The 54,513-nt window shown below is 68.6% G+C and carries 54 protein-coding genes (1 of these 54 only partly in view); 31 read left to right on the top strand and 23 right to left on the bottom strand.

Going from position 1 to position 54,513, the window contains the following annotated elements:
• From ctaD to AC07OH_RS31200, 4 genes are all read right to left on the bottom strand, one after another.
• Positions 1-1,218 carry the 5' portion of a cytochrome c oxidase subunit I gene (gene ctaD / locus AC07OH_RS31215; protein ID WP_369630066.1) on the bottom strand. It extends 420 nt beyond the left edge of the window, so the window shows 1,218 of its 1,638 coding nt (coding positions 1-1,218); it begins with the start codon at positions 1,216-1,218; its stop codon lies off the left edge, out of view.
• 43 nt (positions 1,219-1,261) lie between these two features.
• On the bottom strand, positions 1,262-2,440 hold the full coding sequence (coxB, locus tag AC07OH_RS31210; RefSeq protein ID WP_489057690.1) for a cytochrome c oxidase subunit II: 1,179 nt from the start codon (positions 2,438-2,440) through the stop codon (positions 1,262-1,264).
• 59 nt (positions 2,441-2,499) lie between these two features.
• Positions 2,500-2,976: a DUF2244 domain-containing protein gene (locus AC07OH_RS31205; RefSeq protein WP_056578078.1), complete on the bottom strand. Its 477-nt coding sequence runs from the start codon at positions 2,974-2,976 to the stop codon at positions 2,500-2,502.
• A 163-nt stretch (positions 2,977-3,139) separates the two neighbouring features.
• Positions 3,140-4,054 (bottom strand): class I SAM-dependent methyltransferase, encoded by a 915-nt coding sequence (locus AC07OH_RS31200; RefSeq protein ID WP_495303266.1) that lies wholly within the window; start codon positions 4,052-4,054, stop codon positions 3,140-3,142.
• A 22-nt stretch (positions 4,055-4,076) separates the two neighbouring features.
• On the opposite strand from AC07OH_RS31200, the gene AC07OH_RS31195 reads away from it, so the two are divergent.
• The 3 genes from AC07OH_RS31195 to AC07OH_RS31185 all read left to right on the top strand — a co-directional run bounded on the left by AC07OH_RS31195 (position 4,077) and on the right by AC07OH_RS31185 (position 5,696).
• Complete coding sequence (locus AC07OH_RS31195; protein ID WP_495303265.1) at positions 4,077-4,793, top strand: ComF family protein; 717 nt, start codon at positions 4,077-4,079, stop codon at positions 4,791-4,793.
• A 31-nt stretch (positions 4,794-4,824) separates the two neighbouring features.
• Positions 4,825-5,286 carry a tRNA (uridine(34)/cytosine(34)/5-carboxymethylaminomethyluridine(34)-2'-O)-methyltransferase TrmL gene (gene trmL, locus AC07OH_RS31190; RefSeq protein ID WP_495303264.1) on the top strand — a complete coding sequence of 154 codons (462 nt, stop codon included), beginning with the start codon at positions 4,825-4,827 and terminating at the stop codon, positions 5,284-5,286.
• Positions 5,287-5,402: 116 nt separating this feature from the next.
• Entirely contained in the window at positions 5,403-5,696 is a 294-nt protein-coding gene (locus AC07OH_RS31185) for a DUF4148 domain-containing protein (protein WP_495303263.1), read from the top strand.
• 24 nt (positions 5,697-5,720) lie between these two features.
• On the opposite strand, the gene AC07OH_RS31180 is transcribed toward AC07OH_RS31185, so the two are convergent.
• Positions 5,721-6,191, bottom strand: coding sequence for a MaoC family dehydratase (locus AC07OH_RS31180; protein ID WP_062479484.1), 471 nt, complete (start codon positions 6,189-6,191; stop codon positions 5,721-5,723).
• A gap of 72 nt (positions 6,192-6,263) precedes the next feature.
• Entirely contained in the window at positions 6,264-6,884 is a 621-nt protein-coding gene (locus AC07OH_RS31175) for a nucleotide-binding protein (protein WP_070061962.1), read from the bottom strand.
• Between the two features lie 92 nt (positions 6,885-6,976).
• Here AC07OH_RS31175 and kefF point away from each other — a divergent pair, with 92 nt between their 5' ends.
• Both kefF and kefC read left to right on the top strand, forming a co-directional pair.
• Positions 6,977-7,699, top strand: coding sequence for a glutathione-regulated potassium-efflux system oxidoreductase KefF (kefF, locus tag AC07OH_RS31170; RefSeq protein WP_495303262.1), 723 nt, complete (start codon positions 6,977-6,979; stop codon positions 7,697-7,699).
• A gap of 2 nt (positions 7,700-7,701) precedes the next feature.
• Positions 7,702-9,564 (top strand): glutathione-regulated potassium-efflux system protein KefC, encoded by a 1,863-nt coding sequence (kefC, locus tag AC07OH_RS31165; protein ID WP_307589379.1) that lies wholly within the window; start codon positions 7,702-7,704, stop codon positions 9,562-9,564.
• A 9-nt stretch (positions 9,565-9,573) separates the two neighbouring features.
• Here the strand turns inward: kefC and AC07OH_RS31160 are convergent, their stop codons facing one another.
• Both AC07OH_RS31160 and AC07OH_RS31155 read right to left on the bottom strand, forming a co-directional pair.
• A complete protein-coding gene (locus AC07OH_RS31160; protein WP_495303261.1) occupies positions 9,574-10,524 on the bottom strand; it encodes a M14 family metallopeptidase in 951 nt (316 codons plus the stop codon).
• Positions 10,525-10,540: 16 nt separating this feature from the next.
• Entirely contained in the window at positions 10,541-11,542 is a 1,002-nt protein-coding gene (locus AC07OH_RS31155; protein WP_495303260.1) for a Bug family tripartite tricarboxylate transporter substrate binding protein, read from the bottom strand.
• A 118-nt stretch (positions 11,543-11,660) separates the two neighbouring features.
• Between AC07OH_RS31155 and AC07OH_RS31150 the strand changes: the two genes are divergently transcribed.
• A complete protein-coding gene (locus AC07OH_RS31150; RefSeq protein WP_495303259.1) occupies positions 11,661-12,557 on the top strand; it encodes a MurR/RpiR family transcriptional regulator in 897 nt (298 codons plus the stop codon).
• A gap of 3 nt (positions 12,558-12,560) precedes the next feature.
• On the opposite strand, the gene AC07OH_RS31145 is transcribed toward AC07OH_RS31150, so the two are convergent.
• On the bottom strand, positions 12,561-13,436 hold the full coding sequence (locus tag AC07OH_RS31145; RefSeq protein ID WP_070061956.1) for an amidohydrolase family protein: 876 nt from the start codon (positions 13,434-13,436) through the stop codon (positions 12,561-12,563).
• Between the two features lie 104 nt (positions 13,437-13,540).
• Here AC07OH_RS31145 and AC07OH_RS31140 point away from each other — a divergent pair, with 104 nt between their 5' ends.
• The 6 genes from AC07OH_RS31140 to AC07OH_RS31115 are packed head-to-tail and all read left to right on the top strand — an operon-like array spanning position 13,541 to position 20,251.
• Positions 13,541-14,314, top strand: coding sequence for a crotonase/enoyl-CoA hydratase family protein (locus tag AC07OH_RS31140; protein WP_095746702.1), 774 nt, complete (start codon positions 13,541-13,543; stop codon positions 14,312-14,314).
• Positions 14,311-16,164 carry a feruloyl-CoA synthase gene (locus AC07OH_RS31135; RefSeq protein ID WP_495303258.1) on the top strand — a complete coding sequence of 618 codons (1,854 nt, stop codon included), beginning with the start codon at positions 14,311-14,313 and terminating at the stop codon, positions 16,162-16,164. The genes AC07OH_RS31140 and AC07OH_RS31135 overlap by 4 nt, the downstream gene beginning before the upstream one ends.
• Positions 16,165-16,183: 19 nt before the next feature.
• On the top strand, positions 16,184-16,948 hold the full coding sequence (locus AC07OH_RS31130) for an SDR family NAD(P)-dependent oxidoreductase (RefSeq protein WP_095746704.1): 765 nt from the start codon (positions 16,184-16,186) through the stop codon (positions 16,946-16,948).
• 34 nt (positions 16,949-16,982) lie between these two features.
• Positions 16,983-17,975, top strand: coding sequence for a Bug family tripartite tricarboxylate transporter substrate binding protein (locus AC07OH_RS31125; RefSeq protein ID WP_495303257.1), 993 nt, complete (start codon positions 16,983-16,985; stop codon positions 17,973-17,975).
• 5 nt (positions 17,976-17,980) lie between these two features.
• Entirely contained in the window at positions 17,981-19,720 is a 1,740-nt protein-coding gene (locus tag AC07OH_RS31120) for an acyl-CoA dehydrogenase family protein (RefSeq protein ID WP_495303256.1), read from the top strand.
• Between the two features lie 36 nt (positions 19,721-19,756).
• A complete protein-coding gene (locus AC07OH_RS31115; RefSeq protein ID WP_489057679.1) occupies positions 19,757-20,251 on the top strand; it encodes a MarR family winged helix-turn-helix transcriptional regulator in 495 nt (164 codons plus the stop codon).
• Between the two features lie 16 nt (positions 20,252-20,267).
• On the opposite strand, the gene AC07OH_RS31110 is transcribed toward AC07OH_RS31115, so the two are convergent.
• Positions 20,268-20,921 (bottom strand): TetR/AcrR family transcriptional regulator, encoded by a 654-nt coding sequence (locus AC07OH_RS31110; RefSeq protein WP_495303255.1) that lies wholly within the window; start codon positions 20,919-20,921, stop codon positions 20,268-20,270.
• Positions 20,922-21,042: 121 nt separating this feature from the next.
• Between AC07OH_RS31110 and AC07OH_RS31105 the strand changes: the two genes are divergently transcribed.
• The 5 genes from AC07OH_RS31105 to AC07OH_RS31085 all read left to right on the top strand — a co-directional run bounded on the left by AC07OH_RS31105 (position 21,043) and on the right by AC07OH_RS31085 (position 24,479).
• Entirely contained in the window at positions 21,043-21,486 is a 444-nt protein-coding gene (locus tag AC07OH_RS31105; RefSeq protein WP_495303254.1) for a VOC family protein, read from the top strand.
• Positions 21,487-21,529: 43 nt separating this feature from the next.
• Complete coding sequence (locus tag AC07OH_RS31100; protein ID WP_447746969.1) at positions 21,530-22,057, top strand: SRPBCC family protein; 528 nt, start codon at positions 21,530-21,532, stop codon at positions 22,055-22,057.
• A gap of 47 nt (positions 22,058-22,104) precedes the next feature.
• Positions 22,105-22,524: a VOC family protein gene (locus AC07OH_RS31095; RefSeq protein WP_495303253.1), complete on the top strand. Its 420-nt coding sequence runs from the start codon at positions 22,105-22,107 to the stop codon at positions 22,522-22,524.
• A 46-nt stretch (positions 22,525-22,570) separates the two neighbouring features.
• Entirely contained in the window at positions 22,571-24,046 is a 1,476-nt protein-coding gene (locus AC07OH_RS31090) for a DHA2 family efflux MFS transporter permease subunit (RefSeq protein WP_495303252.1), read from the top strand.
• Positions 24,047-24,116: 70 nt separating this feature from the next.
• On the top strand, positions 24,117-24,479 hold the full coding sequence (locus AC07OH_RS31085) for a DUF1428 domain-containing protein (RefSeq protein WP_062479540.1): 363 nt from the start codon (positions 24,117-24,119) through the stop codon (positions 24,477-24,479).
• 7 nt (positions 24,480-24,486) lie between these two features.
• Here AC07OH_RS31085 and AC07OH_RS31080 read toward each other — a convergent pair whose 3' ends face one another.
• On the bottom strand, positions 24,487-25,245 hold the full coding sequence (locus tag AC07OH_RS31080; protein WP_062479543.1) for a sulfite exporter TauE/SafE family protein: 759 nt from the start codon (positions 25,243-25,245) through the stop codon (positions 24,487-24,489).
• Between the two features lie 186 nt (positions 25,246-25,431).
• Between AC07OH_RS31080 and AC07OH_RS31075 the strand changes: the two genes are divergently transcribed.
• The 4 genes from AC07OH_RS31075 to AC07OH_RS31060 all read left to right on the top strand — a co-directional run bounded on the left by AC07OH_RS31075 (position 25,432) and on the right by AC07OH_RS31060 (position 29,409).
• The gene (locus tag AC07OH_RS31075; RefSeq protein WP_070061946.1) at positions 25,432-26,214 is read left to right on the top strand and encodes a FadR/GntR family transcriptional regulator; all 783 of its coding nucleotides are present in this window, start codon (positions 25,432-25,434) and stop codon (positions 26,212-26,214) included.
• 117 nt (positions 26,215-26,331) lie between these two features.
• Positions 26,332-27,744, top strand: coding sequence for an amidase family protein (locus AC07OH_RS31070; protein WP_495303251.1), 1,413 nt, complete (start codon positions 26,332-26,334; stop codon positions 27,742-27,744).
• A 47-nt stretch (positions 27,745-27,791) separates the two neighbouring features.
• The gene (locus tag AC07OH_RS31065) at positions 27,792-28,796 is read left to right on the top strand and encodes a tripartite tricarboxylate transporter substrate-binding protein (protein WP_139699961.1); all 1,005 of its coding nucleotides are present in this window, start codon (positions 27,792-27,794) and stop codon (positions 28,794-28,796) included.
• 139 nt (positions 28,797-28,935) lie between these two features.
• The gene (locus tag AC07OH_RS31060) at positions 28,936-29,409 is read left to right on the top strand and encodes a DoxX family protein (RefSeq protein WP_062479555.1); all 474 of its coding nucleotides are present in this window, start codon (positions 28,936-28,938) and stop codon (positions 29,407-29,409) included.
• 10 nt (positions 29,410-29,419) lie between these two features.
• On the opposite strand, the gene AC07OH_RS31055 is transcribed toward AC07OH_RS31060, so the two are convergent.
• Positions 29,420-30,133, bottom strand: a complete 714-nt coding sequence (locus tag AC07OH_RS31055) for a Crp/Fnr family transcriptional regulator (protein WP_495303250.1) — start codon at positions 30,131-30,133, stop codon at positions 29,420-29,422.
• 55 nt (positions 30,134-30,188) lie between these two features.
• On the opposite strand from AC07OH_RS31055, the gene AC07OH_RS31050 reads away from it, so the two are divergent.
• Both AC07OH_RS31050 and AC07OH_RS31045 read left to right on the top strand, forming a co-directional pair.
• Positions 30,189-31,847: an adenylate/guanylate cyclase domain-containing protein gene (locus AC07OH_RS31050; RefSeq protein WP_495303249.1), complete on the top strand. Its 1,659-nt coding sequence runs from the start codon at positions 30,189-30,191 to the stop codon at positions 31,845-31,847.
• Positions 31,848-31,964: 117 nt separating this feature from the next.
• Positions 31,965-32,324 (top strand): alpha/beta hydrolase, encoded by a 360-nt coding sequence (locus AC07OH_RS31045; RefSeq protein WP_495303248.1) that lies wholly within the window; start codon positions 31,965-31,967, stop codon positions 32,322-32,324.
• On the opposite strand, the gene rtcA is transcribed toward AC07OH_RS31045, so the two are convergent.
• From rtcA to AC07OH_RS31015, 6 genes are all read right to left on the bottom strand, one after another.
• Positions 32,325-33,425, bottom strand: coding sequence for an RNA 3'-terminal phosphate cyclase (gene rtcA, locus AC07OH_RS31040; protein WP_495303247.1), 1,101 nt, complete (start codon positions 33,423-33,425; stop codon positions 32,325-32,327).
• A 22-nt stretch (positions 33,426-33,447) separates the two neighbouring features.
• The gene (locus AC07OH_RS31035; protein ID WP_062479873.1) at positions 33,448-33,801 is read right to left on the bottom strand and encodes a zinc-ribbon domain-containing protein; all 354 of its coding nucleotides are present in this window, start codon (positions 33,799-33,801) and stop codon (positions 33,448-33,450) included.
• A gap of 59 nt (positions 33,802-33,860) precedes the next feature.
• The gene (locus tag AC07OH_RS31030; RefSeq protein ID WP_495303246.1) at positions 33,861-34,148 is read right to left on the bottom strand and encodes a hypothetical protein; all 288 of its coding nucleotides are present in this window, start codon (positions 34,146-34,148) and stop codon (positions 33,861-33,863) included.
• Positions 34,149-34,150: 2 nt separating this feature from the next.
• The gene (locus AC07OH_RS31025; RefSeq protein ID WP_159272964.1) at positions 34,151-35,371 is read right to left on the bottom strand and encodes an RtcB family protein; all 1,221 of its coding nucleotides are present in this window, start codon (positions 35,369-35,371) and stop codon (positions 34,151-34,153) included.
• Between the two features lie 17 nt (positions 35,372-35,388).
• Positions 35,389-35,901, bottom strand: a complete 513-nt coding sequence (locus tag AC07OH_RS31020; protein ID WP_495303245.1) for a hypothetical protein — start codon at positions 35,899-35,901, stop codon at positions 35,389-35,391.
• Positions 35,902-36,195: 294 nt separating this feature from the next.
• Entirely contained in the window at positions 36,196-37,347 is a 1,152-nt protein-coding gene (locus tag AC07OH_RS31015; protein WP_095950994.1) for a slipin family protein, read from the bottom strand.
• Positions 37,348-38,025: 678 nt separating this feature from the next.
• Between AC07OH_RS31015 and rtcR the strand changes: the two genes are divergently transcribed.
• From rtcR to lhpI, 5 genes are read left to right on the top strand one after another with little or no spacing between them, the layout of a single operon-like run.
• Positions 38,026-39,645, top strand: a complete 1,620-nt coding sequence (gene rtcR / locus AC07OH_RS31010; RefSeq protein ID WP_495303244.1) for an RNA repair transcriptional activator RtcR — start codon at positions 38,026-38,028, stop codon at positions 39,643-39,645.
• A 23-nt stretch (positions 39,646-39,668) separates the two neighbouring features.
• Positions 39,669-40,208: a 2'-5' RNA ligase family protein gene (locus AC07OH_RS31005; protein WP_495303243.1), complete on the top strand. Its 540-nt coding sequence runs from the start codon at positions 39,669-39,671 to the stop codon at positions 40,206-40,208.
• Positions 40,205-40,777: a 3'-5' exonuclease family protein gene (locus AC07OH_RS31000; RefSeq protein WP_495303242.1), complete on the top strand. Its 573-nt coding sequence runs from the start codon at positions 40,205-40,207 to the stop codon at positions 40,775-40,777. Before AC07OH_RS31005 ends, AC07OH_RS31000 begins: the two co-directional genes overlap by 4 nt.
• Positions 40,774-41,637: an alpha/beta hydrolase gene (locus AC07OH_RS30995; RefSeq protein WP_495303241.1), complete on the top strand. Its 864-nt coding sequence runs from the start codon at positions 40,774-40,776 to the stop codon at positions 41,635-41,637. Before AC07OH_RS31000 ends, AC07OH_RS30995 begins: the two co-directional genes overlap by 4 nt.
• Entirely contained in the window at positions 41,634-42,584 is a 951-nt protein-coding gene (gene lhpI / locus AC07OH_RS30990; protein ID WP_495303240.1) for a bifunctional Delta(1)-pyrroline-2-carboxylate/Delta(1)-piperideine-2-carboxylate reductase, read from the top strand. The genes AC07OH_RS30995 and lhpI overlap by 4 nt, the downstream gene beginning before the upstream one ends.
• 33 nt (positions 42,585-42,617) lie before the next feature.
• Here lhpI and AC07OH_RS30985 read toward each other — a convergent pair whose 3' ends face one another.
• On the bottom strand, positions 42,618-44,831 hold the full coding sequence (locus AC07OH_RS30985; protein WP_495303239.1) for a TonB-dependent receptor domain-containing protein: 2,214 nt from the start codon (positions 44,829-44,831) through the stop codon (positions 42,618-42,620).
• Between the two features lie 307 nt (positions 44,832-45,138).
• Here AC07OH_RS30985 and AC07OH_RS30980 point away from each other — a divergent pair, with 307 nt between their 5' ends.
• Complete coding sequence (locus AC07OH_RS30980; protein ID WP_495303238.1) at positions 45,139-45,408, top strand: hypothetical protein; 270 nt, start codon at positions 45,139-45,141, stop codon at positions 45,406-45,408.
• A gap of 85 nt (positions 45,409-45,493) precedes the next feature.
• The gene (locus tag AC07OH_RS30975; RefSeq protein WP_495303237.1) at positions 45,494-45,964 is read left to right on the top strand and encodes a hypothetical protein; all 471 of its coding nucleotides are present in this window, start codon (positions 45,494-45,496) and stop codon (positions 45,962-45,964) included.
• Positions 45,965-46,010: 46 nt separating this feature from the next.
• Here AC07OH_RS30975 and AC07OH_RS30970 read toward each other — a convergent pair whose 3' ends face one another.
• Genes AC07OH_RS30970 through AC07OH_RS30955 form a run of 4 tightly spaced genes read right to left on the bottom strand, consistent with a single transcriptional unit; the run spans position 46,011 to position 52,603 of the window.
• Positions 46,011-46,856: a fumarylacetoacetate hydrolase family protein gene (locus AC07OH_RS30970; protein WP_495303236.1), complete on the bottom strand. Its 846-nt coding sequence runs from the start codon at positions 46,854-46,856 to the stop codon at positions 46,011-46,013.
• A gap of 29 nt (positions 46,857-46,885) precedes the next feature.
• Positions 46,886-47,038 carry a hypothetical protein gene (locus AC07OH_RS30965; RefSeq protein WP_495303235.1) on the bottom strand — a complete coding sequence of 51 codons (153 nt, stop codon included), beginning with the start codon at positions 47,036-47,038 and terminating at the stop codon, positions 46,886-46,888.
• A gap of 23 nt (positions 47,039-47,061) precedes the next feature.
• Positions 47,062-47,814 (bottom strand): 2-amino-5-chloromuconate deaminase CnbZ, encoded by a 753-nt coding sequence (gene cnbZ / locus AC07OH_RS30960; protein ID WP_495269970.1) that lies wholly within the window; start codon positions 47,812-47,814, stop codon positions 47,062-47,064.
• Positions 47,815-47,866: 52 nt separating this feature from the next.
• Positions 47,867-52,603, bottom strand: coding sequence for an Ig-like domain-containing protein (locus AC07OH_RS30955; protein WP_495303234.1), 4,737 nt, complete (start codon positions 52,601-52,603; stop codon positions 47,867-47,869).
• Between the two features lie 228 nt (positions 52,604-52,831).
• Here AC07OH_RS30955 and AC07OH_RS30950 point away from each other — a divergent pair, with 228 nt between their 5' ends.
• Complete coding sequence (locus AC07OH_RS30950; protein WP_495303233.1) at positions 52,832-54,412, top strand: ABC transporter substrate-binding protein; 1,581 nt, start codon at positions 52,832-52,834, stop codon at positions 54,410-54,412.
• Positions 54,413-54,513: the final 101 nt, after the last annotated feature.

The raw sequence follows: 54,513 nt of genomic DNA, 5'->3' as shown, positions 1-54,513 counted from the left end.
GCCGGCCACCAGCACGTAGTGGAAGTGGGCCACCACGTAGTAGGTGTCTTGCAGCTGCGTGTCGATCGGCGCGACCGCGAGGATCAGGCCGGTGAAGCCGCCCATCGTGAACACGAAGATGAAGCCGACCGCGAACAGCATGGGCGTCTCGAAGGTCATCGAGCCCTGCCACATCGTCGCGATCCAGTTGAAGATCTTCACGGCCGTGGGCACGGCGATCAGCATGGTCGCGTACATGAAGAACAGCTGGCCCGTGAGCGGCATGCCGGTCGTGAACATGTGGTGGGCCCACACGATGAACGACAGGATGGCGATCGACGAGGTGGCGTACACCATCGAGGCGTAGCCGAAGAGCTTCTTGCGGGCGAAGGCCGGAACGACCTGGCTGATGATGCCGAAGGCCGGCAAGATCATGATGTAGACCTCGGGGTGGCCGAAGAACCAGAAGATGTGCTGGTACATCACCGGGTCACCGCCGCCGGCGGGGTTGAAGAAGCTGGTGCCGAAGTGGCGGTCGGTCAGCGTCATCGTGATGGCGCCTGCGAGCACGGGCATCACGGCGATCAGCAGGTAGGCGGTGATGAGCCAGGTCCAGCAGAACATCGGCATCTTCATCAGTGTCATGCCGGGGGCGCGCATGTTGAGGATGGTCACGATGATGTTGATCGAACCCATGATCGACGAAGCGCCCATGATGTGCATCGCGAAGATGCCGGCGTCCATCGAGGGGCCCATCTGCAGCGTGAGCGGGGCGTACAGCGTCCAGCCGGCCGCGGGCGCGCCGCCGGGCATGAAGAACGAACCGGCCAGCATGATGGCCGCCGGGATCAGCAGCCAGAAGCTGAAATTGTTCATGCGCGCGAACGCCATGTCGGACGCGCCGATCTGCAGCGGGATCATCCAGTTCGCGAAGCCCACGAAGGCCGGCATGATCGCGCCGAACACCATGATCAGGCCGTGCATGGTGGTGAACTGGTTGAACAGCTCGGGGTTCACCAGCTGCAGGCCGGGCTGGAACAGCTCGGCGCGGATCAGCAGGGCGAGCACGCCGCCGATCATCAGCATCGTGAAGCTGAACAGCAGGTAGAGCGTGCCGATGTCCTTGTGGTTGGTCGCGAACACCCAGCGGCGCCAGCCGGTGGGCGCGTGGTGATCGTGATGCTCGTCGTGTGCGTGGCCGCCGGGGGCGTGACCGTGGGGGTCGAGGACTGCGCTCATGTCGTTGTTCCTTGCAATTTCTTCTTCGCGGGGCGCCGTCGGATCACTTGCCGCGCAGGGCCAGTACTTCAGCCGGTTGCACCAGCTGGCCCGTCTTGTTCGACCAGCTGTTCTTGGTGTACGTGGCCACGGCCGCGAGGTCGGTGTCGCTCAGCTGTTTCCAGGCAGGCATGGCACCGTTGTTCTGGCCGTTGAGCAGCACCATCAGCTGCACCTTGTGGTCGGAATCGGTCACCTTGGCTGCGCCGTCGAGCGGCTTGATCGGGCCTGCGCCCTTGCCGTTGGCCTGGTGGCAGGCCGCGCAGTTGGAGGCGTAGACCTTCTCGCCGCGTGCCAGCATGTCGGGCAGCGTCCAGACCTTGGTCGGGTCGTCGAGCTTGGCGGCGGCTTCCTTGCGCTTGGTGGCGACCCAGGTCGTGTAGTCGGCGGCCGAGACCACCTTCACGTGGATCGGCATGTAGGCGTGTTCCTTGCCGCACAGTTCCTGGCACTGGCCGTAGTAGTCGCCCACGGTCTCGGCGCGGAACCAGGTGTCGCGCACGAAGCCGGGAATGGCGTCCTGCTTGAGGCCCAGCTGCGGCACGGCGAAGGCGTGGATCACGTCGTTCGCGGTGGTGATGATGCGGACCTTCTTCTGCACCGGCACGACCATCGGGTTGTCGACCTTGAGCAGGTAGTCGTCGGGCATGGCGCCCTTGGCACCGGCGTCGGACATGGCGCGCTGCGAGCTGTCGAGCGTCGAGATGAAGGCCAGGCCCTCGCCTTCGCCGTTCAGGTAGTCGTAGCCCCACTTCCACTGGTAGCCCGTGGTCTTGATCGTGAGGTCGGCGTTCGTGGTGTCCTTCTGGGCCACGAGCACCTTGGTGGCGGGCAGCGCCATCACGATCACGATGAGGAAGGGCACGATGGTCCAGATGACCTCGACCACCACCGATTCATGGAAGTTGGCGGCCTTGTGGCCCACCGACTTGCGGTGCTTCCAGATGGAATAGAACATCACCGCGAACACGGCGACGAAGATGACCGTGCAGATGATCATCATGATCGTGTGGAGCAGATGCTGCTCCTGCGCGATCTTGGTCACGCCGACCGGAAGATTCAGCTGGCGCACCGAAGGGCCGCCGGGCAGATCGTTGACTGCGTGCGCCGCGTTGCTGAACGCCGCGCCGGCCGCCAGCAACAGATTCGCCGGCCTGTACTTATTGCGCCAAATGCTCTTCATCGTGTTCACGTTTCTTCAATTTTTCGAAAACCCAACCGTGCAGCACCGCGCGAGCCCCCTCAGGCGCCACGCAACGCCATGCGAATCTCGCGCGCCAATGCGGCTCGCAACTCCGGGCGTACATAGCGCCCCACCCTGACCGATCGACCCTGCCCCGAGACCTCGATCAGTGAACGATCGCCGGTCTGCGGTTCGATCCGCACCTGGTGCGGAAGAAATTCCGTGCGTTCGTAGTGCCCACCGTTCTCGAGCTCCACGACGAGGCGTCCGCCCTGCAGCGCGATCCGTTCGCCATCGGTGGCATGCCGCGCGTACATCATGAACGCAAAGCCCACCGCGGCCAGTTCGAGCCAGGCGAATGGCAATACCAGCGGCGCACCGTGCAGCCAGAACACCATGCCCGTTCCCAGAGATACCACGCACAGCGAGGCGTAGAGCCAGCCCAGCTGGCTCGGCGTCACCGAGCAATTTCGTTTCAGGAACCAGTGGATGTTCTGGCCTGAAACGGTGGCAAAACGAAACACGGAATTCGACACGGGCGAGTTCAGCAAATCGGTGCGTCGATGGTGGCCAAACCCCTCGTACAAACAGGATCCGACACCCCTCGATCACGGGACAATACCCGCGAGTTTCACGCAACGGCGGATTGTAGCGGGTAGAGCGCGGGCCCCGCGCACCGAATGAGGGCTGCCGGGTCGCTCAGGCGCCAGGGCGGCCGCGCTGGAGCATCGATCGCATCTCGCGCAGCGAGACCGCGCTCTCGGGCGAGAGCGCCACGCGCGGCGTCGGCTTGAAGGCGTGGCCGTAGATGACCTCGAAGGTCAGCGCGATGCGGCCCTCGCCTTCCGCGGCCGGCGCCAGCTCGGGCAGGGCCTGCTTGAGCGCGCGGTGCCAGGCCTTGCCGCGCAGTGCGGGGAAGCGCGCCGGATGCAGGTTGCGGCCCAATGTGCGCAGCTCGGCCAGGGCGGCCTCGGGGGTGGCCCAGGTGAGCACGATGCGCTCCATGTCCATCACGGGCTCGGCGAAGCCGGCGTGCACGAGCATGTCGCCCCAGTCGTGCATGTCGGTGTATTCATGGCCGGCGGCGGGCCAGCCGAGCCGGGCATGCAGGGCGCGCAGCTCGCGCACGGTGTCCGGGCCCAGGCAGGAGAACATCAGGAAGCCGTTGGTCGCGACCAGCCGGTGCCACTGCGCGATGAGCGCCTCGGGGTCGGCTGCCATGTGCAGCGACATGTTGGCCCACAGCAGGTCGACGCCGTCTTCGGGCGTGGCGTCGAAGCGGGCCTTGCCGCCCTGCCAGCGGCGCGCGCTCCACCAGGGCGCGGTCAGCGCCTCGCCGGTCCGGTCGGCCAATGCGGGTTCGGATTCGATGACGAAGGCTTCGGCGTCGCGGTAGCGGCGGGCCAGCAGCGCGTGCGCCTCGAGGCCGCCGCGCAGCGGCGACCAGTCGGCCCAGGTGCGGGGCTGCGCTTTGATCCATTGCAGCCGGTCTTCCATCCGGCGGCCGATTTCCTCGTGCAGCCAGGGCGAGCCCTCGACGGGCGCGAGCCGGCGCCAGCGGTCGGCCGCCGTGGGATCGATGGTCGGCGGTCTTCTTGCGGGGTCGGTGGCCATGGGGCCGTGAGTATATTGAGGCATGCACAACCGCCGGGCCCTGAGGCCTTTCACCTCGCTGCTCGCGCGGCTGCCCAGCCAGTGCGAGGTCTGCCGCGCCTGGCCCGCGCAGCGCGTGTGCGACGCCTGCGTGGCCCGCTTCGCGCCGCCGACCCCTCGCTGCGGCGGCTGCGCGCTGCCGATGCCCGAGGGCGTGGCCCGCTGCGGCGAATGCATCAGGCACCCGCCGCCGCTCGACGCCTGCCTCGCGGCCTGCACCTATGCCTGGCCGTGGCCCGACTGCATCGCCCAGTTCAAGTTTCGCGGCGAAGCGGGCTGGGCCGGCCCGCTGGCCACCCTGCTGCGCAGCGCGCCGTGGGTGGAGCCGGCGCTGGAGCAGTGCGACCTCGTGCTGCCGATGCCGCTGGCGCCCGGCCGGCTGGGCGAGCGCGGCTTCAACCAGGCGCACGAGCTCGCGCGCCGGCTGGCACCGGCCAAGACGGATGCCGCGCTGCTGCTGCGCACGCGCGACACGCCCGCGCAGAGCGGCCTGCCGCGCGCCGACCGGCTGCGCAACCTGCGCGGCGCCTTCGCCGTGGAGCCGCTGCGCGCCGACGGCCTGCGGGGGCGGCGCGTGGTGCTGGTGGACGACGTGATGACCAGCGGCGCCTCGCTGTTCGCCGCGGCCGCCACCTTGCGCCTGGCGGGCGCGGCGCACATCACCGGCGTGGTGCTGGCGCGGACCGATCCGCCGCGCTGAACCCGCCGGCGGCGCCCGCGACAATCGGCGCATGTTCCATATCGTCCTGGTCCACCCCGAAATTCCGCCGAACACCGGCAACGTGATCCGTCTCGCGGCCAACACCGGCTGCGCGCTGCACTTGGTGGAGCCGCTCGGCTTTTCGATGGACGACCGCCTGCTGCGCCGCGCCGGCCTCGACTACCACGAGTACGCCGAGGTCAAGCGCCACGCCGACTGGGCCGCGCTGCTGGCCACGCAGCAACCGCCCGCCGAGCGCCTATTCGCGCTGACCACGCGCGGCACCCGCGCCGTGCACGACGTGCGCTTCCAGCCCGGCGACTGGCTGGTGTTCGGCTCGGAAACCGCCGGACTGCCGCCGCCGATCCGCGATGGCTTCGCCGAGGCGCAGCGCCTGCGGCTGCCGATGCGCGCCGGCCAGCGCAGCCTGAATTTGTCGAACGCGGTGGCAGTCACGGTGTTCGAAGCCTGGCGGCAAAACGGTTTCGCCTGACGGCCCTTCGCACGGCAGGGGCACATCCGATCGGCGCCGCGTGGCGTATGGGAAGACATGCCGGTGATTCGCACCAGCATCCGTCCCCTCAACGCCGACTGCCAAGGAGTCCCGCCATGCACACCACCACCCTGCGCCTGATCACGATCGCTGCCCTCGCCTTCGCCGGCGGCGCCCATGCCTTCCAGGGCGAGCAGAACCCGCTGCCGCCCGCGCCCTTCCAGTCGTCGCTGACGCGCGCCCAGGTCCAGCAGCAGGCCCTGCAGCCGCTGCAGATCAGCAATGGCGGCACCGGCGTCGCCCGGCCGACCGCAGGCAATGTCGACCGTGCGGCGGTGCGCGCAAGCGCCGTCGGCATCACCCGGCAGGGCGCCGCCACCTACGGCGAAGTCACCGACCGCCGGATGTAAAGAGAAGAAGAAAAGAGAAGCCGCTCAGGGAAAACGGCGCACCACCGACTCGGCGACGCACGCCGGCTTGGCGGCGCCTTCGAGTTCGATCGTGGTTTCCCAGGTCATCTGCAGGCCGTTGTTGGGAATCGGCTCGGCGCTCAGCAGCTTCATGCGGGCGCGCAGGCGTTGGCCCACGGGCACCGGCGACATGAAGCGCACGCGGTTCAAGCCGTAGTTCACACCCATGCGCGACTCGACCACGTCGATGGCCGTCTCGAAGAACTTCGGCAGCAGCGACAGCGTGAGAAACCCGTGCGCGATCGGCGCGCCGAAGGGGCCGGACTTGGCCCGTTCCACATCGACGTGAATCCATTGGTGATCGCCGGTCGCCTCGGCGAACTGGTTGACCTGCTGCTGCGTCACGCTGATCCAGTCGCTCACGGCGACTTCCTGGCCGACGCAGGCGGCGAGATCCTGAAGGGTCTGGAATGTCTTTTTGGTCATGCGGGGCATTCTGGTGCCAAGGGCACAAGGCTGGCTGTCGGACTTGCGACAACCGGGATTCAGGGAAATCCGGGGATCAGTTCAGGCGTCGAGCCATTCGCAGATCGGCGCCCACTGGTCCAGGTCGCGCTGCACGCGCCCCGGCGCAATGTCGAACAGCGTGAGCCCGCGCGCCGCCAGCTGCACGTAGTTCTGCGTGTCGCGCAGCTCGCCCAGCACGGGCACGCCCAGGCCGGCGATGAACTCGTGCAGCCGGTCGGCCGCCAGCGTGCGGGCGTTCACGCGCATGCCGACCAGGCCGATGCGGGTCTTCTCGGCGCGGCGGCTCTCCAGCAGGCGGTCCAGGAAATCGCGCGTGGCGTAGATGTCGAAGATGCTCGGCTGCAGCGGCACGATCACGCGGTCGGCCAGCGCCAGCACCTCCTTGAAGCGCCAGCCGTGCAGGCCGGCGGGCGTGTCGAGCACCGCGTGGGTGGTGCCGCGCGGCGGGCGCACCACGGTGCTGTCGCCGGTGGCCTCCCAGGTGGCGATGGGGCGGGCCTGCGGCGGGCGCAGGCCGAGCCACAGCCGCGAGGACTGCTGGCGGTCCACGTCGCCGAGCATCACGGCATGGCCGCGGCTCGCGAAGTAGCCCGCGATGTTCGTTGCAATCGTCGACTTGCCCACGCCTCCCTTGGGATTGGCGACCAGAACCACCGGCATGAGGATCTCCTCCAGAACGGGAACAGGGCTGGATGGTAGTCGCCCCGGGTGGCGCGTCGGCGACGGCGGGCCGTCTGCGTTATGTTCGCCACATGACGACAACAACATCCACGGAGAACCCCGCCAGCATCTATGTGCTGGCGGCCCACCCCCACTGGCGCGACTCGCGCGTGAACCGCCGGCTGTTCGCCGCCGCGCAGCGCGTGCCGGGCGCCGACGTGAACGACCTGTACGGCAGCTACCCCGATTTCGCCATCGACGTCGAGGTCGAACGCGAGCGGCTGGCGCGCGCGGACCTGGTGGTGCTGTTGCACCCGATCCAGTGGTACTCGATGCCGCCCCTGCAAAAGCTCTGGGTCGACGACGTGCTGGGCTACGGCTGGGCCTACGGCCCCGGCGGCACCGCGCTGCAGGGCAAGGACTGCTGGCTGGTCGCCACCACCGGCGGCCCCGAGCCGAGCTACCACCCGCAAAGCTACAACCGCTACTTCTTCGACGCCTTCCTGCCGCCCTACGAGCAGACCGCCGCGCTGTGCGGCATGCGCTTCCTGCCGCCGCTGCTGCTGCACGGCGCCCGCCGCGCCAGCGAGGCCGAGGTGGCCGCGCATGTCGAGGTGTTCGTGCAACGCCTGGAAAGCTACCCGGTGTGGCCGGAGATGGACGAGCTCGACGCCTGCATCGCCTGCCCGGTGCCCGAGACCGACCGCCCCGCCGAATCCGACGACGTGGGCCAGGTGATGGCCGGCGCGTTCCACAGCGCGATGACGCACGGTCTGGCCGTCGCCAACGGCAGCAGCACCCACAAGGCGGCCTGAGCATGGAACACGCACCCGCCTGGCTGACCAGCAGCCTGATCTACCTGAGCGCCGCCGTGCTGGTGGTGCCGCTGTCCAAGGCCCTGGGCCTGGGTTCGATCATCGGCTACCTCGTGGCCGGCATCGCCATCGGCCCCTGGGGCCTGGGCCTCGTGTCCAGCGTCGAAGACGTGCTGCATTTCGCCGAGTTCGGCGTGGTGCTGATGCTGTTCCTCGTGGGCCTCGAACTCGAGCCCAAGCGCCTGTGGAGCCTGCGCCGCCCGATCTTCGGCTGGGGATCGGCGCAGGTGCTCAGCTGCGCGGCGGTGCTGTTCGCCGTCGGCTGGGCCGTGGGCGCACCGTGGCGCGTGGCGCTGGTGGCCGCGCTCGGGCTGGCGCTGTCGTCCACCGCCATCGCGCTGCAGGTGTTCGGCGAACGCAACCTGCTGAAGACGCCCAGCGGTCAGGCCGGCTTCTCGATCCTGCTGTTCCAGGACGTGGCGGCGATCCCGATCCTTGCGCTGCTGCCGCTGCTGGCCGGCGCCACGGCGGCCGAGCAGGCCGTGAGCGGGCTGGACCGCGCGCTCGAGGCGCTGAAGATTGTCGGCGTGATCGCCGGCATCATCCTCGGCGGCCGGCTGCTGCTGCGCCCGATCCTGCGCTGGATCGCGCGCAGCGACACGCCCGAGATCTTCACCGCCGCCGCGCTGCTGCTGGTGGTGGCCATCGCGGCGCTGATGCAGTTCGTCGGCCTGTCGATGGCGCTGGGCGCCTTCCTTGCCGGCGTGCTGCTGGCCGAGAGCGAATACCGGCGCGAGCTCGAGACCGACATCGAGCCCTTCAAGGGCCTGCTGCTCGGGCTGTTCTTCATCGCGGTGGGCATGTCGATCAACTTCGGCGTGCTGCTGGCCAACCCGGGGGTCATGGCCTTGCTGGTGGTGAGCTTCCTGGTCATCAAGCTGGTGGTGATCTACGCGCTGGCCAAGGCCATGGGCCTGGCCTACCAGGAGCGGCCGGTGTTCACGCTGCTGCTGGCGCAGGGCGGCGAGTTCGCCTTCGTGGTGTTCCAGGCCGCCGGGCCCGACGTGCTGCCGCCGCAGACCACCTCGCTGCTGATCGGCGCGGTGGCGCTGTCGATGCTGTTGTCGCCGCTCTTGCTGGTGCTGCTCGACAAGTTCGTGCTGCCGCGCTACAGCCACGCGGGCGGGCCGCAGCTCGAAGAGATTTCGGAGCAGCAGGACGCCAAGGTGCTGATCTGCGGTTTCGGGCGCTACGGCCAGATCGTCGGTCGCCTGCTGATGTCGCAGGGCCTGCGCGTGACGGTGCTCGACCACGACGCCGACACCGTCGAGGGCCTGCGCCAGTTCGGCTTCCGGGTGTTCTACGGCGACGCCACGCGGCTGGACCTGCTGCGCACCGCGGGCGCCGGCACGGCGCGTGCCATCGTGGTGGCGGTGGACGACATCGAGCAGTCGCTGGACATCGTCGACCTGGTGCGCGAGAACTTCCCGCAGGCGCGCATCATTGCGCGCGCACGCAACGTGACCCACCTGTTCCAGCTGCGCGACCGCGGCGTGCAGGACATCGAGCGCGAGGTGTTCGAGTCGTCGCTGCGCAGCGCGCGCTCGGCGCTGGAGGCACTGGGCTGGCCGGCGGCCGAGGCGCGCGAGGCGTCGATGCGTTTCCGCCAGCGAAACCTCAAGCTCAGCGACGAGATCTACCCGCACTACAAGGACCGCGCCAAGCTGATCGCCGCCAACAAGGCGGGCCGCCAGCAGTTCGAGGAACAGATGGCCCGCGAGCGCGAGGAGCGCAAGCTGCGCTCGGGGCAGGACTGGGACCGGCTCGGCGAAGACGAACCAGCAGGCGACGCGAAAGCGCCCTGAGGCCCGGGGTCAGACCGGCACAGTCAGGTACACGCCCTCGCGGCCGATCACCGGTGCGCGGGTCGGCATGAAGATCGTGCAGCCGTCGCAGGGCGAGCGGATCTCGCGCCCGGCCTGCACCGCGATCAGCTCACCCTGGTCGAAGGTCTCGAAACCGAGCACCGGGCGCACGAAGGCGAAGTCGTCCGACGTGACCATGTGGACCTCGAGCAGCCGGAAGCGGCGCGCGGCCACCGGCACGCGCGGCACCGGGTCGACGAGCCCGAGGTGCGCCAGGAAGCGCAGCGACACGTCGGTGGCCAGGTCGGCCGCCGACTGCGCGAAGTGCTGGCCGCACTCGACCACCACCGCGCCGCCGTCGATGCCCGGCTCGCCGTGGCGGCCGTAGGCCGTGACGCCCGTGCCGGGCGCGGCGCCCACGGGCATCACGAGGTGCACCGCCGGGCCGCCGACGGCCTGCGCCAACCCTGCATTGCGTTCGAACTCCGGGTAGACCCAGAAGGGCTGCACGGGGGCACGCGTGGAATGGATGTCCAGCACGTAGTCGGCCGCGTCGAGCACCGGCCGCAGTTCGCGCGCGCGGCGCAGCTCGGGGCTGTGCTCGGAGCCATCAAGCAGCTCGGGCGACCAGATGCGGTTCAGGTTGTGCACCAGCTGGCGGTTCTCGTAGGGCCGGTCGATGTCGAAGGCCTCGTAGGCCTCGACGTTCGCGAAGCTCACGGTGAGCGTGCCGATCTTCGGGCGCACGCCGCTGTCGAGCAGGTGCGTGGCCGCGACCATGCCGCAGATCTCGTTGCCGTGCGTGAGTGCGTTGACGAGCACGTGCGGGCCCGGCTTGCCGGACGCGAAGCGGTGCACGTAGTCGATGCCGGTGTTGCCCTGGCGGTAGGCCGAGAGGTCGCGCGGCAGCACCTCCAGCGGGGCGGTGTCGGGTGCGAAGGTCGGCAGTGTCTGCGTCATGGAACCAGCCGCCCGCTCACTCGCCGCGGATGCCGGCGCGCTTGACCATCTCGCCGTACAGCGCGAGCCGCTCCGACATCATGGCCGTGAACTGCGCGGGCGACTGCGCCTCGGGCGCGAGCGAGCCGCGTGCCAGCAGCGCCTCGACCATCGTCGGCTGTTCGGCCACCGTGCGCACGGCCTTGTGCAACGCGGCGATGACCTCGGGCGGCGTCTTCGCGGGCGCGGCCAGGCCGATCCACGAGGTGGTGTTCAGCACCGGATAGCCCAGTTCGGTGAAGGTCGGCACGTCGGGCAGCGCCGCGACGCGCGTGGGCGAGGCCACGGCCAGCGCGCGCAGCTTGCCGGCCTGGATGTGCGGCAGGAAGGGCGCGAGGTTGTCCAGGCCGAACTGCACTTCGTTGGAGATCAGCGCGGTCACCAGCGGGCCGCCGCCGCGGTAGGGCACGTGCGTGGCATTGAGCTGCAGCTGCGACTTCATCAGCTCCACGTTGAGCTGGCCCATGCTGCCCGGCCCGGCGCTGCAGAAGTTGAGCTCGCCCGGGCGCGACTTCACCAGCGCCACGAACTCCTTGAAGGTCTTGGCGGGCACGGCCGGGTTCACCAGCAGCACGTTGATGGAGCGCGCGAGCTGGCTGATCGACAGGAAATCCTTGATCGGGTCGTAACCCGGGTTGGCCTGCGTCAGCGGGTTGGCCAGGTGCGAGCTCTGCGATGACACCACGAGCGTGTAGCCGTCGGGCTTGGCGCGCGCCACCTGAGCGCTGGCGATGGAGCCGCCGGCGCCGGCGCGGTTGTCGATGACCACCGGCGTGCCCAGCGCCTTCGACAGCGGCTCGGCGTACAGCCGCGCGATCAGGTCGACCGAGCCGCCGGCCGGGAACGGCACCACCAGCGTGACCGGGCGGGCCGGAAAGGCCTGGGCGCGCGCGGTCAGGGGCAGCAGCGCCGCCGTCAGGCCGGCGCCGAGGATCTCGCGCCGACGCAGGGCGGGCACGGCGGGGGTGGTGGAACGCATGGCAAGGTCTTTCTGCAAGGGAAGGCGGGCGGGCAGAGGCTCAGCCCGGATTTGTGCATTCATTTTTGCAAGGAGGCCCTATTTTTGCAATACTCGTTGCAAACATGAGGTTTCTCCGATGCCGCACGCAGACACCCCCGCCGCCCCCAGCCTGAACCAGCGCATCTCGGGTTACGGCAAGAAGCTCACGAAAAGCGAGCGACGCCTCATCGAGGAATTGCAGGCGCACCATCCGCAGGGGCTGCTCGAATCTGCAACGAGCCTTGCAAGAAAGGTGGGCACCAGCGCCTCGACCGTGGTGCGGCTGCTCGCCAAGCTGGGCTACGAGAGCTACGCGCAGGCGCAGATGGAGGCGCGCGCCGAAGTCACTGCCCTGCTGGCCTCGCCCGCCACGCGCGCCGACGCGGTCATCGGCGACGACACCTCCGTGCGCAGCTGCCTGGACAACGCGCTGCTGCACGACCAGCACAACCTGGCCGCCACCTTCGCGGCGCTCGACGTGGACGCGTTCGAGGCGGCGGTGAAGCTGCTCACGCAGCGCAAGGTGCGCGTGCACGTGCTCGGCCAGCGCAACGGCCTGCCGCTGGCCAGCCACCTCGCGCTGAACCTGAACCTGTGCCTGCCCGACGTGCGCCTGCTGGGCGGTGCGGGCGCGCTGCCGCTGGAAGACCAGTTGCTGCGCATCGACGACAACGACCTGCTGCTCACGCTCACCTTCCGCCGCCACTCGCTCGCGATCGCGCGCACGGCGGCCTACTTCCGCGAGAAGGGCGCGAAGGTCGTCATGGTCACCGACAGCCCCACCGCGCCCGCGGCGGCCTCGGCCGATCACCTGCTGCTGGTGCGCACCTCCAGCGCCTCGCCCTTCGATTCGTACACGGCGGCGCTGTCGGTCTGCAATGCCTTGATCACCGCGGTGGCGCAGCGGCGCAAGAAGGAGCTGGCCGCCGTGTTCGAACGCGGCGCGGCGCTGTGGGAGCCGCACTGGAACGAGGCGGCGCCGCGCGCCGCCTGAGCCTCAGGCCGCCGGGGTGCCGAGCCCCAGCAGGCGCACCGCGTTGTCCTTGAGGATGCCGGGCATCACCTCGGGCTTGAAGCCGGCGGCCTCGAAGTCCTTCATCCAGCGGTCGGGCGTGATCAGCGGGTAGTCGCTGCCAAACAGCACGCGGTCTTTCAGCAGCGTGTTGGCGTACTGCACCAGCTGCTTCGGAAAGTACTTGGGGCTCCAGCCCGACAGGTCGATCCACACGTTGGGCTTGTGCGTGGCCACGCTCAGCGCCTCGTCCTGCCAGGGGAAGCTGGGGTGGGCCATGACGATCTGCATGTCGGGGAAGTCGATGGCCACGTCGTCCAGGTGCATCGGGTTGCTGTACTCCAGCCGCAGGCCGCCGCCGCAGCGCATGCCCGAGCCGATGCCGCTGTGCCCGGTGTGGAAGATGGCCGGCAGCTTGTACTCGGCGATCACCTCGTAGATCGGCCAGGCCATGCGGTCGTAGGGGTGGTAGCCCTGCACGGTGGGGTGGAACTTGAAGCCCTTCACGCCGTGCTCCTCGATGAGCCGGCGCGCCTCGCGCGCGCCCATCTTTCCCTTGTGCGGATCGACGCTGCCGAAGGCAATCATGATGTCGCTGTTCTGTGCCGCCGCCTCGGCGATCTCCTCGTTCGGGATGCGCCGGCGGCCCATGTTCGACTCGGCGTCGACCATGAACATCACCAGCCCGATCTTCCTTTCACGGTAGTACGCCACGCTCTCGGCGATGGTGGGGCGGCGGTTCGAGCCGAAGAACTTGTCGGCCGCGCGGTCGTATTCCTCGCCGTAGTTGTCGAAAGGGTTCCAGCAGCTCACTTCGGCGTGGGTGTGGATGTCGATCGCGATCAGGTTCCGTGGGTCCATGTCGTTGTCTCCGGTTCGGGTAAGTCCCTAGGTTTCGGGAGGCTCCAATGCCTTGAATTGATTATTTCTCATAACCATAATCCAACGCAACCCCGCACACCATCATGACCAATCCAGACCTCCACCTCGACATCCGCGACGACGTCGCCATCGTTCGTCTCACGCGCGGCGCCAAGCGCAACGCGCTGTCCGACGGCCTGATCCTCGCGCTGCGCGACACCTTCGAGACGCTGCCCGCCACCGTGCGCGCAGCCGTGCTCGACGGCGAGGGCCCGCATTTCTGCGCCGGCCTGGACCTGAGCGAGCTCAAGGAGCGCGACGCCGGCCAGGGCATGCAGCACTCGCGCCTGTGGCACAGCGCGCTCGACCTGATCCAGCACGGCCCGGTGCCGGTGGTGGCGGCGCTGCACGGCGCGGTGGTCGGCGGCGGGCTCGAGCTGGCCAGCGCCTGCCACATCCGCGTGGCCGACCGCTCCACCTTCTACGCGCTGCCCGAAGGCTCGCGCGGCATCTTCGTGGGCGGTGGCGGCTCGGTGCGCATTCCCAAGCTGATCGGCGTGGCCCGCATGACCGACATGATGATGACCGGCCGCGTCTACAACGCCGAAGACGGCGAGCGCGCCAACTTCGCGCAGTACCTGGTCGACGAAGGCACCGCCTTCGACAAGGCCCTGGAGCTCGCCAAGCGCATCGCCACCAACGCGCCGCTCACCAACTACGCGCTGATGCACGCGCTGCCGCGCATCTCCGAGCAATCGGCCGACCACGGCTTCTTCACCGAAGCGCTGATGTCGGGCATCGTCCAGGCCGCGCCCGAAGCGAAGGAACGCGTGCGCGACTTCCTCGAAGGCCGTGGCGCCAAGGTGAGCAAGGGATGACCGCCGTGCGCTACCGCCCGCTGGCCTTCGGCGTGACGCGCGCGGTGCTGCGCGACGGCGCGCCGGGCACGCGCTACCTCACGGCCGAGACGCCGCTGCAGGCCTACCGCGAGCGCATGACCGACCGGCTCGCGCACTGGGCGCAGGTGGCGCCCGATCGCACCTTCATCGCACGCCGCGAGCGCCTGCCCGACGGCCGCACCGGCGACTGGCTGCGCGTGAGCTATGCGCAGGCGCTGGAAGAAGCGCGCGGTATCGGACAGGCCCTGCTCGATCGCGGCCTGAACGCCGAACGCCCGGTCGTGATCCTGAGCGAAAACGGCATCGAGCACGCGCTGCTCGCGCTGGGCTGCCTCTACGCCGGCGTGCCCTACTGCCCCGTGTCGCCGCCCTATGCGATCGTGAGCCAGGACTACGACAAGCTGCGTCACGTCATCGACACGCTCACGCCCGGCCTGGTGTTCGCCGCCGACGCCGCGCGCTTCGCCAAGGCCATCGCGGCCACCGTGCTCGCCGGCACCGAGGTCGTGCTCGCCGAAGGCACGCTCGAAGGCCGCGCCACCACGCGCTTCGACGTGCTCGCCGCCACGCCGGCCACGCCCGCCATCGACGCGGCGATGCAGGCCACCGGCCCCGACACCATCACCAAGTTCCTCTTCACCTCGGGCTCGACCAAGATGCCCAAGGCGGTGATCAACACGCACCGCATGTGGTGCGCCAACCAGCAGCAGCTGCGCCAGTCGATTCCCGCGCTGGGCGACGAGCCGCCGGTGCTGGTCGACTGGCTGCCCTGGAACCACACCTTCGGCGGCAACCACAACGTGGGCATCGTGCTGGACAACGGCGGCACGCTGTTCATCGACGACGGCAAGCCCACGCCCGCCGGCATGGCCGAGACGCTGCGCAACCTGCGCGAAGTCGCACCCACCATCTACTTCAACGTGCCCACCGGCTTCGAAGCGATTGCCAACGCGATGGAAAGCGACGCCGTGCTGCGCCGCAACCTGCTGTCGCGCGTGAAGATGTTCTTCTACTCGGGCGCGGCGCTTGCGCAGCCCGTGTGGGACAGCCTGCACCGCACGCAGGAATCGGAAGTCGGCGAGCGCATCGTGATGGGCACCGGCCTGGGCATGACCGAGTCGGGCCCCTTCGCGCTGTACGTGACCGGCCCCGACGTGAAGTCGGGCGACGTGGGCCTGCCGGCCGCCGGCATCGAGCTCAAGCTGATCGAAGTCGACGGCAAGACCGAGGTGCGCTACCGCGGCCCCAACATCACGCCCGGCTACTGGCGCGCGCCCGAGGCCACCGCCGAGGCCTTCGACGACGAAGGCTTCTTCTCCACCGGCGACGCGGTGAAGTGGATCGACGACGGCGACATCCATCGCGGCCTGCGCTTCGACGGCCGCATCGCCGAAGACTTCAAGCTCGCCACCGGCACCTTCGTGAGCGTGGGCCCGCTGCGCGCGAAGATCATCGCGGCCGGCTCACCCTATGTGCAGGACGCGGTGCTCACGGGCATCAACCTGAAGGAGGTCGGCGCGCTGATCTTCCCGACGCAGAAGGTGCGCCAGCTCGCCGAGCTGCCTGCCGACGCCCCGCTGCAGCAGGTGCTCGAGAGCGCGCCCGTGCAGGCGCACTTCCAGCAGGTGGTGGACACGCTCGCGGCCGGCGCCACCGGCAGCGCCAACCGCATCGCGCGGCTGCACCTGATGGCCGAGCCGCCCTCGATCGACAAGGGCGAAGTGACCGACAAGGGCTCCATCAACCAGCGCGCCGTGCTCAAGCACCGCGCCGCACTGGCCGACGCGCTGCACGCCGACACGCTGCCTTTCACGCTCAAGCCCCGCTAACCCAATCAGGAGACAACCCATGAAGATCGAAGGACAAGCCGCACTCGTCACCGGCGGCGCCTCGGGCCTCGGCGAAGCCACCGCGCGCGAACTCGCACGCCTGGGCGCCAAGGTCGCGGTGCTCGACCGCAACGCCGCACTCGCAGAGAAAGTGGCCGCTGAGATCGGCGGCGTCGCCTGCGTCTGCGACATCACCGACACCGACAGCGTGAACGCCGCGCTCGACAAGGCCGCTGCCGCACACGGCCCCGCGCGCATTTTGATGAACGTCGCCGGCATCGGCAGCGCCAAGCGCATCGTCGGCAAGGACGGCAACCCGGCGCCGCTCGAAGACTTCGTGCGCGTGGTCAACATCAACCTCATCGGCGGCTACAACATGGCACGCCTGTTCGCGGCGCGCTGCGCGAAGCTCGACGCGCTCGACAACGGCGAGAAGGGCGTGATGCTCTTCACCGCCTCGGTCGCGGCCTTCGACGGCCAGGTGGGCCAGCAGGCCTACAGCGCCTCGAAGGGCGGCCTCGTCGGCATGACCCTGCCGATGGCGCGCGACCTCGCGCAGCACGCCATCCGCGTGTGCACCGTGGCGCCCGGCCTCTTCGCCACGCCGCTGCTGCTGGAGCTGCCCGAGCCGGTGCAGCACTCGCTGGCCGCGTCGATCCCATTCCCGCCGCGCCTGGGCAAGCCGTCGGAGTTCGCCGAGCTGGCCTGCCACATCGTCACCAACGGCCACCTCAATGGCGAAGTGATTCGCCTCGACGGCGCCCTCCGAATGGCGCCGCGCTGATTCCCGCCCCCGCAGACAACCAGGAGACAATACCATGACCACCCGACGCCAATTCACGGCGGCGCTCGGCGGCACCGCCGCGCTCGCCGCATTGCATCCCCTTGCCGCACTCGCCCAGGCGGTGCAGCAGCAGGTGAAGATCTACTACGGCTTCCCGGCCGGCAGCGCGGGCGACAGCGTGGCCCGCCGCGTGGCCGACAAGCTGGGCAACACGCCCTTCACCGCCACCAACCCGGTGGTCGAGAACAAGCCCGGCGCGGGCGGGCGCATCGCGCTCGACACGCTCAAGACCTCGCCGGCCGACGGCGCGGTGCTGTGCCTCGCGCAGGCCTCGGCGCTGTCGATCTACCCGCACATCTACACCAAGCTCAGCTACGCCATCCCCGACTTCGCGCCCATTTCCATCGGCGCCGTCATGACGCACGGCCTGGCCGTCGGCCCGATGGTGCCGGCCAGCGTGAAGACGCTGAAGGACTACATCGCCTGGGCCAAGGCCAACCCCGGCCAGGCCAGCTACGGCTCGCCGGGCGCGGGCTCCACGCCGCACTTCCTGGGCGCGCTGCTGGGCCTGAGCACCGGCACCGACCTGCGCCACGTGCCCTACCGCGGCTCGCTGCCCGGCATCAACGACGTGGTGGGCGGCCAGATCGCCTCGTGCCTGACGCCCGCCGGCGACTGCCTGCCCTTCGCCAAGGCCGGCAAGCTGCGCGTGCTCGCCACCTCGGGCGCGCAGCGCCCCGCCTACCTGCCCGACGTGCCCACCTTCACCGAGCAGGGCTTCCCCGAGATCGTGGCCGACGAGTGGTTCGGTTTCTTCGCACCGGCCAAGACGCCCGCCGCGACCATCGCCGTCGCGAGCACCGCGATCCAGGCCGCGCTGAAGGACAGGGCCGTGGCCGACGGCCTGCTGTCGGTGGGCCTGATCGCGCACGGCTCCTCGCCCGAAGAGATGAAGAAGTCGCTGCAGTCCGAGTACGAACGCTGGGGCCCGCTGGTCAAGAAGATCGGCTTCACCGCCGAGTCCTGAACCCCATGCACTACCAGCCTCGCCCCGAAGACGTCCGCTTCCTGTTGAACGCGGTGCTCGATGCGCCCACGCGCCTGCGTGCCCTCGCGCCCTTCGCGGAGGTCGACGAGCCGCTGCAGTCGCAGGTGCTCGAAGAAGCCGCACGCTTCGTCGGCGAGGTGATCGCGCCGCTGAACCGCGAGGGCGACGAGGTGGGTTGCCGCTTCGACGGCGGCGAGGTCGTCACACCCCCGGGCTTTCGCGCGGCCTACCAGGCCTTGGTGGACGGCGGCTGGCCTGGCCTGTCGGCCGCCACCGAAGACGGTGGCCAGGGCCTGCCCGCGGTGCTGGAAGCCATCCTCTACGAATGGCTCAGCGCCGCGAACCACGGCTTCACCATGGCGCCGGGGCTGCTGCACGGCGCGTACGCCTGCCTCAAGCATCACGGCAGCGACGAATTGAAGGGCCGCTATCTGCAGAAGATCGCGACCGGCGAATGGCTCGCGACCATGTGCCTCACCGAAGCGCATGCCGGCAGCGACCTTGGCCAGGTGCGCACGCGCGCCACGGCGCAGGCCGACGGCAGCGTGCGCGTGAACGGCAGCAAGATCTTCATTTCGGGCGGCGAGCACGACCTCACGCCGAACATCGTGCACCTCGTGCTGTGCCGTTTGCCCGACGCACCGGCGGGGCCCAAGGGCCTGTCGCTGGCGCTGGTGCCGAAGCGGCTGCCCGACGGTGCGCGCAACGCGGTGCACTGCGAGCGCATCGAAGAAAAGATGGGCCTGCACGGCAGCCCGACCTGCACGATGCGTTTCGACGACGCCACCGGCTGGCTGGTCGGCGAGCCCGGTCGCGGGCTGGCTGCGATGTTCGTGATGATGAACGCGGCGCGCCTGCACGTGGCGCTGCAGGGCATCGGCCTGCTCGACGCCGCCTGGCAGAAGGCCGACGCCTACGCCGCCGAGCGCCGCCAGATGCGCGCACCCGGCGCCGCGCCCGCCAGCCGCGGCAGCGAGGCGGCCGACCTGATCGCCGAGCACCCGGCCGTGCGCCGCATCCTCGACACGCAACGCGCCTGGATCGACGGCTCGCGCGCACTGGCCTACCGCAGCGCGCTGATGCTCGACGTTGCCACGCACGACAGCGACCCCAAGGCCCGCGAGCGAGCGCAGCGCTGGTGCTCGCTCGTCACGCCGGTGCTCAAGGCCGCCTGCACGCAGCAGGCCTTCCATGGCGCGAGCGACTGCCTGCAGGTGTTCGGCGGCCACGGCTACGTGCGCGAATGGGGCGTCGAGCAGGTGGTGCGCGACGCGCGCGTGACCATGATCTACGAGGGCACCAACGAGATCCAGGCGATCGACCTGCTGGTGCGCAAGGTGCTGCCCGACGGCGGCGCGGCGCTGTCGGCCGTGCTGCTCGAGTTGCGCGACACGCTCGACGCCTCGCGCGAGGCCGATGCCGACGTGCAGCGCCGGCTGGCGCAGCTGCGCTACCTGGGCACCACGGTGGCGATGGCGGCGCACGCCAACCCCGTGCTGCCGTACGAGGTGGCGGACGACTTCCTGCGCGTGACCGCGCTCACGCTGATGGCGTGGGCCTGGGCCCGCATCGAGGTGGCTGCGCCCGCCGATACGGATCGCCTTCGCGCCGCGGCGGCCTTCCGGCGCTGGGTGCTGCCCGAGTTCGAGATGCGCCTGGGCATCGTCAAGCGGGCTTGTGAGGGTGTCGCACTGGCGCATTCCGCACAAGAGGCTTCGCGCTAGTTGTTCGAGAAAGCAACGCGCGGTTACGCTCGCTGCATGCCTCCTTCTCCCGCGAAAAAAACGTCCGCCAAGACCGACACCGCCGCCGCGCCGTCTCCCCGGTCGGACCGGCTCGACGCCCGCGTGCTCGAAGGGCTGGTCGGCTACAACGCCCGGCGCGCCTGGCTGATCGTGAGCACCGTGTTCGCCGACCGCATGGCGCCCTACGGCCTCAAGCAGATCGACTTCTCGGTGCTCTCGCTGCTGGCGCACAACCCGGGCGCCACCTCGCGGCAGCTGTGCAACACGCTGGACATCCTGCCGCCCAACCTCGTGAGCCTGGTGGCCACGCTCGACGGCCGCGGCCTCATCGAGCGCCGCCCGCATCCTTACGACGGCCGCGCCGTCGGCCTGCACCTCACGCCGACCGGCGAGACGCTGATCCGCGAGGCCGAGCAGGCCGTGGTGCAACTGGAAACCGAAGCCAGCAGCCGCCTGAGCACGCGCGAGCGCGAGACGCTCATCAAGCTGCTGCAGAAGATCTATCTCTGACCTTTGAACGCGGCGATCACAGCCCGCGTTCCACCATGTCGATCAGGCGCTGTCCGAGCGCATGCGTGGCCGTGGCGTCGACGCCGCGCAGCGGGCCGTCGATGATGAGCAGCGCCAGCCCGTGCACCGCCGACCACGCGAGGTATTCGGCATCGGGGCGCCGCGCCGGGTCGAGCACGCCCGCATCCACCAGCCGATCGATGGCCGCGCCCAGCAGCTGGAACGGGTCGAGCCCGCTGGCGCCCGCGCCGTCGGCACCGACATCGCCCTGCGCCTCTTCCGACACCACGAAGGCCGTGCGAAACAGCCCCGGCTGCGCCTGCGCAAAACGCAAATAGGCGGTGCCGATGGCGCGCACCTGGGCGCGCGCGAAGTCCGCGGGCGGCTGGTCGCAGGGCAGCACGGCGAGCTCGCCCTCCATCGCCTTGGCGGCCTCCGACAGCGCCGCGGCGCGCACCGCCAGCAGCAGGTCGTGCCGGCTGGCGAAGTGGCGGTAGGCCGCATTCGGCACCACGCCCGCGCGGCGCGTGGCCTCACGCAACACCACCGCATCGGGGCCCCCGTCCCGTGCCAGTTCGATGCCCGCATCCAGCAGCGCACGGCGCAGATCGCCATGGCGGTAGGTGCTGCGTGCGGGCGGCAGGCTTTCGGGCACGTTGTTGAGCTTCATCACTTCTCCATGTGGACACTGTCCATTATCTCTGCTATTCTTTGTGGACGGTGTACACAAAGTAATCCCATTGTTTTCGCGCAGACCCGCTGTGCCCGTGAACCAACCGAAAGGAAACGCCATGAAAGTCCAGTCTTACCTGTCCTTCGAAGGTCGTTGCGACGAAGCGATTGCCTTCTACAAGCAGGCGCTCGGCGCCGAAGTCGTGCAGCTGATGCGCTACAGCGAGGCGCCGGCCAGCGGCGGCCCCGAAGGCAACCCCGACGCCGGTTGCGCCGGCGGCATGCCCAGCCCTGACAAAGTGATGCATTCGGTCTTGCGCATCGGCGACACCGAACTCATGCTGTCCGACGGCAGCTGCTCGGGCCACGCGGAGTTCAAGGGAATCATGCTGTCGCTCACCGCGAACAGCGACGCCGACGCCCGCAAGTGGTTCGACGCGCTGGCCGACGGCGGCCAGGTGATCCAGCCGCTGATGCCGACCTTCTTCACCTCCAGCTTCGGCATGCTCGGCGACCGCTTCGGCGTGGGCTGGCTGCTGGTGGTGGCCCCGCCCGCCGCGTGATGCGCGAGGGCTTGCTCTTCACTCTTCTCACACGTTTTTCATCATGCTCAAGACCATCGTCCTCGCCGTGCTCGCGCTGATTGCCGCACTGCTCATCTACGGCGCCACGCGGCCCGACAGCTTCCGCGTCGAGCGCACCACGCGCATCGAGGCACCGGCCGAAAAAATCTTTCCGCTGATCGACGACTTCCACCGCTGGGGCGCGTGGTCGCCCTACGAAAAGCTCGACCCGGCCATGAAGCGCAGCTACGGCGGCGCCGCCAGCGGCAAGGGCGCCACCTACGCCTGGGAAGGCAACAGCAAGGCGGGCGCGGGCACGATGGAAATCACCGAGTCGCAACCGGCGTCGAAGGTTGCGATCAAGCTCGATTTCGTGAAACCCTTCGAAGGCCACAACACCGCCGAGTTCACGCTGCAGCCGCAGGGCGGCGCCACGCAGGTCACCTGGGCGATGTACGGCCCGAGCCCCTACATGGCCAAGCTCATGGGCATCTTCTTCGACATGGACCAGATGATCGGCAAGGACTTCGAGGCGGGCCTGGCCAATCTGAAGAGCGCCACCGAGAAATAAACGCCTCTTTCCTCCATCGACTCACCTCACTCATTCAAGGAACTCTCATGTCCCCCATCAACGCTTACCTCACGTTCGACGGCACCGCCGCCGAGGCCATGCGCTTTTACGAGAAGACGCTGCGCGGCACCATGCAGATGATGATGACCGTCGGCGAAGCGCCCGGCACCGAGCAGATGCCGGCCGACGCCAAGAAGCGGATCATGCATGCGTCGCTGGTCTACGGCGACGGCATCCTCATGGCCTCCGACACCATGCCCGGCCAGCCCTTCGACGGCATGAAGGGCTTCGGCGTAGCGCTCACGCTCGACACCGTGGCCGAGGCGCGGCGCATCTTCGACGCCTTCGCCGACGGCGGCTCGATCGGCATGCCGTTCGAGAAGACCTTCTGGGTCGAAGCCTTCGGCATGGTGACCGACCGCTTCGGCACGCCATGGCTGATCAACGGCGGCAAGCCGCTGGTCTGACCTTTTTCTTCTTCCTCATCGTCCTGTCTGCAGGAGCTCCCCTTCCATGACCGAAACCCTCGACAACCGAAAGCGCTGGCTCGCCCTGATGGTGCTGTGCCTGGGCGTGCTGATGATCGTGCTGGACACCACGATCGTGAACGTGGCGTTGCCTTCGATCCGCACCGACCTCGGTTTTTCCGAGACGTCCCTGGTCTGGGTGGTGAACGCCTACATGCTGACCTTCGGCGGCTTCCTGCTGCTGGGCGGTCGGCTGGGCGACCTGTACGGCCACCGCCGCGTGTTCCTCGTGGGCCTGGTGCTGTTCACGCTGGCCTCGCTGGCCTGCGGGGTCTCGACCTCGCAGGGCCTGCTGGTGGCGGCGCGCGCGGTGCAGGGCCTGGGCGGCGCGGTGGTGTCGGCGGTGGCGCTCTCGCTCATCATGAACCTGTTCACCGAGCCGGCCGACCGCGCCAAGGCGATGGGCGTGTACGGCTTCGTGTGTGCGGGCGGCGGCAGCATCGGCGTGCTGCTGGGCGGGCTGCTCACGAGCACGCTGAGCTGGCACTGGATCTTCCTGGTCAACCTGCCGATCGGCATCGCGGTGTATGCGCTGTGCGTGGCGCTGCTGCCCAATGCACGCGGCCATGCGCATGGCGAGAAGCTCGACGTGGCCGGCGCCATCACCGTCACCTCGTCGCTGATGCTCGCGGTGTACGGCGTGGTCAACGGCAACGAGGCGGGCTGGGGCTCCACGCAGACGATGGGCCTGCTCGGCGCGGCCGTGGTGCTGCTGGCCGTCTTCATCGCCATCGAGGCACGCGTGCAGCATCCGCTGATGCCGCTGGGTTTGTTCAAACTGCGCAGCGTGTCGGTGGCCAACGTGGTGGGCGTGCTGTGGGCCGCGGCCATGTTCGCGTGGTTCTTCATCTCGGCGCTGTACATGCAGCTGGTGCTGCAGTACACGCCGATGCAGATCGGGCTGGCCTTCCTGCCGGCCAACGTGATCATGGCGGTGTTCTCGCTCGGCCTCTCCGCAAAGATCGTGATGCGCTTCGGCATCCGCAAGCCGCTGGCGGCGGGGCTGTGGCTCGCGGCGCTCGGGCTGGCGCTGTTCGCGCGCGCGCCGGTCAACGGCAGCTTCGTGCTCGACGTGCTGCCCGGCATGGTGCTGCTGGGCCTGGGCGCGGGCATGGCCTTCAACCCGGTGCTGCTGGCGGCCATGAGCGAGGTCGACCCGGCCGACTCGGGCCTGGCCTCGGGCGTGGTCAACACCGCCTTCATGATGGGCGGCGCCCTGGGCCTGGCCGTGCTGGCCAGCGCCGCGGCGGCACGCACCACCGCCATGGCCACCGCGGGCGCGCAGATGCCGCTGGCGCTCACCGGTGGCTACAACCTGGCATTCCTGGTCGGCGCCGTGTTCGCGGCGGCGGCGGGTCTGATCGGGGTCCTGCTGCTTCGCCCGGCCTCGCCGGGACACACCCACAACAACAACGAAGCAGCGTCGGCCCCGGGCGCGGCGGGCAAGACAGCGTCGCCGTGAACGCGACGGCGCCATGCAGCCCCCGCTTTTTCTTTTTCAACGTTTCTATCCCCTATTCAGGAGAACAGACATGGCTCGTTATGTAGACGGATTCATCGTCGCCATTCCCACCAAGAACGTCGAGGCCTACCGCAAGCTGGCGCGCAAGGCCGGCAAGGTCTGGATGGAGTACGGCGCGCTCGAGTACGTGGAGTGCATCGCCGACGACGTGAAGCCCGGCAAGCTCACCTCGTTCCCCCAGAGCGTGAAGCTCAAGGCCGACGAGACCGTGGCCTTCTCGTGGATCACCTACAAGTCGCGCAAGCACCGCGACACGATCAACAAGAAGGTCATGGCCGACCCGCGCCTGGAGGCCATGATGGACATGAAGAACCTGCCGTTCGACGGCAAACGCATGATCTTCGGCGGCTTCAAGTCGATCGTGGAACTTTGATGCTTTCTCAGGCCAGGAAGCCGTCGTAGACGAGCTTGAGGCCAGTGAGCAGCATGCCCAGATAGACGAAGCGATAGAACCACGTCGCATCGATGCGGCGTGCGATGCGGATGCCGATCCACACGCCCAGCGGTGCGATCGGCATCAGCACGAGCGAGGTGGCCAGCGTGCGAAAGTCCAGCAGGCCGAGCCACGCGTAGGGAATCCACTTGCTGAGATTCACCACGAAGAAGAAGTAGGCCATCGTCGCCGTGAACACCACCGGCTTGAGCTTCAACGGGATCACGTAGGCATTGATCGGCGGCCCGCCCGCATGCGCGATGAAGCTGGTGAAGCCCGACACGGTCGTCAGCACCGCGCCCACCGCGCGCGACGGCAGCGGGTCGTTGGGCTTGGGCGGAAACAGCAGGCGTTGCGCCAGGAACACCAGCGTGAACACGCCCACGATGCCCGCCACCGTGTGGGCCGACAGCACGCGAAACAGCAGCGTGCCGATCACCGTCCCGACCAGCCCGAACGGAATCAGAAACTTGAGCAGCGAGCGGTCGAAGTCGCGCCGGAACGCGGCCAGGCCGAGCAGATCCATGAGCAGCAGCAGCGGCATCAGGATCGCCGCCGCCTGCGGCACGGTGACGGCCAGCGCCATCATCGGCACGGCCAGCGACCCGAATCCGGCGCCGAAGCCGCTCTTGCTGATGCCGAGCAGCAGCACGGCGGGGACGGCGACCGCGTAGAACGACGGGTCGGTGATGAGGGGAAAAACCATGGGGAAACCAGCAGCGCAGAAAAAAGCCCGCCAGGGGCAGGCGGGCCGTCCGGGAGCGTAGCAGGAAGCCCGGTTGCCTGCCGACGGCCCGCCCCGACCACGCCCCGGCAACGCCTCGCGGGACAACCCGCTTGACAGCGTTTTCGAGATTTATGATATTTATGATCATAAATACCCGAAACGCAGATGCCCCCTTCCCAACCCAAGCCTTCGCTCACGCGCGACAAGCGCGTGAAGCGTTCCGACCAGGTGGTCGACAACATCAAGCGCTGGGTCGTGCAGACCCAGCAGCAGGTCGGCAACAAGCTGCCGCAGGAGAAAGAGCTGATCGAACAGCTCGGCGTGTCGCGCGGCACGGTGCGCGAGGCGCTGGCCGCGCTGCAGGTGCAGGGGCTGGTCGCGATCAGCACCGGCCCGAACGGCGGTGCCACGCTCACGCAGGCCTCGTACGAGCAGTGCCTACAGGCGGTGTCGAATTTCCTGTACTTCCAGCCGGTCGACATCACGATGCTGTACGCGCTGCGGCGCGTGGTCGAGCCCGAGCTGGCCGCCAACGTGGCCACGCGCCTCACCGAGGCCGACCTGGCCGCGCTGGAAGCGCTCATCGGCCACAGCCACCCGGCGCACGGCGGCAGCGCCGACTGGAACGAGCGCCGCGAGGCCGACCTGCTGTTCCATGACCGCCTGGCCGAGGCCTGCAGCAGCCCCTTCCTGGCGCTGGTGTGCCGCCTGCTCAACGACGTGATCCGCCGCGTGATCATCGTGCGCAACGCGCTCACGGAGTTCGACCAGTTCGACGAGGAGATCGTCGACAGCCACACCGAACTGCTCGACGCGCTGCGCGCCCGCGACCCCGCGCGTGCGCGCGAGGTCATGCGCGTGCACATGGAACACGCCGAAGCCCTGGCCCTGGAGGCCGAATCCCGCGTCGACCGCGGCAGCCTGCTCATGAAGAAACCGACCGGCTGACGCCCGCGCGGCGCGCGCTGATCCGCCGCCGCCCTCTTCTCCTGCTCTCTCTTGCCTTCACCCCGGTCGCGCCGGGGTGCGGGATTTCCTTTGCCTGAACTTTCCCTGAGACCACCCATGACTGCATCCCCCGCCCTCTGGCAGCGCAGCGCCACCGACCTCGCCGACGCCGTGCGCCGCCGCGAGCTGTCCTGCCGCGAAGTGACGACCAGCGTGCTCGCGCGCATCGCCGAGCTCAACCCGCGCCTCAATGCCCTGGCCGAGGTGCTGGGCGACGAAGCCCTGGCCAGCGCCGACGCCGCCGACGCGCGCACCCTGCGCGGCGAGCCGCTGGGCCCGCTGCACGGCGTGCCGGTGAGCATCAAGGTCAACGTCGACCAGGCCGGCCACGCCACCACCAACGGCGTGATCCCGCTGAAGGACCACATCGCCCGCGAAGACGCACCGGTGGTGGCGCACTGGCGCAGCGCGGGCGCCGTCATCGTGGGGCGCAGCAACACCGCGACCTACTCCTCGCGCTGGTTCACCGACAACGGCGTGCACGGCCGCACGCTGAACCCGTGGGACGCGGCCATCACCCCCGGCGGTTCCAGCGGCGGCGCGGCCTCGGCGGTGGCCAGCGGCATGGGCGCGCTGGCGCACGGCAACGACATCGGCGGCTCGATCCGCTACCCCGCGTACGCCTGCGGCGTGGCCGGCCTGCGCCCCACGGCCGGCCGCGTGCCGGCCTTCAACCCGAGCGCGACCAGCGAGCGCGGCATCACGCCGCAGCTCATGTCGGTGCAGGGGCCGCTGGCGCGCAGCATCGCCGACCTGCGCCTGGGCTACGAGGCCATGGCACGCCCCGATGCGCGCGACCCGAACTGGGTGCCGGTGCCGCACGAGCTGCCGCGCCCCGCCGGCCCGATCCGCGTGGCGCTGTTCAAGCGCGCGCCGGGCATTCCGGTCGACCCGGCCGTCACGCAGGCGCTGGACGATGCCGCGCACTGGCTGCAGCAGGCGGGCTACGCGGTCGACGAAGCCGAGCTGCCCTGCTTCGGCGAAGCCGCCGCCCTGTGGCGCACGCTGATCGTGGACGACACCCGCCGCAACATCATCGCGGGCGTCGAGCAGCACGGCGACGACCTCATGCGGCGCAGCCAGCGCTACCTGCTCGAAGGCATGGCCGAGACCGACCGCGACGGCTTCCTCGATGCGCTCGCGCGACGCCAGGCGCTGCTGCGCAGCTGGTCGGTGTTCATGCAGACCCATCCGCTGGTGCTGATGCCCGTGTCGTGGCAGCGCCCCTGTCCGCAGGACGAAGACGTCGCCAGCCTGGAGCGCGCCCGCGCCCTCATCGACGCCCAGAGCCCGCTGCTCGCAACCGCCGCGCTGGGCATGCCCGGCCTCGCGGTGCCCACCGGCATGGCCGGCAGCGCGCCCATGGGCGTGCAGCTGCTGGCCTGGCGCTTCCGCGAAGACCTGCTGCTGGAGGCCGGCCAGGCGATCGAGGACGCGGCCCGCTTCACGCCGCTGGTCGCGCAGCCCTGAGCTTTCTTTCGGTTCCCCTACTTATTCCAACCACCCGGAGACTTTCGATGACCCCCTTCACTTTCCCCACCGGCGCTGCGCTCTCGCGGCGCGGCCTCATCCGCGCGGCAGCGGCCACGGGCCTGGGCGGCCTGCTGCCGTATGGCGCGAACGCGCAGCCGGCGGTCAACCGCCTGATCGTGCCCTTCCCGGCCGGCGGCCCGGCCGACTTCATGGGCCGGCTGCTGTCCGAAAAGCTCAAGGACGAACTCGGCCGCCCGGTCATGGTCGACAACCGCCCCGGCGCCGGCACGCGGCTGGCGGCCGAGGTGCTGAAGAACAGCCCCGCCGACGGCACCACCATGCTGCTGGCGCCGGTCGACCCGATGTTCATCGGCCCCGCCATCTACGCCAACATGCGCTTCAACCCGGCCACCGACTTCAAGCCCGTGACCGACGTGAGCGGCATCCAGTTCGGTCTGGCCGTGAGCGCCGCCTCGCCGGTGAAGACGTTGGCCCAGTTCGTCCAGGCCGCCAAGGCGAACCCCGACCAGGGCTCGATCGGCATCACCACCGTGGGCTCGCTGCTGCACTTCCTGGCCATGGACTTCGTGGCCCTGTCGCGCAGCGGCGCCACCCTGGTGCCCTACCGCGGCGGCGCGGCCATGGTCACCGAGCTGATCGGCGGCCAGGTGGCCTCGGGCATGGACGCCACCACCACCCTCACCGAGTACCACCGCGCGGGCAAGCTGCGCGTGCTGGCCGTGGCCGGCGACAAGCGCGCCGACGGCCTGCCCGACGTGCCGACCTTCGCCGAGTCGGGCTACCCGACGCTGGTGGCCTCGTCGCGCTACGTGCTGTACGCCCACGCCAACACCGCGCCCGCCACGCTGGCGCAGTGGAACCGGGCCGTGCGCAAGGTGCTGGCCCTGCCCGACGTGCGCGAAAAGCTCGGCCGCGTGGGCTACGACCTGCTGCCCGGCGCCTCGACCGAAGAGGTGGTGCGCTACACCGACGCGCTGGCCGCGCGCTGGCTGCCGGTGATCAAGGCCTCGGGCTACAAGGGCGACTGACGCCCGGCAGCAGCCACCCAACCGCCGAAAAGTGTGCGTAAACGCACCGACCGGCGGCGGCGGGGCTCTCACACTGGCATGGCAACCGCCGCAGTCCGCGGCGGCCTTCTTCCTTTTTTCTTCCACTCAAGGATTCGCCATGAACACCCAGGCTGCCCCGATCGCCTCCGCCGCTTCGGCGTCTTCCTCTTCGTCGTTCCTTGCCACGCCCGCTGCCCGCGACGACGCCGGCAAGCTGGTGCTGCGCGTGTCGGTCGGCGTGCTGATGCTGCTGCACGGCATCTTCAAGCTCTCGGCCGGCGTCGGCTTCATCAGCGGCATGCTGGCCAAGGCCGGCCTGCCCGGCGGGCTGGCCTACCTCGTGTTCGTGGGCGAGATCGTCGCACCGCTCCTGATGATCGCGGGCCTGTGGACGCGCGCCGCGGCCGCCGTGGTGGTGATCAACATGCTCTTCGCCTTCGGCCTCGTGCACATGGCCGACCTGTTCGCGCTGACCAAGCAGGGCGGCTGGGCGCTGGAGCTGCAGGGCCTGTACCTGTTCGGCGCGCTGAGCGTGGCCCTGATGGGCGCGGGCCGCTACAGCGTGGCCGGCCCGAACGGCCGCTGGAACTGAGCGGACCGGGTCAGTCGCCGCGCACCTGCGAGACCATCAGCGCCAGGCGCTCGGCATCGGCCACCACCAGCGCCTTGCCGTCCTTGCGCAGCACGCCGCCGCGCACCAGCGTGTTGAGTTCGCGGGTCACCTGCTCGCGGTTGGTGCTGATCTGGCTGGCCAGCGCCGCGTGCTTGGGCGCGGGCTCCAGCCGGGCCTCGTTGCCGTCGATGCCCGCCTCGCGCGCCAGGCGCAGCAGCTCGGCATGCAGGCGGTTCTGCACGCCCAGCGTGCTCAGGTCGATCACCCGCTCCGACAGCTGCCGCACCAGCGCGGCCAGCCGCTGCATCACGCGCTCGGCCACCAGCGGCTCCTCGCGCAGCAGCGCCAGGAAGGCCGCGCGGTCCAGGCTGGCGACCACGCAGGGTTCGAGCGTGACCACGTCGGCCGAACGCGGCCCGCCATCCAAAGCGGCGATGTCGCCGAAATGCGCGCCGGCCTCCGAATCGCGGAAGGTCACCTGCCGGCCGTTGGCCGCGTAGGTCGTCACGCGCACGCGGCCCGACACCAGCAGGAACACCTCGCCCTGCAGGTCGGCGCGCAGCATCAGCGGCTTGCCGGCCGCCACGCTGTGCCACAGGCACTGGCGCGCCAGATGGTCGAAGCGGTCGTCGGAGAGGCCTTCGAGCAGCGCGATGCGGCGCAGCGCGAGGCTGGAGCGGGGGGTGGGTTCGGGTAGGGCCATGCCGGTGGTCATCGAGGCGCGCGCATTATGCTCGGGTGCCGCTTCGAACCCGTTCATGGACAGACGTTCCCCTCCTTCCCCTTTTTTGCTGAGAACGCCGACACGGCGCAACCTCCGCTGGGCGAGCGGGCTGGTGCTGATGGCCTACATCACGGCGCACCTGCTGAACCATTCGCTGGGCATCGTCTCCTTCACCGCGGCCGAGACCGTGCTGCGCGGCGTGCAGAAGTTCTGGCACAGCCTGCCCGGCACGCTGCTGCTGTACGGCGCCGCCCTCACCCACCTCGCGCTCGCCGTGGCCGCCCTGTGGGAGCGCCGCACCCTGCGCATGCCGCCGCTCGAAGCCCTGCGCGTGCTGCTGGGCTTTGCGCTGCCGCTGCTGCTGGCCACCCACCTCACCGCCATGCGCGGCGCCTGGCTGGCCTACGGCATCGAGGGTTCGTACGTGCGCGTGGTCTGGGGCCTGTGGGACCTGGCCGGCGCGGGCGCGCAACTGGGCATGATGCTCGCCGCCTGGGCCCACGGCTGCCTCGGCCTGCATTTCGCGCTGCGCGTGCGCCCGCTCTACCGGCGCCTGTTCGCCCCGCTGCTCGCCGTGGCCGTGCTGCTGCCGGTGACCGCCGCGATGGGCTTCGTCTCGATGGGGCGCGAGTTCCAGTGGACCGGCGTGCCGCCCGTCGTGCTGCCGACGCCCGAACAGGGCCGCGCGCTCAACACCGCCGAAACCAACATCAAGCTCTACTACGCCTTGGCGCTGCTGGCCCTGCTCGCGGCCTACGCGGCGCGCAGCCGCCTGGCCCGGCGCGCGCGCGGCGCCACCGTCGCGCTGCGCTACCCCGACCGCACCGTGCACGTGCCGCCCGGCTGGAGCGTGCTCGAAGCCAGCCGCTCGCACGGCATCGCGCACGTGTCGATCTGCGGCGGGCGCGCGCGCTGCTCCACCTGCCGTGTGCGCGTGGGCGGTGCGCCCGAACACATCGGCACGCCGGGCCGTGACGAGCAGCGCACGCTCGAACGCGTGCGCGCCCCGCACGACGTGCGGCTGGCCTGCCAGCTGCGCCCGCGCGGCAGCATCGAGGTGACGCCGCTGTTCGCGCCGCTGCCACGCGAAGGCCGGCCCGCGCCGGTCGGCCGCTTCGGGCACGAGCGCGACGTGGCCATCCTGTTCGTCGACCTGCGACGCTGGTCGGGCCTCTCGGAGCGGCAGTGGCCCTTCGACTTGGCCTACGTGCTCGACCGCTACTTCGCCATCGTGGGCGCTGCCGTGCGCGAGAGCGGCGGCGTGCCCAACCAGTTCATCGGCGACAGCGTGATGGCCATCTTCGGCCTCGAGAGCGACCTGCCCACCGCCTGCCGACAGGCCCTGCGCGCCACCCAACTCATCGGCGAGCGCATGGACGCATGGAACGTCGACTTCCAGGCTCAGTTCGGCCAGCACCTGGATTTCGGCATGGGCCTGCACGCCGGGCGCGCGGCCGTCGGCGAGGTGGGCTACCTCGAGACCACCACCTTCACCGCCATCGGCGAAGTGGTGAACACCGCGAGCCGCCTGCAGGACCATTCGAAGACTGCTTCAGCGCGGCTCGTGGTCTCGCAGTTCGCGGCGCAACAGGCCGGCGCCGAAGCAACGCTGGGCCCGGTCGACACGCTGAACGTGCGCGGGCGCTCCGAGCCGCTGGCCGTGATGTATTCACGCGCCGGGAAAGCGGCCTGAGCACCACCTGCCGGATTCGGTGCGCAAACGCACAGCGCCTTCCGTGATGCGGTTTCACACTGCAGCTTGTGGCAACGACGACTGTCCGCCGCCCACAGACTCAAGGGAAATCTCATCATGAACAGCAAGCGACTCCTCGCCATTTCTGCCGCCGCCTTCGCCCTGCTGGGCACCGTGGGCGCGGCCCACGCCGAAACGTATGAAGGCGTGCACGCCATCACCTCGGCCGCCAGCCGTGCCGACGTGCGCACCGAAGCCATCGCCGCCGCGCGCAACGGCAACGAATACTCCGACGCTGCCGCCGAAGGCACCGTCGCCGTGACCTCCACGCTCGACCGCCAGGCCGTGCGCGACCAGGCCGTGGCTGCTGCCCACAACCCGCTGCAAAGCCTGGACCGCCGCGCCTTCTACCGCGACGAAGTGCCCTCTGCCTACAAGAAGCCGGCCGTGAGCTTCACGCGCCAGGCCGGCCTGTAATCACGACGCCACCTGCACCCGCGCCGCGCGCGGGCCTGCAGCTTCGGTGATCGTGAAGCGCACCGGCAGGAAGCGCTCGATCACCGCGCAGTTCGTGCGCGTGTGCGGCGTCACTTCGCTGCAGGTGAACGCGCCCGACTGCCCCGGTTGCCGGAACACCGCCAGCGCCAGCAGCAGCGCCAGCTGATCGGCCAGGTGCGGCCCCACGGCCGCGTCCTCGTGCTTCTGGAAGGCACGCACCTCCTTCACGAGGCCGTGCGCCACCTGCTCCGCGCTCAGCGTCTTCTCGCCGAAGGCCGTGAACACCTCGGTGAGGTGCGCGTAGGCCAGCGTCACCAGCAGCGCATTGCCCGGACCTTCGTTCTGGCGCGTCGGCACCGTGCGCAATTGCTCGGCCTGCGCCGACCAGCCCATCGCCGCCCCCACCGTTTCGAGCTCGCGCGCCGCCACATGGCGCGGCAGGCCGGGCGCCAGGCACTCCGCATGGCCCGTCAGCAGATGGCCGCGCGACAGCAGGTCGAAGGCCTGCAGCCGCGCGCCTTCCGCTGCCGGCACGATCGTCGCGTCCACCTCGCCGCCGCCGGCCGGATAGAAGCCGCAGCGGCGCAGCACGAGCTCCAGGTCGCCGCCGAGGCGACGCACCAGCGGCGCGAACGCACGCTCCAGGAAGTGGAACGGCGGCGCCATCGGGTTGTGCGTGCCACCGCTCAGCCGCAGCCGGCTCACCTGGCCCGCGGGTTGCAGCAGCAGCGGCGGCAGCACCGTCTGCAGCACCAGCATGCAGCTGCCCGCACCGGCGATCGCAAAACGGTAGTCGCCCGCGCGCACCGGCCCCGGCACGAAGCGCAGCGACTGCGAGCCCAGCTCGGCGCCGTCGACCTGCGCGCCGCTGATCTGCGCCGCCGCGTGCACGCACGCCAGGTGCTGGCGCATCAGGCCCGGCTTGGCCCGGCCCGCGCGGATCTTCGCGATGGCCAGCGGCCGGCCCGTGACCATCGACAGCGCAAGGCCGGTGCGCAGGATCTGGCCGCCGCCTTCGCCTTGGGAGCCGTCGAGTTCGACGGCATCGAGGGCTCGTTGTTCTTCTTGTGCTTCCGTCATCGGGAAAGTCTTTCTTTCTTGTTCAGTCGTTTGTCGTTGTTCTTGTTCGAGGCGTTCCGAGCCGGCATGCGCGACAGCGCACCGCCGTGCTGTGGATGCTGCCGAGCGCCACCTCGTACCACCACTTCTGCTGCTTGGCCGTCCACACCTCTTGCGCGCCGCAATCGCGGCAGGTGAACGCCTTGTCGACGTAGAAGGTGGGCAGCGGGCCGTAGGTGTTGTTGTGCGCGGCCAGCAAGGCCGTGTCGGCAGCGACCATGCCTTCGGCGCGCAGCAGCCGTGCATCGGCCTGGCGCTGCTGCAGTGCCACGGCACGCGCGGCGCGTTCGAGGCGGTGCGCCTTGATTTCGGCGCGGCGTTGTTTGTTGCTTTTCATTTTTCTTTGAACCTCCGCAATACGTCGCTACGAAGGCAGGTCGGTCTTCCGATCCCCTCCTATAGCTCTTCCACTGTCACGATACCTTCGCCCGCAGCGAGTTGAACGATGCTGCCCAACACCTGTCGCGCAAAGTCGGTGTTCGCAAGCAGGCAGACCACAAAGCCATCCGACTCGATGCTGACCATGGCCTGTGCCCATTCCGAAGGCGTCGAAGGCGGCGCCGGATAGAAATCCGCGCGCTCGCCCTCGACGTTCAGATGGCCGCCGATGCCTGCCTTCCTGCAGATGCCTTGCGCGACTTCGCGCGACGGCAATGCGACCTTGACGCGGTACTCGATGCCCACGGTCAACCCTTCACGCACACCACCTGCTTGAGCGTGTAAACCACCTCCACCAGGTCCTTCTGCGCCTCCATCACCGCGTCGATGTCCTTGTAGGCCATCGGGATCTCGTCGATCACGTCGGCGTCCTTGCGGCATTCGACGCCTTCGGTCGCGGCGATCTGGTCGGCGACGGTGAAGAGCTTCTTGGCCTTCGTCCGGCTCATCTTTCGACCTGCGCCGTGGCTGCAGCTCATGAAGCTCTCGGGGTTGCCCTTGCCGCGCACGATGTAGCTCTTGGCGCCCATGCTGCCGGGGATGATCCCCAGCTCGCCGAGCTTCGCGCTCACCGCGCCCTTGCGGGTCACGAGCACGTCCTGCCCGAAGTGCGTCTCGCGGCTCACGTAGTTGTGGTGGCAGTTCACCGCTTCCACGTGCGCCTCGAAGGGCTTGGTGATGACCTTGCGCGCGGCCGCGACCACGCGCTGCATCATCACTTCGCGGTTCGCCCGTGCGAACTTCTGGGCCCAGCCCACCGCACGCACGTAGTCGCCGAAGTACCGGGCGCCTTCCTCGAAGTACGCCAGGTCCTGATCGGGCAGGTTGCGCTGGTGCAGCTGCGCGTCCTTCTTCGCGAGTTCGATGAAGTGCGTACCGATGGCATTGCCCACGCCACGCGAACCCGAGTGCAGCATGAACCACACGGCGCCCGCTTCGTCCAGGCACACCTCGATGAAGTGGTTGCCGGTACCCAGCGTTCCCAGGTGCTTGTGGTTGTTCGTGTTCTTGATGCGCGGGTGGTCCTCGCAGATCAGCTCGAACTCGTCCACCAGCTTGGCCCACGCCGCATCGGTTTCATCGGGCGGCGTTTCCCACGAACCCTTGTCGCGGCCCATGCGCTTGGGGTTGCTTCCGTGCGGCACGGCCTTCTCGATCGCCGAGCGCAGCGGGCCCAGGTTGTCGGGCAGGTCGCGTGCGTTGAGCGTGGTCTTGCAGGCCATCATTCCGCAGCCGATGTCCACGCCGACGGCGGCGGGGATGATGGCCTTGAAGGTCGGGATCACCGAGCCCACGGTCGCGCCGATACCGTAGTGCACGTCGGGCATGGCCGCGATGTGCTTGAACACGATGGGCAGGCGCGCGGCGTTCTCGAGCTGCTTCTGCGCTTCGTCTTCCACGGGCACGCCGTTCGTCCACATCTTCACCGGGACGCCGTTGGCGACTTCATGCAGTTTGTAGTTCGTCATTTTTCTTCTCTCTCTGTCTATTTGTTTGTCTGTTCAATTTCGATCCGTGGCCGCTTCCTGAATTCGGCAATGAGTCCCTCATACGCCCGGAGCGGAAAGTCATGCTGTACCCAGCGTTCGCGGTACTTCTCGAGCCCCAGATCCACATACATGCGCTCCAGAACCACGTGGATGTTTCGGACCAGGTCCACCCGCCGAATGGTCCCGCGGTCCACAACCTCGTAGTCGTCCGTGGCAACGAGTCCCCAGCTCGCCCAATCGCGATAGCGGCGCAACTCGAAGCTCAAATCGTCTTCATCGCCCGTCACCACGAAGAGAACTTCGCCAGGCTCATCCATGAAGACAGCCGTGGCACTGTTCGCGCCCTTTGCCATCTCGAGCCCCATGCGAGCCAGGTCTCCCAGCGAGTCGTGCAAGTACGACACCGCGAAAGCCAGAGGCCCAGCGTCTGCGCGAAAGCTCAACGTGGCCCAGCCAGTACCGCTCAGCACGTAGCCGATCCGCTCCTGGGTCCGCTCTTCATCCGACATGATCTTCTTTCTTCTCAGTAACTTCGTTCACATGACTGGTGGACACGGCGGGATTCGAACCCGCATCAATACGGCGACCATGGTGTTTGAGTCCGATGGCCCAGTCGACGATTGGAAACGCGCGCCAGTGACAGACCCGTCATCGGAGCCAGCACCTGCATCCTCAACCTTGCTCGTCAACCGACTTGCCCGCCGTACCTGGTCTTACCCAGGCTGCCGGCAATTTCAAACATTTTTGGCAGTGGCGCTCCCTTCTGTGCCTGCGTGCCCGTGTCTCTTTCTTTTCTCTACCGCTCAGGACCCGTTCGGCCGCAGCGTCACGAGCCCGTTGAGCACCTGGTCCAGGCCGCCGACCACCGAGATCTTGTCGATGCGCTCGGCCACGCGTTCCAGCGTCTCGAGTTCCTTCATGCGCAAGGCGACGGGGTTGCCCTCCATCACCTTGGCGGTGTTCAGCAGCGAGCGCGTGGCCGCGGTTTCCTCGCGGCGGCGGATCACGTTGGCCTGGGCCGACTTCTCGGCCTCCACCACCTGCGCGAGGATGGTCTTCATCTCGCCCGGCAGGATGATGTCCTTCACGCCCACGCTCTCCAGCACCAGGCCCGAACCTTCCAACCGCTCACGCACCTGCGCCAGCACCGTCTGGTCGATGGCGGACTTGTTCTCCAGCAGCGCGTCGAGCGTCTGCTCGCCCACCGCCGCGCGCAGGCCGAACTGCAGCTCGCGGTACACATGCTCGGCCGGCTTGGGCATCTGGGCCAGGGCCTGACGCACATCGGCGAAACGCCACACCGCCGACAGGTTCAGCCGCAGCCCCACCTTGTCGCGGGTCAGGATTTCCTGGCCGCTCACTTCGGCGATCTGCGAGCGCAGGTCCACGCTGGTCACAGCCACCTGCCGGTTGAAACGCCAGAAGCCGTGGTTGCCCGGCGGCAGCAGCGCCTGCATCTGGCCTTCGAGGGTCAGCACGCCGGCGTGGAACTCGGGCACCTGCACCAGCAGCACGCCTTCGAGCCCCTGCACCGCACGCGGACGCAGCGCCACGCTCTGCAGCTTGGCCAGCAGCTCGGCCGGCAGGCGTGCATCGGCGGCCACGTCGATCACGTCGACGCGCTGCTCGCGCAGGCCGCGCCAGTAGAGCTTGCGGGTGGCGGGCGGCAGCACCTGCACCAGCACGCCGTCTTCATGGCGCAGGCCGACCTCGGTCTCGCCCAGCGACACCTGCACGAACTCGCGCTGCACCAGCTGCGGCTCGCGCGCCAGGAAGTAGTCGGCCAGCTCGTGGTCGAAGGCCGGCTCGGCCAGCGAGAAGCGCTCGAGCTGCACGGTGTCGAAGCCCGTGAACACACGGTACTTGCCGGCGGCGTACAGGCCCTCGAAGTCGCCGTTGCGCAGCAGCAGCACGCGTTCGTTCTTCTTCACGGTGAATTGGGTGAATCCCAGCATTTTTTCTTCCTCTCTCTTCTTCTTCGTTGCGGTTGTCGTTCGTCTACGTTTCGTGTCGGGGCCCACGGAGGGCAGGCGGCGGGCACCGTGGTTCGCGAGGTCAGCAGTGCAGCGGTCGACGGGTCGGTGCGGTGGCTGCGCCATCGCCTCCTTCTGCGTCGATGGCTGCATGCGGTTCCTTGCAGAACACGCGATGCGCAAGCCGCCTGCACTGGCACGGTGTCGCTCGGCCGGGCCCTGCCCTGCACCTCGCTCCGGTGTGCCGGGGCGGTGGGGCTTTCGCCCCCATCAAAGCGGCGGTGCGAACACCGCCGAAGGTTGTTTGCGGGAATCGAACCCGCCACGCCGCGTGGTTAGCACGGTGCTCCACCATGAGCAGACTGGATCAAGTCCAGTGACCAGCACAGTTCAACAGCGGCATACCGCGGACCCAAGAACAGGTCTGGCCTGCGGCACCGGGCCGCTTTCATGCGGCACCTGGGAGCGGATGAACTGCATCCGGACAGGTTCTCTATTGCAGCGAGCGTGCCAACTTGCGCGCACGCCGGTAGAAAACCGGGCGACGGCGACGCAAGTCATTGACCAGCAAGGAAAATTTCTTCTTCGCCCGATGTGACATGGCGCCGATCCCTTGCTAGCATTCGGACAATTTATAGAATTTCAGCTAGCCTTTTATCCATGAAGCCCATCGTCGTCATCGGTTTCCTCGGCACCCAGCTCGATGCCGGCCAGGGCGCGGGCCGCTGGCACAAGTGGCGCCCCACAGTCTCGCTCGCGCAGCACGACGACATGGTGGTCGCGCGCATCGAGCTGCTGCACACGCGCAAGCACACGGCGCTGGCCGAGCTGGTGAAGGCCGACATCGCCGCCGTGTCGCCCGAGACCCTCGTCAACCTCGTGCCCTTCGACCTCGAAGACCCGTGGGACTTCGGCGAGGTCTACACGCGCCTGTACGACTGGGCGCGCGCCTACCCCTTTCAGCCCGAGCGCGAGCAGTACTGGACGCACATCACCACCGGCACGCACGTCGCACAGATCTGCATGTTCCTGCTGTCGGAATCGCGCGTGGTGCCGGGCGTGCTGGCCCAGACCTCGCCGCCGCGCAAGCAGCGCCAGGGCGACGCCGGCAAGGTCGCGCTCATCGACCTCGACCTGTCGCGCTACGACCCGATCGCGCGCCGCTTCGACGCCGACCAGCGCGACGCGGTCGCATTTTTGAAAAGCGGCATCGCCACGCGCAATGCGCGCTTCAACGCGCTCATCGACGAGATCGAGCGCGTGGCCGTGCGCTCGCGCGCGCCGATCCTGCTCGTGGGGCCGACGGGCGCGGGCAAGTCGTTCCTGGCGCGGCGCATGTTCGAGCTGAAACAGGCGCGCCACCAGGTGACGGGGCCGTTCGTCGAAGTGAACTGCGCCACGCTGCGCGGTGACGGCGCGGCCTCCACGCTGTTCGGGCACAAGAAGGGTTCGTTCACCGGCGCGGCGAGCGACCGCGCGGGGCTGCTGCGCACCGCGCACCAGGGCGCGCTGTTCCTCGACGAGATCGGCGAGCTCGGCCTGGACGAACAGGCGATGCTGCTCAAGGCCATCGAGGAAAAGCGCTTCTTCCCCGTGGGCGCCGACAAGGAAGTGGAGAGCGACTTCCAGCTCATCGCCGGCACCCACCGCGACCTGCGCCGCGACGTGGCACAGGGGCGCTTTCGCGAAGACCTGTTCGCGCGCATCAACCTCTGGACCTACGACCTGCCCGGCCTCGCACAGCGGCCCGAGGACATCGAGCCCAACCTCGACCACCTGCTGGCCCTGCACGCGGCCGAGAACCACCGCGTGGTGCGCTTCAACGCCGAGGCGCGCACGGCCTACCTGCGCTTTGCGCAGAGCAGCGAGGCGATCTGGCGCGGCAACTTCCGCGACCTCTCGGCGAGCGTGACGCGGCTTGCGACGCTGGCGGACGGCGGGCGCATTGCCGTCGCGCTGGTCGAGGCGGAGATCGCACGGCTGCGTTGGCTGTGGAAGCACGAGGGCGCGGGCACATCAGTGGCAGCGGGCGACGACGTCGATCTGGAAGCCCTGCTCGGCGAAGAGAAGTTCGCGGCGCTCGACCTGTTCGACCGCCTGCAACTCGAAGCGGTGGTGCGCGTGTGCCGGCCGGCGCGCAGCTTGTCGGAGGCGGGGCGCCAGCTGTTCCAGGCCTCGCGGACGCAGCGCAGCGTGGTGAACGATGCGGACCGGCTGCGCAAGTACCTGGCCAAGATGGGGTTGGACTGGGCGCGCGTTTCAGCCGATGCGCGCCCCTGAGGGCGTGGGCTATCCTCCGCCCGATGCCCATCTCCGCATTCGTTGTGAAGGTTCCCGCGGCTGAAACCATCGCCGCAGACCTTCGCCGCCGTTTCGACCCCACCGTGGCGCTCGGCGTGGCCGCGCACATCACGCTGCTCGTGCCCTTCATGGACCCGGCGTTGATCACCGACGAGGTGCTCGCCCGCGCGCGGCGCGTGCTGCAACGCACGGCGCCGTTCTCGTTCGTGCTCGGCAAGGTCGGGCGCTTTCCCGAGACCGCCTATCCGGCACCGGAGCCCGCTGCGCCGTTCATCGAAATGACGCGCGCGCTGGTGAAAGAGTTTCCGGAATTCCCGCCGTACGACGGCGCGCATGACGACATCGTTCCGCATCTGTCGGTGGCGCACGGCAACGCGCTGCACGCGGAAGAAGCGGCCATCGAGCTGCAGGCGCGGCTGCTTGCGTCGGGGCCGGTGCAGGCGCGCTGCACGGAGGTCGTGCTCATCGAGAACGCGTCGGGGCGCTGGATGGACATGCATGTCTTCCCCCTCACCGCCCCCGCGACGAGCCTTCGCCCATGACCGAGATCTACATCAGCACCGACGTCGAAACCGACGGCCCCATTCCCGGCCCGCACTCGATGCTCAGCTTCGGCTCGGCCGCCTACACGGCCGACAAGCAACTGGTGTCCACCTTCAGCGCCAACCTGCACACGCTGCCCGGCGCCGAGGCCGCCCCCAAGACTGCTGCCTGGTGGCAGACGCAGCCCGAAGCCTGGGCCGCGTGCCGCACCGACCTGCAGGACCCGACGCATGCCATGAAGAACTACGTCGCGTGGCTCAAGGGGCTGAAGGCGCGGCCGGTGTTCGTGGCGTACCCTGCGGGCTTCGACTTCCTGTTCGTCTACTGGTACCTGATGCGCTTCGCAGGCGAGAGCCCATTCAGCCATTCGGCGCTCGACATGAAGAGCTTCGCGATGGCCCTGCTGAAGATCGGCTACCGCGACAGCACCAAGCGCACGATGCCGCGCCGCTGGTTCGACGCCGGGCTGCCGCACACGCACGTGGCGCTGGACGACGCCATCGAGCAAGGAGCCCTCTTCTGCAACATGCTCGCCGAAAGCCGGCGGGCCGGCGGACCGCAGGCATGACGACCACCGTGTCCGCTCGCCGCTGGTGGATGTCGCTCGCCGCCCTGCCCCTCTTCCTGCTCGGCGGCTGCGTGCAGTCGATGTTCTATTACCCCGACCGCGTGCGCTACGAAACGCCCGACGCGCTGGGCCTGCGCTACGAGAACGTGCGCTTCACCAGCGCCGACGGCACGCGACTGAGCGGCTGGTTCATTCCCGCCGCAGGCCGGGCCGACCCGAAGGCGGCCAAGGGCACCGTGGTGCACTTCCACGGCAACGCGCAGAACATGAGCAGCCATTGGCGCTTCGTGGCGTGGCTGCCCGCGCAGGACTACAACGTCTTCGTGTTCGACTACCGCGGCTATGGCGAATCGGACGGCGAGCCCGAACCCCGCGGCGTGTTCGAGGATTCGAACGCCGCGCTCGACCATGTGCGTGCCCGCGCGGACGTCGATGCGTCGCGGCTGTTCGTCTTCGGGCAGAGCCTGGGCGGCACGAACGCGATCGCGGCCGTGGGCTCGGGCAACCAGGCCGGCGTGAAGGCGGTGGCGATCGAGTCGACCTTCTATTCGTACCGCTCCATCGCCAACGACAAGCTGCCGGGCGCCGGCCTGCTGGTGCGCGACGACTACGCGGCCTCGAAGTTCGTCGCGGCCCTTGCGCCGATTCCGCTGCTGCTGATCCACGGCACGGCCGATGCGGTGATTCCGCACGGCCACTCGCAGCGCCTGCTGGCCGGCGCGAAAGAACCCAAGCAGCTGATCGAGGTGCCGGGCGCCGGTCACCTCGAGCCGATGGCGGCGCCGCGCTTCGGCACCACCTACCGGCAAGCCCTCACCACCTTCTTCGACAGCGCCCCGGCGCTGCCTTCCCGCCCATGAAACACTTCGACGAAGCCGCCACCGCCGCCCCCCTGGGTTTCGAGCGGCTGGTACCCGCGCTGCGCGCCGCCTTCGCGGCCGAGGCGCAGGTGCCGCCGCGCCACGTGCACAGCATCGAAACCGGCGGCGACGCGGCCACGCGCGGCACGGTGCTGATCATGCCGGCGTGGAGCGACGCGGGCTTCCTGGGCATCAAGACGATCAACATCTTCCCCGGCAACGGCGCGCGCGGCCTGCCGGGGCTGCACGCGACCTACGTGCTGTACGACGCACGCACCGGCGTGCCGCTGGCGATGATGGACGGCAACGAGATCACGGCGCGGCGCACGGCTGCGGCATCGGCGCTGGGCGCCTCGTTCCTGGCGCGCGCCGACGCGCGCAAGCTGCTGGTGCTGGGCACCGGCCGCATCGCGCGCATGCTGCCCGCCGCGCACGCGAGCGTGCGACCCATCGACGAGGTGTGGGTGTGGAACCATCGGCCCGAGGGCGCCGAGGCGCTGGCCGAGCAATGGCGTGCCGAAGGCTGGAACGCGCAGGCGGCCGGCACCGACCTCGAAGCGGCGGTGCGCAGTGCCGACATCGTGAGTTGCGCCACGCTGGCGACCACGCCGCTGGTGCGCGGCGAATGGCTCGCGCCGGGCGCGCACCTCGACCTGATCGGCAGCTTCACGCCCGCGATGCGCGAAGCCGATGTGCAATGCTTCGATGGCACGCGCACCTTCATCGACACGCCCGAGGCGCTGCAGAAAGCCGGCGACCTGCTCGACGCAATCGCGGCCGGCACCCTGCGCGCCGACGCGGTGCAGGGCACGCTGGCCGAGCTGTGCCGTGGCACGCGGCCCGGGCGCACGGGCGATGCCGAGCGCACGGTGTTCAAGGCCGTGGGCAGCGCGCTCGAAGACCTGAGCGCGGCCACGCTGGTGTGGCAGGCGCACACGGACCCCTGAGGCCCGCGCGGCCCGCCGTGGCCATTGCCGGCGTCAGAACGTCACGTTCGCCGACAGCCAGATCGTGCGTCCGGCCGGCGTGGTGCCCGCCACCGACGCGCCGCCCTGGAAGTACTCGTTGACCCAGGCCGAGGTGCCCGCCAGGTTCACCTGCTGGAACTTGCGGAAGTCCTTGTTGAACAGGTTGTTGATGTTGGCGTTCAGGCGCACGTTCTTCGACACCTGGTAGGAGCCGCCCAGGTGGAACAGGTGGTAGGCCTTGATGTCGCCCACCGCGCGGTAGATCGCCAGGTTGTTGCCCGTGAGGCGCGCCGGGTCGCCGGTGAAGCGCGGGCTCTTGCCGCGGTACTCGCCGCGCAGCCAGAAGCGCCACTTGGCGTCGGGGTTCCAGTCGAGTTGCGCATGCAGCAGGTGGCGCGCGGTGTCGGCCAGCTTGCCGTTCTTCACGCCGCCTTCGATCACTTCGCTGTCGGTCCAGGTGTAGCCCGCCTTCAGGCCCCAGGCCTTGGTCAGCTGCACGCGGCTGCTCAGCTCCATGCCCCAGGTCTTGGCCTGGTCGACGTTGACCGAGTAGTTCGCGGTCGGGTCGACGATGCAGCTGGAGATGCGCGCCACGCTGCAGTCGCCGCCGCTGGCGATCTTGTCCTTCACCTTGTTGTGGAACAGCGTCGCCGAGGCGGTCAGGCCCTTCTGGTTGTTGAACAGCGCCGACAGCTCGGTGCTGGTGCTGGTCTCGGGCTTGAGGTTCGGGTTGCCGATGTTGAGCGTGGCGCCCTGGCCGCTCACGCCGCTGATGCCGTCGATCAGCTGGTTCAGGCGCGGCGCGCGAAAGCCCTTGCTGACGCCGCCCTTGAAGGTCCACTGCGGCGTGGCATCCCAGACCAGGTAACCGCGCGGGCTCACGTGGCCGCCGAAGGCGCTGTGGTGGTCGTAGCGCCCGCCCAGCGTGGCGGTGAGGCCGGGCGCGAGGCGCCATTCGTCTTCGGCGAACAGCGCCCACATGGTCTGGCTCTGCGAGCGCGGCAGCAGGCCGTCGACCAGCTTGGCGTCCCACCACTGGCCGCCGACGGTCAGCACGTGGGCGTCGCCCACCGGCGCGACGAGCTTGCTGTCGAGCACGAGGTTGGTGGTCTTGAGTTCGCGTTCGCGGCCGCGGTCGGTTTCGCTCAGCCAGTACACGGTGCGGCGGGCCGCGGCATTGCGCGGAATGGCGCCGCCGGGAATCGTGCGGCCGACGGTCTCGGTGGTGGTGTGCATCAGGCTGCTTTCCACCGTGCCGAAGCCCAGGCGCCCGGTGTGGCCGATGGCGACCTGGTCGCGGTTGAAGCGCAGCGCGTCCAGGTAGCCCGGCGGGTTGTTGCCGGTGCGGTTGGGCGCGGCGGCGTCGCGCGTGCCCAGCCGGCCGTCTTCGTTGTCGTACCAGCTGCGGCCCGATTCGACGTCGAGCCAGATGTCGTGCTGGCGGTTGGGCGTGAGCATCAGGCGCCCGCCCACGCTGTGCTGGCGGCTCTCGGCAGGCGCGGGGTTGCGGGCCGTCGCGGGCTGCGCCTGGCCGGGGGCCAGCACCCAGTCGGCGGCTTCGCGGCGGTAGATGTTGCCGCGCAGGGTCAGGCCCAGCAGGTCGGTGGCCACGGGGCCGCTCAGGTAGATGCTGGAGCGCGTCTGCGAGCCCCACTCGCTGTCCTGCGGAATGCCGGTTTCCATCGTGACCTGGCCGCCCCATTCGCGCGCCACCTTGCGCGTGATGATGTTGACCACGCCGCCCATGGCGTCGGAGCCGTACAGCGTGGACATCGGGCCGCGGATGACCTCGATGCGCTCGATGGCCGCCAGCGGCGGCATGAAGCTGGTGTGCGCGGCGCCGAAGCCGTTGGGCGTCACGTCGCCGGCCACGTTCTGGCGCCGGCCGTCGATGAGGATCAGCGTGTAGTCGCTGGGCATGCCGCGGATCGAGATGTCCAGGCCCCCGGTCTTGCCGGTGGCGCCGCCCACGTCGATGCCTTCGACGTTCTGCAGCGCCTCGGCCAGGTCGCGGAACTGGCGCGTTTCCAGCTCCTGGCGCGTGATCACCGAAATGGAAGCGGGTGCGTCCTTGAGTTCCTGCTCGAAGCCGGTCGCGCTGACGACGACCTCGCGCAGTTGTTGTTCAGCGGGCGTCTGGGCGAACAGGGCGGGAGAGAAAAGGGATGCGGCGGCCAGCGCCAGCACCGACGGACGCGGCCGACGGCCGCAACGCGAGAACAACATGCAAAAACTCCACGGAAAACGGCAGGAAAAACAGGGCCGCTCTCGGATGCGTTGTTGTTGTTGCGTACCAACTGATCAGCATCAATTGTATTGAGAATGCAAACAAATATTATTTGCATCCAGAACCACCGAAGGGACATTGCGAGAGGCCGATGGCGCTTCGTGTAGGCACTGCTTCCGGCCGCCCCGGGCAAACCCCATGTAGCCGAAAGTTCACCTTGAATTAGGGGGCGGATACGTCATCTGGCGAATAGCGACCCACGAAGGGCGCCGCTAATCTGGAACAAGAAAAAAGAGAGGTCCGTCCATGCTCACCATCCTTCAGAAAGCCGTGATCCTCGGGAAGGCCGGCGTCGAGGTACCGACCCGTCCGGTGGACGACCTGTCGACGCCGATGGCCACCGGCTCGCCGGTCAAGGCGGAAGGCGTGTCGCAGAAGGCGCACGAATGGGCACGGGCCGTCGAGACCCTGTACGTCAGCTACGTCGCGGCGCGCGCCGCGAAGAGCCTGCGCGATGCCGAAGAGGCGCGGCAGTCGGTGATGCTGCGGCAGCTGTCGGCTGCGGTGCAGGCCTGAGCGTCCTCCCCCCGTCATCGCCGCGTGCGCGTTCTGCGCTAGCCTGCGGTCTCCTCCATCCGCAAGAGAAAGGCGCAGACGCACCATGGGACTGTTCGATTTCCTGAAGAAGAAAAAGGAACCGGAAGTAGAAATGCCGTCGACGCTCGAGGCCGGCATGGCCTCGCAGGCGGAAGACTTCATCGGCGCTTTTTCGCAACCCGGCGCGCCCATCGACAGCGCGGCGCTCGACTACTCCGAAGCCTCGCTGGTCCTGGTCGACCAGGTGCTCGAAGACTTCTTCCAGCAGCAGGCGCCCTTGCCCGACGACCTGCACTTCCTGGCGTCGGCCTATGTGTTCGAAACCGCACGCCGCGAGTTCGGCGGACGCTACCTGCGCGGCGACGACGACAACCCCTTCGTCCTCGTGATCGGCCCCGACAGCGCACAGGTCGGCGTCTGCGCCATGGCCAAGGTGCGCGGGCGCGCCGTCAACGGGCCGGAAGACAGCCTCGCGTTCTTCTACGCCGGCATCGCGCCCGTGGTGCAACGCGGCGTGAGCGCCACGCTGGTCTGACACAGCGGCAGCAGCGGGCGCCTCACGGCCCGCTGCCACCTCCCCTTCAGTCGAACTGCGTGGCAACCTGCCGCTGGGTGCCCAGGCCCTCGATGCCCAGCGTGACGACATCGCCGCCCTTCAGGTAGACCGGCGGCTTGAACCCCATGCCCACGCCGGGCGGGGTTCCCGTGGAAATGATGTCCCCCGGGCGCAGGCTCATGAACTGCGAGAGGTAGGCAATCAGGTAGCGCACGCCGTAGACCATGGTGGCCGTGGAGCCGCTCTGGCGCCGCACGCCGTTGACCTCCAGCCACATGTCCAGCTGCTGCGGGTCCGGCACTTCATCGGGCGTCACGAGCCAGGGCCCGATCGGTCCAAAGGTGTCGGCCGACTTGCCCTTGGTCCACTGGCCCTGGCGTTCGGTTTGAAAGGCGCGTTCCGACACGTCGTTGATCAGGCAATAGCCCGCGACGTGGTCCATGGCGTCCGCTTCGCTGACGTACTTCGCGGTCTTGCCGATCACCACGCCCAGCTCCACCTCCCAATCGGTCTTGGTGGAACCGCGCGGAATTTCAAGCACATCGTTCGGTCCACCGATCGCCGAGGTGGCCTTCAGGAAGACGATGGGCTCGGGCGGCACCGTGGCGCCCGTCTCGGCCGCGTGGTCCGAGTAGTTGAGCCCGATGCAGATGAACTTGCCCGAGCCGGCCACGCAGGCGCCGATCCGCGGAGCGCCTCCCACCAGCGGAAGGCTCTGCGGGTCCAGCGCAGCGATGCGCGCCAGGCCGGCGGGCAGCAGCACGTCGTGTGCGATGTCGTTCACGTGCGCGGAGAGGTCGCGCATGCGGCCTTCCGCGTCGAGCATTGCCGGCTTCTCCTGGCCGACAGGCCCGTAGCGCAACAGCTTCATTCGTCATTCCTTGGTTGTTTGTTGGTTGGCTATCTGGCGGCACTGCTGCGTGCCTTGCCGAGCGCCGAGAACAGCTCTTGGATCAGCACCGGATCGGTCTGTTTGACATGCCTGTCCGTGACCGGCACGGGCTTCTCGCGCAGGCGCTCGCGCGCAGCAGTGGGGAACCCGGTCGACACCATGCCCTTGCTCGACCCGCGCGCGGTCAGACCGCGACGCGTTCGAACTGGACGCTGCGGCAGTCCATCTCGTACTCGAGGTCGACCACCGGCGGGCGGTTGTAGTGCCACGTCAGCCCATGCCGCGCGGCACCGCGCTTGACGATCTCGTCCGCGATGAACGGGTGGATGTCGTGCACCGTGTACAGCTGCGAGCCCGTGGTGCTGGCCCAGGTGAAGCCCAGCGATGCCAGGCGACGTTCCATTTCGTCGAGCACCCACTGCGCCTTCTTCAGGATGGCGGGCGGCGAGGTGTCGCCCAGGCGCACGGCATGGTCGCGGTAGTGCCCCTTGCCTTCCGGCGCTTCGGCGCTGCCGGCCACCACGAACGAAGCCGCCGCCTCCGCGTCGGGCACGGTGTAGCTGAAGGCATGGAACGAGGGCTCCGACGGCGGCGACACCGCGGGGCACACGTTGCTTCGCGCGACCGGGTTCAGGTCGCCGATGAAGATCCCCCACTCCTTCAACGTGCCCACGTAGAGGTTGTTGAACTCGACAAAACCCTGTTCAGTGAACGGTGCCGGGGACCGCAGTTCGCACGCGCAGAAGGCGGCCAGCGGACGCGAGGCCTCCTCCAGGATTTCCTTGATGCGCCGAAAGCCCTGCTTCAGGGGCAGGGGCTCCAGGAAGCGCACGCGCTCGATGCGAAACCCAGGTTCGGCGGCCACGCCAGCCGAGTACTGCTGGACGCCCGGAATGAACCGATAGCCGCCTGGGAGGGAGAGTTGGAGTGCCGACACGTGATTTCCTTTGTGGAGAGCGAGAGAAAAAAGAGAGAACGGGCAGAAGAGCTCAGGGAATCTGGCTCCAGCGCTGGTTGGCCCCGCCATGGCAGGCGTAGGTGGACAGCGCCGTGCCCTGCGTGGTGGTCGAGCCGGGCACATCGAGGCACGCACCCGAAGACACCCGGTTGCGCAGCGTCGCCCCGACCACGCTCCATTGCGTGGCCGCGCCCGCCGTGCACGCCAGCTGCACCACCGGGCCGCCGCCGGCATTGGTGTTGCCCTGCGCCAGGCACAGGCCGCTGTGCTTCGCGACGAACTGGCTGTAGCCCCCGCTGCTGTTGACGGTGAAGGTCTCGTTGTTGCCGTTGCCGCAGGCCCACTGCACCACCGTGGCGCCGCTGGCCGTCGAGCCGCCCGACACGTTGACGCACAGGTTGTTGACCTCCGAGCGGATGCGCGTGTCGATCGCCGGTGCGGTGTCGAACGACTTCACGTATTCGCCCAGTGCCAGCAGGTCGGCCGCCGGCAGGCTCGAGGCATTGCCGTGGCCGCCCGCGAGCACGTCCTGCAGCGTGGCCTTCTGGCCGTTGTGGAAGAAGCTCGGGTTGCTCCAAGTGCCGTAGAGCGTCGGGGTGTCGAAGCCCACGCCGGCCAGCGGCTGGTTGCTGCCCTTGCCCGACGAGAGCTGGATCGTGCCCACGTCGTGCCGCAGCCCGTCGCGCAGGCTGCCCGCCGTGTGGCAAGTCGCGCACTGGGCCGTGTTGAACACGGTCTGGCCGCGCACCGCGTCCACGCTGAGGTTGCCGTCCGCCGCGCGGGCCGGGCTGCGCATGTATTTGTTCAGCGAGTTCAGGTAGGCCGCGAGATCGTCGAGCTGCGCATTGCGGCCGGCCTTCGGCACGCCGAGCGGGTCGCCCGTGGCCGAGAAGTCGGCGTTGGTCAGGAAGCCCGTGCCGCCGAACTCGTTGCGGATGTCGTGCTCGAAGTCCTGCACCTCGTCGAAGTTGGCGGTCCAGTGCAGCTTGCCGTGACCGGTGCCGCGCCGGCCCTGCAGGCTGATGGTGCGGCGCAGGCCTTCGCCGCGCTGGGTGAAGTCCCACACCATGCCGTCATCGCTGCCATCGGCATGGCAGCTCGCGCAGGACATGTAGTTGTTCATGCTCATGCGCCGGTCGGACGCGTTGTAGAACACCTGCTTGCCGCGCAGTGCCGCGGCGGCCATCGGCTCCTGCGCGACCGTGGTGACGTTCTGCAGGAAGGCCGGGGCGGCCGACTCCGAAGACAGCACCTGCGCCACGTCGTGCACCGACACCGAGCGCGCCAGGAAGTTGTTGACGTACAGCCGCTTGCGCGCCGCATCCAGGTACAGGCCGTGCGGCGCGCTGCTGGCGTTGATCTCGCCGCGCACCGAGCGGTTGTAGGCATCGACGATGGCGATGCGGTTGCCTTCCATCTGCGCCACGAAGATGTAGTCGCCGGCCGACGAGTACAGCGCGGCGCGCGCGGGGGCGCGGTCGTTGAAGTCGAGCTGTTCGCTGAACACTTCCGCCGCTGTCTGCAGGTTCACCTGCGACAGGATGGAGCGCACGGTCTTGTCGTGCTCCAGCGGCAGGCCGTCGCGGAAGGTGCCGCGCACGATGTTGTCCTTCTTCGAAGGCAGGAGCGCACGCGCACCATCGGGCGAAATCACCACCTGGCTCAGGTAGTTGGGCACGCCGCGCGAGGCCGCCTCGGTGTCGACCGTGGTCGTGTCGACCGCCAGCGCGATCGGGGTGGCGGCGCTGAAGCTCTGCAGGTTCACCTTGTGCAGCTGCCCGCCCGTCATCTTCGACTTGAAGCGCGTCACGTAGGCCGACTGCGAACCCGCATCGACCGCGATGCCGCGCACCGCGCCGTCCAGGGCGAGCGTGCCCGTGGCGGCACCGGTGGTCGGGTCGAAGCTGACCAGGGCCGACTTGCTTTCCAGCGTCAGCAGGCCCTTGGTGCCGTTGGGCGTGAAGACGACGCCGTACGGGCCGCTGCCGTAGGCCAGCGGCACCGTCGTCGACAGCGTGCCGTCGGCTGCGTTGAGCGCCAACAGCTTGTCCTCGCCCTGCACCGTGACCCAGATGCGGCCGTCCGGCCCCACGGCCAGCGTCTTGGGCTCGTCGCCCACGCGCACTTCCCAGCGCTTGGCGAAGGTCTGCGCGTCGATGGCGGCCACGGTGCCGCTGTCGGGGTTCACCGAGTACACCGCGTTCGCATCGCCCGCGATGTTGGTCGTGTGCGTGGGCGCCGCCGCCGTGACGGGTGCGATCACCGTGAGGTTGTAGGTGTAGAAGGTCTCCTGGCCGTTCGCGGCCTTCACCGTCAGCGTCACGGTGTAGTGGCCGGGGCTGCTGTAGGTGTGCGTGACGCCAGGTTGCGAGGCGTACGCGCTTTGCGTGCCGTCGCCGAAGTTCCAGCGGAACTGCGCGCCGGTGGCACCGAGCGTGGCCGGGTTGAAGTTCAACTGGCCGTTGACGATCTTCGGTGCGCCCACGATGCCGGGATCGCCGATCACGGCCTGCGCCCGCAGCGCCGCCACGTCGGTGTCGCCGAGCACGCGGGCGTACACGCGCACTTCGGCCAGCGTGCCCTTGAAGAGCGCCGCATTGCCCTGGATCTGCCCCAGCAGCTGGAACTTGGTCGACAGGCCCTTGGTGCCGGTGGGGCCGGTCGACGTGGTCTTCACGCCGTCGACATACACCGCCTGCGCACCCGAAGCCGCGTCGCGCGTGAGCACGACGTGGTGCCAGTTGCCGTCGTTCACGGCGCTTTGCGAGCGCGTGCCTGCGTGGTCGCCTACCGACAGCTTGATGTTGCCGGTGCTGTCGAGCCAGCCCCAGAACACGTCGTCGACGCCCGGCGACTGGTCGCGACCGAAGATGCCGGGCGCGGTCCATGAACTGGCGCTGCCCGCCTGCGTGGTCTTCATGTAGAAGCTCAGCGAAGCGGTGCCGCCCAGCGTGGTGGACACGCTGTCGTTCTTCAGCTGCACGCCCGCGGTGCGATTGGCGAAGTTCAGGCCGATGCTCTCGAAGGCATCGCCGGTGGCGGGCGTGCCGTTGTTGGCGCTGATCTGGTCACCCAGGTTGCCGGTCAGCGCCCAGTGGTGCATCAGGTTGATGTCGTTGGCATTGCCGGTGTTGAAGGTCGAGCGGTAGTCGGCCGCAATGGCGTTGCCTGCATAGTCCTTCAGGCCGTTGGCGGGCAGGAACACCTCGTAGGCGGTGCCCGGCTGCAGCGGCTGCGCGGGGTGGAAGTTGACGATGCCCAGCTGCACGCTGTAGGTGCCCGCCAGCGTGTTGCCGCCCACCGGACGCACGATGAAGGTGTTGGCGTTCACGCTCTCCGGGCGGATGCTGTCGGTCATGCCCAGGCCGATGCGCGAGGTGAGGGCCTGCTGCTTGGCACCGTTCACCGGCGAGACCTGCTTCACTTCGGGCTTGGTGGTGTCGGGGTCCACCGCATGCACGATGAAGCCGCTGCCCGAGCCGTGGTCGTTGCCGACGTAGATCAGGTTGCCGAACGGCGACACCTGGCCATGGTCGGAGCTCGAGAAATCGGGGTGCGTCGTTGCGAACAGTCCGCCGCGCCCGACCTCGACGTGGTTGAGCGGGTTGCTCACATCGACCTTGTGGATGTAGTTCTGCGCGCCCTGGAACACGAAGTTGTCCTGCGTGCTGCAGTACAGCTGCTGGTTGATCACCAGCCGGTTGTCCTCTGCCACGAAGCGCGACCGGTCGCTCAGGTCGTAGCCGTACATCTTGCCGCCGCTCTCCTGTGCGGAGGCGTAGACCTTCTTGCCGTCGAAGCAGGTGGAGTAGTAGCTGGCGGTGGACCCGGAGACGGTGTCGAGCACCTTGGGATTCAGCGGGTCCGAAATGTCCAGGCTGGCGAAGCCGCTGGTGTTGGTCATGGACGTCAGCACCATGTGGTTGCCCATGGTGAAGATCGGCCCCACGCGAAAGCCGCCGAGCTCGCCCGTCGGGATCGGGTTGGGCTTGCCGGCGCCACGGTTCGCGAGCACTGCGTTCGCAGGGTCCGTGGCGTCGATGACGAACACGCCCTGCTCCGCCGCCGCCACGTACAGGTAGGGCGCCTGCCACCACAGCTGCCAGCTCACGTTGTTGTAGTCGCCCTTGTTGACGTTGGGCAGCACCAGCTTCTTGACCTGCTTGACGTCGTTGATGTCAGTGAAGTCCCAGAACTCCACGCCGAAGACGCTGGGCACGGCGACGTACTGCTTGCCGCCGATGGTGGCGATGCCGATGGAATGCGGCTCCCTCAGTTCCTTGGTGCGGCCGTCCGGCTCGTAGATGCGCTTGACGAGCCGCAGGTTGCGCGGATCGGAGACGTCGTAGAGCAGGAAGCCGCCAGGGCCCAGGCCGCCGTCGGGCGTGAACGTCGTCAGGAAGTAGCCGTTGATCATGAGGCCCACGTTCTGGCCGTAGTGGTACTTGGTGTACCCGGCGGTGGGGTGCGTCACGCTGCCCCCGGGGATCTTCGGCACGTCGGCGCCGGTGCCCGCGCCGACGCCGGTGTCGACCTCTTCCTTGATCATCGAGATGGGCTTGAACAGCTCGGCCTGCGTGTAGGTCAGGTTGCCCAGTCCGGGTCCCTGCAGAGGCAAGGGATCGGCCACCAGGTCAGCGGCCGCGGAGGCCATGCTGGTGGCAGCCTTCCTGATCGTGTCGAGGGGGTTCACCCCGGTGATCGCCGCATGCGTCAGCAACGCACAGCCGAACAGAAAACCTACCGCAAGAACTTTCTTGGTGCTCATTTTCATCCTCGCAAATTCGATCGGACGCCATCTTTCGGTGGGAAAAGATTCGACCGGAATCTAGCAGCGGATGCGTGCGCGAACGGCATTGAATTTCGAAGGGAGAGTTCGAATATTTAGATCATTGCTCAGGGTAAATGGTGATGTTTTGGCATAGGTTGTGCTTCAAAGTTCGGGCCTGAAAAAAGTGAATTCATTGCCCACCGATCGCCCATGAAGGAACACCCCATGTCTCACGCCGGTCTTGTTGTCCAGCGCCTGCCTCGTCTGTCCAAGCGCAGCCTGCTGGGCGCTTCCCTGCTCGCGATGCTGTGTGCCGCACTGCCTCACCCCAGCGCCCACGCGCAGGGCCCGCGCAACTTCGCCACGCTGGCGATGGTGGCCGAGCCTCAGACGCTCGACCCGATGGCCTCCACGGCCGACCTGGTCGGAACCATCATGCAGCACGTGTACGAGACGCTGTACACCTTCGATGCCAAGTGGAACGTGGTGCCGATGCTGGCCGAGGGCATGCCCAAGATCTCGGCCGACGGCAAGACCTACGCGATCACGCTGCGCAAGGGCGTGGCGCTGCACAACGGGCGCGAGCTCACGGCCGACGACGTGGTGGCCAGCCTGCAGCGCTGGATGGACCAGTCGCCGCGCGGCAAGGCCGTGGGCAAGGAAATCGAGAGCCTGAAGGCCAAGGGCCCGCTGGGCGTGGAGATCGTGCTGAAGGCGCCGTATGCGCCGCTGCTGTCGCAGCTGGCTTTGCCCAGCAATGGCACCGCCGCGATGATGGCCAAGGAATCGATGGCCTCGCCGCTCAAGGACTTCGTCGGCACCGGCCCCTACAAGTTCAAGGAGCGTCGCCCCGACCAGTTCGTGCTGCTCACGCGCTTCGACAAGTACAGCGCACGCAAGGAGCCTGCGAGCGGCTATGGCGGCAAGCGCGAAGCGGTCATCGAAGAACTGCGCTTCGTGCCCGTGCCCAACGCCAGCACGCGCGTCGAAGGTGCACTCGCGGGCCAGTACGACTTCGCCGACCTGCTGCCGGTGGAAGCGCTGCCGCGCCTGGAGAAGGCCAGTGGCAAGACGCTGCCGATCATCACGCCCGCTTTCGGTTTTCCGCTGGTGGTCTTCAACACCAAGGAAGGCCCGCTCGCCAGCCAGGCCGTGCGCCAGGCCCTGCAGACGGCGATGGGCCAGGGCGAGATGCTCGCGGCCGGCTTCGGCGACACGCGCTTCTTCATCGCGGAAGCGAACCACTTCCCCAAGAGTTCGCCGTTCTACTCGGCGGCGGGCGCCGACCAGTACAACCAGCGCAACGCCACCAAGGCGAAAGACGCTGCGGCCAAGGCCGGCTACAAGGGCGAGCCGATCCGCGTGCTCACCAGCCGCCAGTACGACTTCCACTACAACATGTCGCTGCTGATGGCCGAGCAGCTCAAGCGCGCGGGCTTCAAGGTCGACCTCAACGTGGTCGACTGGGCCACGCTCACCCAGCGCCGCAACGACCCGCGGCTGTGGGAAATCTTCATCACCCATTCGGGGCTGTTCCCCGAGCCCATGCTGTCGCCACCGCAACTGGGCGACGGTGCACCAGGCTGGTGGGACTCGCCCGCCAAGAAGGCCTCGCTCAGTGCCTTCAACACCGAGAGCGATCCGGCCAAGCGCGGCGCGCTGTGGGGCAAGGTGCAGCAGGTGGTGTACGACGAGGTGCCGTACATCAGCGTCGGCAAGTTCAACGCCCTCTCGGCCAAGAGCCCGGCACTGGACAACTACCAACCCACGAACTGGCCCTTCTTCTGGAATGTGAAGATCAAGTAGGAGACGCGCTTGTTCCGTTTCATTGCCTCGCGCTTCGCCGGCATGCTCATCGTGCTGTCCCTGGTGGCCGTATTGGTCTTCGTGCTCACGCGCGCGGCTTC

The organism is Variovorax sp. GW821-FHT10C12, assembly GCF_059415405.1.
The sequence above is the reverse complement of the archived record's forward strand: the minus strand, read 5'-3'. Positions and strand labels throughout refer to the sequence as shown.

Bases quoted from the DNA above. Each gene is read 5' to 3' on its own strand.
- coxB (WP_489057690.1), bottom strand. From the start codon at position 2,440: ATGAAGAGCATTTGGCGCAATAAGTACAGGCCGGCGAATCTGTTGCTG.
- AC07OH_RS31200 (WP_495303266.1), bottom strand. From the start codon at position 4,054: ATGGCCACCGACCCCGCAAGAAGACCGCCGACCATCGATCCCACGGCG.
- AC07OH_RS31195 (WP_495303265.1), top strand. From the start codon at position 4,077: ATGCACAACCGCCGGGCCCTGAGGCCTTTCACCTCGCTGCTCGCGCGG.
- trmL (WP_495303264.1), top strand. From the start codon at position 4,825: ATGTTCCATATCGTCCTGGTCCACCCCGAAATTCCGCCGAACACCGGC.
- AC07OH_RS31185 (WP_495303263.1), top strand. From the start codon at position 5,403: ATGCACACCACCACCCTGCGCCTGATCACGATCGCTGCCCTCGCCTTC.
- AC07OH_RS31180 (WP_062479484.1), bottom strand. From the start codon at position 6,191: ATGCCCCGCATGACCAAAAAGACATTCCAGACCCTTCAGGATCTCGCC.
- AC07OH_RS31175 (WP_070061962.1), bottom strand. From the start codon at position 6,884: ATGCCGGTGGTTCTGGTCGCCAATCCCAAGGGAGGCGTGGGCAAGTCG.
- kefF (WP_495303262.1), top strand. From the start codon at position 6,977: ATGACGACAACAACATCCACGGAGAACCCCGCCAGCATCTATGTGCTG.
- kefC (WP_307589379.1), top strand. From the start codon at position 7,702: ATGGAACACGCACCCGCCTGGCTGACCAGCAGCCTGATCTACCTGAGC.
- AC07OH_RS31160 (WP_495303261.1), bottom strand. From the start codon at position 10,524: ATGACGCAGACACTGCCGACCTTCGCACCCGACACCGCCCCGCTGGAG.
- AC07OH_RS31155 (WP_495303260.1), bottom strand. From the start codon at position 11,542: ATGCGTTCCACCACCCCCGCCGTGCCCGCCCTGCGTCGGCGCGAGATC.
- AC07OH_RS31150 (WP_495303259.1), top strand. From the start codon at position 11,661: ATGCCGCACGCAGACACCCCCGCCGCCCCCAGCCTGAACCAGCGCATC.
- AC07OH_RS31145 (WP_070061956.1), bottom strand. From the start codon at position 13,436: ATGGACCCACGGAACCTGATCGCGATCGACATCCACACCCACGCCGAA.
- AC07OH_RS31140 (WP_095746702.1), top strand. From the start codon at position 13,541: ATGACCAATCCAGACCTCCACCTCGACATCCGCGACGACGTCGCCATC.
- AC07OH_RS31135 (WP_495303258.1), top strand. From the start codon at position 14,311: ATGACCGCCGTGCGCTACCGCCCGCTGGCCTTCGGCGTGACGCGCGCG.
- AC07OH_RS31130 (WP_095746704.1), top strand. From the start codon at position 16,184: ATGAAGATCGAAGGACAAGCCGCACTCGTCACCGGCGGCGCCTCGGGC.
- AC07OH_RS31125 (WP_495303257.1), top strand. From the start codon at position 16,983: ATGACCACCCGACGCCAATTCACGGCGGCGCTCGGCGGCACCGCCGCG.
- AC07OH_RS31120 (WP_495303256.1), top strand. From the start codon at position 17,981: ATGCACTACCAGCCTCGCCCCGAAGACGTCCGCTTCCTGTTGAACGCG.
- AC07OH_RS31115 (WP_489057679.1), top strand. From the start codon at position 19,757: ATGCCTCCTTCTCCCGCGAAAAAAACGTCCGCCAAGACCGACACCGCC.
- AC07OH_RS31110 (WP_495303255.1), bottom strand. From the start codon at position 20,921: ATGAAGCTCAACAACGTGCCCGAAAGCCTGCCGCCCGCACGCAGCACC.
- AC07OH_RS31105 (WP_495303254.1), top strand. From the start codon at position 21,043: ATGAAAGTCCAGTCTTACCTGTCCTTCGAAGGTCGTTGCGACGAAGCG.
- AC07OH_RS31100 (WP_447746969.1), top strand. From the start codon at position 21,530: ATGCTCAAGACCATCGTCCTCGCCGTGCTCGCGCTGATTGCCGCACTG.
- AC07OH_RS31095 (WP_495303253.1), top strand. From the start codon at position 22,105: ATGTCCCCCATCAACGCTTACCTCACGTTCGACGGCACCGCCGCCGAG.
- AC07OH_RS31090 (WP_495303252.1), top strand. From the start codon at position 22,571: ATGACCGAAACCCTCGACAACCGAAAGCGCTGGCTCGCCCTGATGGTG.
- AC07OH_RS31085 (WP_062479540.1), top strand. From the start codon at position 24,117: ATGGCTCGTTATGTAGACGGATTCATCGTCGCCATTCCCACCAAGAAC.
- AC07OH_RS31080 (WP_062479543.1), bottom strand. From the start codon at position 25,245: ATGGTTTTTCCCCTCATCACCGACCCGTCGTTCTACGCGGTCGCCGTC.
- AC07OH_RS31075 (WP_070061946.1), top strand. From the start codon at position 25,432: ATGCCCCCTTCCCAACCCAAGCCTTCGCTCACGCGCGACAAGCGCGTG.
- AC07OH_RS31070 (WP_495303251.1), top strand. From the start codon at position 26,332: ATGACTGCATCCCCCGCCCTCTGGCAGCGCAGCGCCACCGACCTCGCC.
- AC07OH_RS31065 (WP_139699961.1), top strand. From the start codon at position 27,792: ATGACCCCCTTCACTTTCCCCACCGGCGCTGCGCTCTCGCGGCGCGGC.
- AC07OH_RS31060 (WP_062479555.1), top strand. From the start codon at position 28,936: ATGAACACCCAGGCTGCCCCGATCGCCTCCGCCGCTTCGGCGTCTTCC.
- AC07OH_RS31055 (WP_495303250.1), bottom strand. From the start codon at position 30,133: ATGGCCCTACCCGAACCCACCCCCCGCTCCAGCCTCGCGCTGCGCCGC.
- AC07OH_RS31050 (WP_495303249.1), top strand. From the start codon at position 30,189: ATGGACAGACGTTCCCCTCCTTCCCCTTTTTTGCTGAGAACGCCGACA.
- AC07OH_RS31045 (WP_495303248.1), top strand. From the start codon at position 31,965: ATGAACAGCAAGCGACTCCTCGCCATTTCTGCCGCCGCCTTCGCCCTG.
- rtcA (WP_495303247.1), bottom strand. From the start codon at position 33,425: ATGACGGAAGCACAAGAAGAACAACGAGCCCTCGATGCCGTCGAACTC.
- AC07OH_RS31035 (WP_062479873.1), bottom strand. From the start codon at position 33,801: ATGAAAAGCAACAAACAACGCCGCGCCGAAATCAAGGCGCACCGCCTC.
- AC07OH_RS31025 (WP_159272964.1), bottom strand. From the start codon at position 35,371: ATGACGAACTACAAACTGCATGAAGTCGCCAACGGCGTCCCGGTGAAG.
- AC07OH_RS31020 (WP_495303245.1), bottom strand. From the start codon at position 35,901: ATGTCGGATGAAGAGCGGACCCAGGAGCGGATCGGCTACGTGCTGAGC.
- AC07OH_RS31015 (WP_095950994.1), bottom strand. From the start codon at position 37,347: ATGCTGGGATTCACCCAATTCACCGTGAAGAAGAACGAACGCGTGCTG.
- rtcR (WP_495303244.1), top strand. From the start codon at position 38,026: ATGAAGCCCATCGTCGTCATCGGTTTCCTCGGCACCCAGCTCGATGCC.
- AC07OH_RS31005 (WP_495303243.1), top strand. From the start codon at position 39,669: ATGCCCATCTCCGCATTCGTTGTGAAGGTTCCCGCGGCTGAAACCATC.
- AC07OH_RS31000 (WP_495303242.1), top strand. From the start codon at position 40,205: ATGACCGAGATCTACATCAGCACCGACGTCGAAACCGACGGCCCCATT.
- AC07OH_RS30995 (WP_495303241.1), top strand. From the start codon at position 40,774: ATGACGACCACCGTGTCCGCTCGCCGCTGGTGGATGTCGCTCGCCGCC.
- lhpI (WP_495303240.1), top strand. From the start codon at position 41,634: ATGAAACACTTCGACGAAGCCGCCACCGCCGCCCCCCTGGGTTTCGAG.
- AC07OH_RS30985 (WP_495303239.1), bottom strand. From the start codon at position 44,831: ATGTTGTTCTCGCGTTGCGGCCGTCGGCCGCGTCCGTCGGTGCTGGCG.
- AC07OH_RS30980 (WP_495303238.1), top strand. From the start codon at position 45,139: ATGCTCACCATCCTTCAGAAAGCCGTGATCCTCGGGAAGGCCGGCGTC.
- AC07OH_RS30975 (WP_495303237.1), top strand. From the start codon at position 45,494: ATGGGACTGTTCGATTTCCTGAAGAAGAAAAAGGAACCGGAAGTAGAA.
- AC07OH_RS30970 (WP_495303236.1), bottom strand. From the start codon at position 46,856: ATGAAGCTGTTGCGCTACGGGCCTGTCGGCCAGGAGAAGCCGGCAATG.
- AC07OH_RS30965 (WP_495303235.1), bottom strand. From the start codon at position 47,038: ATGGTGTCGACCGGGTTCCCCACTGCTGCGCGCGAGCGCCTGCGCGAG.
- AC07OH_RS30955 (WP_495303234.1), bottom strand. From the start codon at position 52,603: ATGAGCACCAAGAAAGTTCTTGCGGTAGGTTTTCTGTTCGGCTGTGCG.
- AC07OH_RS30950 (WP_495303233.1), top strand. From the start codon at position 52,832: ATGTCTCACGCCGGTCTTGTTGTCCAGCGCCTGCCTCGTCTGTCCAAG.